Annotated in this window: 32 protein-coding genes and 9 pseudogenes (1 of these 41 running past the window's edge); 16 read left to right on the top strand and 25 right to left on the bottom strand. The window is 68.0% G+C overall.

What is annotated here, in order from left to right; all coding sequences use genetic code 11:
- Window positions 1-319: 319 nt before the first annotated feature.
- From ACIBCU_RS33705 to ACIBCU_RS33695, 3 genes and pseudogenes are all read right to left on the bottom strand, one after another.
- Complete coding sequence (locus ACIBCU_RS33705; protein ID WP_399236096.1) at window positions 320-2,614, bottom strand: glycoside hydrolase family 97 catalytic domain-containing protein; 2,295 nt, start codon at window positions 2,612-2,614, stop codon at window positions 320-322.
- A gap of 259 nt (window positions 2,615-2,873) precedes the next feature.
- A pseudogene (locus ACIBCU_RS33700) lies at window positions 2,874-5,159 on the bottom strand (family 43 glycosylhydrolase); the annotation flags it as partial.
- A gap of 294 nt (window positions 5,160-5,453) precedes the next feature.
- Window positions 5,454-6,883, bottom strand: a pseudogene (locus ACIBCU_RS33695) (glycoside hydrolase family 43 protein).
- A 577-nt stretch (window positions 6,884-7,460) separates the two neighbouring features.
- On the opposite strand from ACIBCU_RS33695, the pseudogene ACIBCU_RS33690 reads away from it, so the two are divergent.
- The 4 genes and pseudogenes from ACIBCU_RS33690 to ACIBCU_RS33675 form a co-directional block, all read left to right on the top strand.
- A pseudogene (locus ACIBCU_RS33690) lies at window positions 7,461-7,586 on the top strand (AbfB domain-containing protein); the annotation flags it as partial.
- A gap of 669 nt (window positions 7,587-8,255) precedes the next feature.
- The gene (locus ACIBCU_RS33685) at window positions 8,256-10,562 is read left to right on the top strand and encodes a beta-L-arabinofuranosidase domain-containing protein (protein ID WP_399236094.1); all 2,307 of its coding nucleotides are present in this window, start codon (window positions 8,256-8,258) and stop codon (window positions 10,560-10,562) included.
- 164 nt (window positions 10,563-10,726) lie between these two features.
- Window positions 10,727-12,142 (top strand): non-reducing end alpha-L-arabinofuranosidase family hydrolase, encoded by a 1,416-nt coding sequence (locus ACIBCU_RS33680; RefSeq protein ID WP_399236091.1) that lies wholly within the window; start codon window positions 10,727-10,729, stop codon window positions 12,140-12,142.
- Between the two features lie 88 nt (window positions 12,143-12,230).
- Entirely contained in the window at window positions 12,231-13,877 is a 1,647-nt protein-coding gene (locus tag ACIBCU_RS33675) for a glycoside hydrolase family 27 protein (protein ID WP_399236089.1), read from the top strand.
- Window positions 13,878-14,030: 153 nt separating this feature from the next.
- Here ACIBCU_RS33675 and larE read toward each other — a convergent pair whose 3' ends face one another.
- The 8 genes from larE to ACIBCU_RS33635 all read right to left on the bottom strand — a co-directional run bounded on the left by larE (window position 14,031) and on the right by ACIBCU_RS33635 (window position 21,575).
- Window positions 14,031-14,867: an ATP-dependent sacrificial sulfur transferase LarE gene (larE, locus tag ACIBCU_RS33670; protein ID WP_362941373.1), complete on the bottom strand. Its 837-nt coding sequence runs from the start codon at window positions 14,865-14,867 to the stop codon at window positions 14,031-14,033.
- Window positions 14,857-16,053, bottom strand: a complete 1,197-nt coding sequence (larC, locus tag ACIBCU_RS33665) for a nickel pincer cofactor biosynthesis protein LarC (RefSeq protein WP_399236086.1) — start codon at window positions 16,051-16,053, stop codon at window positions 14,857-14,859. The genes larE and larC overlap by 11 nt, the downstream gene beginning before the upstream one ends.
- The gene (larB, locus tag ACIBCU_RS33660) at window positions 16,050-16,772 is read right to left on the bottom strand and encodes a nickel pincer cofactor biosynthesis protein LarB (RefSeq protein ID WP_362941367.1); all 723 of its coding nucleotides are present in this window, start codon (window positions 16,770-16,772) and stop codon (window positions 16,050-16,052) included. The genes larC and larB overlap by 4 nt, the downstream gene beginning before the upstream one ends.
- Window positions 16,769-18,046 carry a nickel-dependent lactate racemase gene (gene larA / locus ACIBCU_RS33655; RefSeq protein ID WP_399236084.1) on the bottom strand — a complete coding sequence of 426 codons (1,278 nt, stop codon included), beginning with the start codon at window positions 18,044-18,046 and terminating at the stop codon, window positions 16,769-16,771. The genes larB and larA overlap by 4 nt, the downstream gene beginning before the upstream one ends.
- Window positions 18,043-18,939 (bottom strand): amidohydrolase family protein, encoded by an 897-nt coding sequence (locus tag ACIBCU_RS33650; RefSeq protein ID WP_362941361.1) that lies wholly within the window; start codon window positions 18,937-18,939, stop codon window positions 18,043-18,045. Before ACIBCU_RS33650 ends, larA begins: the two co-directional genes overlap by 4 nt.
- A complete protein-coding gene (locus ACIBCU_RS33645; RefSeq protein WP_399236081.1) occupies window positions 18,936-19,928 on the bottom strand; it encodes an aldo/keto reductase in 993 nt (330 codons plus the stop codon). The genes ACIBCU_RS33650 and ACIBCU_RS33645 overlap by 4 nt, the downstream gene beginning before the upstream one ends.
- On the bottom strand, window positions 19,928-20,779 hold the full coding sequence (locus ACIBCU_RS33640) for a fumarylacetoacetate hydrolase family protein (RefSeq protein WP_362941355.1): 852 nt from the start codon (window positions 20,777-20,779) through the stop codon (window positions 19,928-19,930). Before ACIBCU_RS33640 ends, ACIBCU_RS33645 begins: the two co-directional genes overlap by 1 nt.
- Window positions 20,780-20,861: 82 nt before the next feature.
- The gene (locus ACIBCU_RS33635) at window positions 20,862-21,575 is read right to left on the bottom strand and encodes a FadR/GntR family transcriptional regulator (RefSeq protein ID WP_362941352.1); all 714 of its coding nucleotides are present in this window, start codon (window positions 21,573-21,575) and stop codon (window positions 20,862-20,864) included.
- A gap of 312 nt (window positions 21,576-21,887) precedes the next feature.
- Here ACIBCU_RS33635 and ACIBCU_RS33630 point away from each other — a divergent pair, with 312 nt between their 5' ends.
- From ACIBCU_RS33630 to ACIBCU_RS33600, 7 genes are all read left to right on the top strand, one after another.
- Window positions 21,888-23,195 carry an enolase C-terminal domain-like protein gene (locus ACIBCU_RS33630; protein WP_362941349.1) on the top strand — a complete coding sequence of 436 codons (1,308 nt, stop codon included), beginning with the start codon at window positions 21,888-21,890 and terminating at the stop codon, window positions 23,193-23,195.
- Window positions 23,192-23,950: an SDR family oxidoreductase gene (locus ACIBCU_RS33625; RefSeq protein WP_362941346.1), complete on the top strand. Its 759-nt coding sequence runs from the start codon at window positions 23,192-23,194 to the stop codon at window positions 23,948-23,950. The genes ACIBCU_RS33630 and ACIBCU_RS33625 overlap by 4 nt, the downstream gene beginning before the upstream one ends.
- 97 nt (window positions 23,951-24,047) lie before the next feature.
- A complete protein-coding gene (locus ACIBCU_RS33620; protein ID WP_362941343.1) occupies window positions 24,048-25,118 on the top strand; it encodes a sugar ABC transporter substrate-binding protein in 1,071 nt (356 codons plus the stop codon).
- 21 nt (window positions 25,119-25,139) lie between these two features.
- Window positions 25,140-26,648, top strand: a complete 1,509-nt coding sequence (locus tag ACIBCU_RS33615) for a sugar ABC transporter ATP-binding protein (protein WP_362941341.1) — start codon at window positions 25,140-25,142, stop codon at window positions 26,646-26,648.
- Window positions 26,641-27,699: an ABC transporter permease gene (locus tag ACIBCU_RS33610; protein WP_362941338.1), complete on the top strand. Its 1,059-nt coding sequence runs from the start codon at window positions 26,641-26,643 to the stop codon at window positions 27,697-27,699. Before ACIBCU_RS33615 ends, ACIBCU_RS33610 begins: the two co-directional genes overlap by 8 nt.
- Window positions 27,700-27,810: 111 nt before the next feature.
- Window positions 27,811-28,848 (top strand): glycoside hydrolase N-terminal domain-containing protein, encoded by a 1,038-nt coding sequence (locus ACIBCU_RS33605; RefSeq protein ID WP_399236075.1) that lies wholly within the window; start codon window positions 27,811-27,813, stop codon window positions 28,846-28,848.
- On the top strand, window positions 28,779-30,695 hold the full coding sequence (locus tag ACIBCU_RS33600) for an RICIN domain-containing protein (RefSeq protein ID WP_399236073.1): 1,917 nt from the start codon (window positions 28,779-28,781) through the stop codon (window positions 30,693-30,695). Before ACIBCU_RS33605 ends, ACIBCU_RS33600 begins: the two co-directional genes overlap by 70 nt.
- Window positions 30,696-31,528: 833 nt before the next feature.
- Here ACIBCU_RS33600 and ACIBCU_RS33595 read toward each other — a convergent pair.
- The 5 genes and pseudogenes from ACIBCU_RS33595 to ACIBCU_RS33575 form a co-directional block, all read right to left on the bottom strand.
- Window positions 31,529-31,747, bottom strand: a pseudogene (locus ACIBCU_RS33595) (hypothetical protein); the annotation flags it as partial.
- 1 nt (window position 31,748) lies between these two features.
- Window positions 31,749-32,657: a MerR family transcriptional regulator gene (locus tag ACIBCU_RS33590; protein WP_399236071.1), complete on the bottom strand. Its 909-nt coding sequence runs from the start codon at window positions 32,655-32,657 to the stop codon at window positions 31,749-31,751.
- Between the two features lie 74 nt (window positions 32,658-32,731).
- Window positions 32,732-34,170 (bottom strand): annotated as a pseudogene (locus tag ACIBCU_RS33585) (NF041680 family putative transposase).
- A gap of 480 nt (window positions 34,171-34,650) precedes the next feature.
- Window positions 34,651-35,121 carry a ricin-type beta-trefoil lectin domain protein gene (locus ACIBCU_RS33580; protein WP_362943670.1) on the bottom strand — a complete coding sequence of 157 codons (471 nt, stop codon included), beginning with the start codon at window positions 35,119-35,121 and terminating at the stop codon, window positions 34,651-34,653.
- A 920-nt stretch (window positions 35,122-36,041) separates the two neighbouring features.
- A pseudogene (locus ACIBCU_RS33575) lies at window positions 36,042-36,305 on the bottom strand (transposase); the annotation flags it as partial.
- A 24-nt stretch (window positions 36,306-36,329) separates the two neighbouring features.
- Here ACIBCU_RS33575 and ACIBCU_RS33570 point away from each other — a divergent pair.
- Window positions 36,330-36,864, top strand: a pseudogene (locus tag ACIBCU_RS33570) (transposase); the annotation flags it as partial.
- A gap of 375 nt (window positions 36,865-37,239) precedes the next feature.
- Here the strand turns inward: ACIBCU_RS33570 and ACIBCU_RS33565 are convergent.
- Window positions 37,240-37,349, bottom strand: a pseudogene (locus ACIBCU_RS33565) (LacI family transcriptional regulator); the annotation flags it as partial.
- Between the two features lie 483 nt (window positions 37,350-37,832).
- Window positions 37,833-38,675, bottom strand: coding sequence for a MerR family transcriptional regulator (locus tag ACIBCU_RS33560; protein ID WP_399236069.1), 843 nt, complete (start codon window positions 38,673-38,675; stop codon window positions 37,833-37,835).
- A gap of 451 nt (window positions 38,676-39,126) precedes the next feature.
- On the opposite strand from ACIBCU_RS33560, the gene ACIBCU_RS33555 reads away from it, so the two are divergent.
- On the top strand, window positions 39,127-39,624 hold the full coding sequence (locus tag ACIBCU_RS33555; protein ID WP_399236067.1) for a transposase: 498 nt from the start codon (window positions 39,127-39,129) through the stop codon (window positions 39,622-39,624).
- A 9-nt stretch (window positions 39,625-39,633) separates the two neighbouring features.
- On the opposite strand, the gene ACIBCU_RS33550 is transcribed toward ACIBCU_RS33555, so the two are convergent.
- Window positions 39,634-40,062: a pyridoxamine 5'-phosphate oxidase family protein gene (locus tag ACIBCU_RS33550; RefSeq protein ID WP_104780104.1), complete on the bottom strand. Its 429-nt coding sequence runs from the start codon at window positions 40,060-40,062 to the stop codon at window positions 39,634-39,636.
- A gap of 120 nt (window positions 40,063-40,182) precedes the next feature.
- Window positions 40,183-40,665, bottom strand: coding sequence for a transposase (locus ACIBCU_RS33545; RefSeq protein WP_399236064.1), 483 nt, complete (start codon window positions 40,663-40,665; stop codon window positions 40,183-40,185).
- Window positions 40,666-40,716: 51 nt separating this feature from the next.
- On the opposite strand from ACIBCU_RS33545, the pseudogene ACIBCU_RS33540 reads away from it, so the two are divergent.
- Window positions 40,717-41,099: pseudogene (locus tag ACIBCU_RS33540) on the top strand (cupin domain-containing protein); the annotation flags it as partial.
- Window positions 41,100-41,385: 286 nt separating this feature from the next.
- On the opposite strand, the gene ACIBCU_RS33535 reads toward ACIBCU_RS33540, so the two are convergent.
- Both ACIBCU_RS33535 and ACIBCU_RS33530 read right to left on the bottom strand, forming a co-directional pair.
- Entirely contained in the window at window positions 41,386-42,396 is a 1,011-nt protein-coding gene (locus ACIBCU_RS33535; protein ID WP_399236062.1) for an ankyrin repeat domain-containing protein, read from the bottom strand.
- A 44-nt stretch (window positions 42,397-42,440) separates the two neighbouring features.
- Complete coding sequence (locus ACIBCU_RS33530) at window positions 42,441-43,475, bottom strand: alpha/beta hydrolase (protein WP_362943213.1); 1,035 nt, start codon at window positions 43,473-43,475, stop codon at window positions 42,441-42,443.
- Between the two features lie 693 nt (window positions 43,476-44,168).
- Here ACIBCU_RS33530 and ACIBCU_RS33525 point away from each other — a divergent pair.
- Window positions 44,169-44,774, top strand: coding sequence for a TetR/AcrR family transcriptional regulator (locus ACIBCU_RS33525; RefSeq protein ID WP_362943210.1), 606 nt, complete (start codon window positions 44,169-44,171; stop codon window positions 44,772-44,774).
- A gap of 270 nt (window positions 44,775-45,044) precedes the next feature.
- A complete protein-coding gene (locus ACIBCU_RS33520; protein WP_399236059.1) occupies window positions 45,045-46,199 on the top strand; it encodes an IS701 family transposase in 1,155 nt (384 codons plus the stop codon).
- Window positions 46,200-46,237: 38 nt separating this feature from the next.
- Here ACIBCU_RS33520 and ACIBCU_RS33515 read toward each other — a convergent pair whose 3' ends face one another.
- The 3 genes from ACIBCU_RS33515 to dnaE form a co-directional block, all read right to left on the bottom strand.
- On the bottom strand, window positions 46,238-46,978 hold the full coding sequence (locus tag ACIBCU_RS33515) for a transposase family protein (RefSeq protein WP_399236155.1): 741 nt from the start codon (window positions 46,976-46,978) through the stop codon (window positions 46,238-46,240).
- A 140-nt stretch (window positions 46,979-47,118) separates the two neighbouring features.
- A complete protein-coding gene (locus ACIBCU_RS33510) occupies window positions 47,119-47,469 on the bottom strand; it encodes a DUF6300 family protein (RefSeq protein ID WP_362943355.1) in 351 nt (116 codons plus the stop codon).
- Window positions 47,466-50,137, bottom strand: the 3' portion of a protein-coding gene (gene dnaE / locus ACIBCU_RS33505) for a DNA polymerase III subunit alpha (protein ID WP_399236057.1). The gene runs 919 nt beyond the window's last position; the window shows 2,672 of its 3,591 coding nt (coding positions 920-3,591); the start codon falls outside the window, past its right edge; it ends in the stop codon at window positions 47,466-47,468. The genes ACIBCU_RS33510 and dnaE overlap by 4 nt, the downstream gene beginning before the upstream one ends.

The raw sequence follows: 50,137 nt of genomic DNA, 5'->3' as shown, positions 1-50,137 counted from the left end.
TAGACCCGCTGAGGGGTGCTCACTCCAGAAGACCCCCCTGTATTTAGCTTCCCCCCCCCCCCCCCCCCCCCGACTCTCGCCGGGGCTGTTCGGCACCGCCGCACGGAGCTGACGGCGCCGCACCACCACACGCGTCCAAGGACTCGGCCGCCTGCCGCGCGCCGGCCCGCAAGCGGCGCGCGGTAGGCGGTCGTGGCGCCCGGGCTGCCCGAGGACCTCGGGCAAACGGCATGTCACCGCAGCCGTCACGGCCATCGCCGTCCCCGGGGCCGTGGTCCTCGACCACGGCCCCGGCGCAGGGTTGTTCGCCAGTGCTGCACTACTGAATGGCTGGCTTGTTCAGCGGCGAGGAGACGGTGAACATCTGGTGGTCGGCGCCGTCGAATGGGCGTTGCTCCAACTGGTCGCTCTGGGCGTTGCCCGCGGTGAGGTAGAGACCGCTGTGCTGGTTGAGGAGCCGGACACGGCCGTTGCCCGCGTCTTCCGCCAGCCATTCGTCGTTGGTGTTCGCGTTGGCTTCGTAGGTGTACTGGATGGCCTTCGCGCCCGCGTCGCGGGACGCGTACCGGATGACGACGTCCCTGCCACTGGCCTGGTTGACGATCCGCGTGTATCCGTCGTCCAGGGGCACGAAAGCGAAGCGCTGGTTGGCGCCGCCGGTGCCGGGCCAGCGGATGATCGCGGCGTCGTTCGCGAGGCTTCCTCTCTTCACGTCGAGTACGTGGCTGCTGCCGGTGATGGTCACCGTGCGGTTCCCGGTCGGGATGGCCGCGACTCTGGTCAGCTTGACCGCATGGCCGCCGTGGGCGACCGCCGGGACGCTCAGTGTGTCGCCGGCCCGGATGACCTTGCTGGTGCGGGTCAGGCCGTCGGGGCCGTCGGTGGTGATCTCCGCGTGCCAGGTGCCGGAGTCGAGGAACGTGGTCGGGTAGCTGATGGTGGTGGCCTCGCCGCGCCTGAGCGCGCCGACGAACCACCGGTCGCCGCTGCGGCGCGCGATGACCCCTCCGGTGAGCGGGTCGCCCGAGACGTACTTCGTCTCGTCCCACACGGTCGGCAGCATCCGCAGCCACCGCTGTGCCTCGGGACGGGCCTCATAGTCCGAGATGCGGCTGCCGGGCAGCATTATGCCGCTGTCCAGGAGTACGCCGAGGGCGAGTTCGGCGGCGTCGCTGTTCGGGTTGCCCTGCTGGAAGCTCATCGGCGAGTAGTCGGCCGGGCCGAGTAGACCGCGCGTGAACGGGAGCGCGGCCACGTGCCCGATGTTCCGGCCACCCGGGTATTCCTCGCCCCGGACGGCCTCGCTGGTCAGCACGTGCGGCCAGGTGCGGTGGACACCGACGGGCAGGCGCGAGCCGTGCAGATCGACCATCAGCCTGTAGCGGGCGGTGTCGGCCAGGGTCGCGTCGTACCACTGCTGACGGGCCTGGGTATCGGAACCCATGAAGTCCATCTTGACGCCGACGACACCCCACCGGGTGATCTTGGTGAACTCGGCCTCCCGCTCGGCGGCGGTGTCCAGATCCTGCCAGTGGTACCAGAGCATGATCCGCACGCCTCGGTCCCGGGCGTAGGCCACGAGTTCGGGAATGATCGCCTGGTTGGCCTTCCACCCGTCGTCCACCAGGAGATAGGGCCAGCCCTGCGAGGAGGCGTAGTCGGCCCACTTCTTGAGCTTGGTCAGGTCGCCCTGGGTTTCGGTCATGCCGTCAAGCCACGGCCACGCGGCGACACCCGGTTTGATCCACGAGGTGTCGGACATCTTCGACGCGGGCGCGACGTCGTCGACCAGGGTGGACTCCACGACCGTCGCCGTGCTGCCGATGGCGGCGGTGCGCCACGCCGTGGCGAACGCGCCGGATCGCACGATCTGCGCGTCGGCCAGCGCGACATTGAACCGGCCGGTGCCCTGGACGTGGGTGAACCGGGCACCCGAGTAGCCGCCGTCCACACCGGACTCGGCGAGCAGCACCCGCGCGCCGTTGGTCTGCTGGGCGAACACGCCCATGTCGTAGGAGCCCGTCGCGACGTCGGCGACCTCGGAGGTCGCGTAACCCTTTTCGTGATCGGCACTGAACTCCTGCCGGGACAGCTGGGTGTCGGCCGGCAGCTCGAACGACGTCGCCTCGCGCAGCACCGTCGCACCCGACGGCAATTCGTAGCGCAGCGCCATGCCATCCGCGGACGTGCGGACGTGCACGGTCAGCCGCGATGAGCCCTTCGCGAACACCAGTCTCGTCTCGGTCGCCGTCCGGGTCCGGACGCGGGACTTCCCCGCTTCGACCTCGTAGGTGTACGAGACGGGCGCATCTGTGCGGCTGACGAACTCCAGTCCGGTGGTGAAGTCTGCCTGGCTGGTCACCAGCCCGATCGGAGCGGGTATCAGGGCATGGCGGCAGTCCCAGGTCGCGCCGAGCGAGAGGGCGCCGTTCGCGTCCAGCGCCACGGCGGCGCGCACGCCGTCACAGCCGGTCTGTCCAACACCGGGCTGGACCGAGGTCCAGCTCCCCGGCGCGGCGGCGGATGCGGGCGTCGCAGTGACCGAGCCCATGACGGCGAGGACTGCGGCGGCCGTACCGGCGGCTCGAATCCCGGTTCGTTGGAGGAGTTTCATGCGGCCTTCCGGGTGGTTGCGGGTAGTCCGGTGCGGATCGCTCGCGCCGGGAATGGCAAGGGGACTGCCTTTACATCCCCTCACTGCCAAGAAACAGCGCACCCATACAGCCCTGGGAGTTACCCCGCTGCAGGGCTTACGGCCCGGCTTTTAATGGGATGTCTGGCATCAGTTGGGTGAGTCGACTGACATGCCCTCGGGCAGGCCGGTGGCCCGCGGGGCTTCGCTGTGCGGGCCACCGGGTGAGCGAGGGAATCGATCAGGCCAAGGGGTTGACCGCAGTGAAGGAACTGTCGGCGCGGAAGGTGGCGTCGTCCTGATGGAGGTCGATGCGCAGTTCGTAGTCGTAGTGACGGAGGTAGCGGCCGGGGTAGTTGTACGATTCCAGGCTGACCGAGCCGGCGACAGAACCCTGCCGGGCGCAGTAGGTGGCGTCCTTGTTGAAGATCGTCGTGCCGTTGCTCGCGTCGAAGCGGACCCGGTAGTCCAGGTGGCGCAGGTAGCGGCCGGACGCGTCACGGAACGAGTAGCAGTCGGAGTCGGCCAGGCCGGGGACGATGGTGAAGGTGGCGCTCTGCTTGACCGCCGTGGTGCTGGAGGACGTCACCGGGTCGATGTAGCCGCGGCTGTCCGGCCGTACGACTGCGTAGCGGCCGGGGAAGTTGACGGACCGGAGCGAGCGGGTGGTGTCCGTCGGCAGGGTGGTGCCGCCTGTGACCGGGTCGATGCTGGTCAGGGTGGGGACGACCTTTTTGATCAGGCCGCCGGCGTCGAACTCCATCGTGTCGATGGTGGTTTCGCGGTGGGTGCCGTCACCGCCGGGGACGGCGAAACGGTGGTAGGCGATGTACCAGTCGTCGGTGCCGGGCACCTGGATCACGGAGTGGTGGCCGGGGCCCTTGATGCCGAGCGAGAGGTCCTTCTCCAGGATCACGCCTCGTTTGGTCCAGGGACCGGTGGGGGAAGGGCCGGTGGCGTAGGCGACGCGGTAGTTCTCGTCCCGTGTGTCGTTCTCCGACCACATGAGGTAATAGGTGCCCTTGCGCTTGATGACGAAGGTGCCCTCGCGGTAGCCGCTCGGGGTGATGTCGGTGACCTTCGAGGCGTCGAAGGAGACCATGTCGTCGTTCAGCGGGACCACGTACGCCCGGCCGTTGCCCCAGTACAGGTACGACTGGCCGTTGTCGTCGGTGAAGACCGCCGGGTCGATCATCTGGCCGGGGTGGGCTCCGCGGGCGATCAGCGGCTTGCCCAGGGGGTCCGTGAACGGGCCGGTGGGCGAGTCGGAGACCGCGACGCCGATGTTCGTGTCGGCGGAGTAGTAGAAGTAGTACTTGCCGTTCTTCGCGGTCATCGTCGGGGCCCAGGCCCGGCTGTTGGTCCAGCTGACGTCAGGGCCGAGGTCGAGGATGACGCCGTGGTCCCTCCAGTGGACCAGGTCCTTGGAGGAGTACGCCTTGAACTGAGTACCGCTCCAGTCTGCGAAGCCGTCGGTGGTCGGGTAGATGTAGTACGTGTCGCCGAAGCGGACGATGTTCGGGTCGGCGGTGAGCCCCGGCAGGACCGGGCTCCTCATGACCAACGCCTCGACCGTCCAGGTGCGCTTCGTCCCGTCGGAGCCGGTCACGTCGTACGTCACGGGGTCGGTGAAGTCGCGTGGGGTGCCGGAGGCCGGGCTGATGGACGCGCCCCGGGCGAGGGTGAACTGCGGGGCGAGCGCGGTGACATCCGTGCCCTCGTTCACCGGTAGCGTGATCTTGCTTTTGGCGTCGTCGATGAGGGCGTCGGTCTTCAGCGAGGGGTGGGCGGCCGCCGCGATGCCCGCGGTGTTCCCACTGAGTTCGAGGACCTCGCCGGGCGCCAGCGCGCGGTTGTAGACCCGGAAGTCGCGCATCTTGCCCTTGAAGAGCTTGTCACTGGTGAAGACCGACTTGCCGATGTAGTTGGCCGTGGTGGTGCCGGACCCGATGGAACCGGGGGTGATGGTGACCGACGTGTTGCGGGCCACCTCCACCCCGTCCTGGTAGAGGACGCCCGTGTTGCCCGTCTGGGTGTAGGTGACGTGCTTCCAGACCGAGCGCTGCAGTGCGCCCGAAGCGGCGGTGTTCTGCTCGGTGGACGGGCTCCCGGAGGTGATGGAGGTCCGGAACGAGTTGCCGGTGGTGAAGAGGTACCCGTTGCCGGCGTCGTTGCTGGTGTTGCCGAAGCCGTAGAGGAAGTAGGGCGTGGCCTGGGCGGCGTCGATCTGCACGTCCATCGAGACGGTGATCGAGTTCATGCCGCTCATGATGTTGTCCGGCACCTTGATGTAGGTGCCGGACCCGCTGAACGTGAGCCCTTCACCGGAACCCGACCAGCCCGCGGTGCCGTTCACGGTTCCGTTCCTGCCGTTGCCCGAGGTGGCGTCGAGTTTGTACCAGAGAGCCAGGCCGTCGGTGATCTCCGCCGCCTCGGCGGAGGCCGCCGGGCCGACGACGCCCACCAGAAGTGAGACGGCGGCGGCCACGGCGGCCAGAGCGCCCTGACGGAATCTCCGGCGGCGCTGAGGTTCACGTTGTGCATGGGTTCACATCCCCTGAAGAAGACATGGCTGTTGCAGGGCGGGCGAGGTCTCGGCCAAGGTGCCGGCACCCGGCCCATAACGCCGTGGCGAATGTGTTCGGCGAGCATGCTCACGCTGCAAGACGGGCGGCACCGACGCGGCGGGGGCCGGCGGCCCCGCCGTGCTGCGCATCGGTGCCGGCCCGTCGGACCGGTACGCCCTGGACAAGGCCAGGGCGGTGCGCGAGCGCAGCCCGCCTGGCCGGAGCCGGTGCGGCACGTCCTTGTCGGCGTCAGGTCAGTTCGTGACGCGGAAGGTGGCGTCACCGCGTTCTGCCGCGGTGGTGATGGGGTCGAGGCGGAGCTGGTAGGCGTAGTGGCGGATGTAGCGGTCGGGGTGGTTGTAGGCCTGGAAGGAGGACCATGTGGCGTCGGCGAGCCCGGCGACCTTGCGGAAGGTGGCGTCCGCGGCGAACTGGGCGGTCCCGTCGTTGCGGACCAGCTGGAAGTCGTATCCGGTGTGCCGCAGGAAGTACCCGCGGTAGTTCACGGACTCGAAAGAGACGGTGCCCGAGCCCGCCAGCCCGGGCCGCAGCCGGAACTGGGCGTCGTCGCCTGTGATGTTCTGGTCGATGCGCACGTCGAAGGTGGCGTGCCGCACGTAACGGTCCTGGAAGTTGTACGACTGGAGCCGCTTGGCCGGGATGTCGCTCCAGCGGGCGAGGACGCGGGACTCCTCGGCGGCCGTCAGGTTCAGGATCGAGCCGTGGCGCTTCTTGGTGGCGCCCATGCTGTAGCTGCCCGGCGCCGGGACCTGGTAGGTGCCGGAGGCTGAGAGGTTGGTCGTCGTGACCGGCATGTATCCGCGTCCTGAGGCGTACTGGTCGAGGTAGAGCGCCCACTCGTTGCGGTCGCGGAACTTCATCCACATCGGGCCCTCGACCTGGGAGCCGGTGAGGCCGATGCCGGAGAGGTTGCCAAGGTTCGTCCAGGTGCCGAGGATCGAGTTGCTGCCCTCGAGGGTGATCTGGCCGTCACCGGAGGCCCGCACGTAGCGGTGGCTGCCGACGCCGGTCGGCATCTCGACGATCTGGGTGTCGATGATTTCCTGCATGCCGGGGCGCTCGATGTAGGTCTGCGGGGTGGTGATGGAGCGGAAGTCGCTGGTGTGGGCGTAGTGGATGCGGTGCTTCTTCACGCCGTGGACGGGCTTGTTCGTCGCCCAGTACAGGACGTAGTCGTTGGTCTCGGGGTTCCAGATCGCTTCCGGTGCCCAGGCGTTACGCCCGTCGGGGACCGCGCCGGCGACGTTGAGCAGCCACGGCTGCGACCAGTTGATCAGGTCCGTCGACTCCCACACCACCAGGTTGCGGCTGCCGTTGTTCACGGCGGCCTCCCAGTTCTGCCCGCAGCTGATGCACAGGTCGGTGGCGATGATCCAGTACTTGCTGCCGTCGGGAGATCTCACGAGTGCGGGGTCGCGCACCCCCTTCGTACCGACCGTGGAGCGGAGGGCTGTTCCGCCGCCGTTGAGCTCGGTCCAGTTCAGGCCGTCCTTGCTGTACGAGAAGTAGATCTGCTGGTTGTTCGAGCCTTCCCCGATGAAGTGTGTCATCAGGTAGCCCGGGTCGGCGGCGGCCGCCCGGTCCGGTGTGATCAAGCTTGGGATGTGAAGAGCATGCAGGCGGCGAGCAGTATCGCCGAGAGCCGGGCGCGAAGCGCGGACATCTACATCTCCTGTCGTTCTGCTGGAGCCACCCAAGGGGGAGGGCACATCGGGGTGGCGGGGGAAGCTCGGTCTCGATGTTGGCTGGACGGGACCGGCTGCCGCGCGACGAGGCAGGGGGCTGGCTGAATCCGGGTGACGGCCTGTCTGCCGTGCGCGGTGCGCTTCGACGTGGGTGACGGCGGGCCTGGGCACGCGGTGCCGGTGCGTTGTGGTGACGGCTCGTGAGGTGAGGTCCCGGTGTATCCGAGTGGGGCGGTCGCAGGCGCGGGGCCGGCCGGGCGGTTTCGGTTCGAGCGCGCGTGGGCGCGGTCCGGCGAAACGGTCTGCGGTTCCTTCGGCGCCTGCGCCGCGTTGCACCTCCTGTCCTCGTACGGCTCCTGTTCCTCGGCCGGGGGGAGCCTTCCGTGGCCGACTCCCCGTCCGCCGAAGCGAGTTGTTCGATAAATCGAACGATGTTCGTAAGGTCGGTCAGACGTTAAGTGGGGGAAGTGGGAAGCGTCAATACGTCCGGCAGCAGTGGTCCGCAGAACCTGAGAAGGCGGGTCGCGGTCGGCGGATGCGCCCCGCTTCGACAGCAGCAACGGCACCGCCGTCTTCAATCAGGACGCCACCTACTGCGCCCGCCCCGGCAGCACATCCGGCTCCGTCCGCCTCGACGTTCCGCGCCGACGGCTCCTTCACGGTGGTCAGTCCTGGGCCTGACCTGGCCGACCCAACCCCCTGCCGTGCCGTCACGGAACCCACCCACGGCAGCCCGGCCTTCTGTCGCCCCGAACGGGCTACTACAGCTGCGTCCGACGGCCTCGGAGACGAGGAACTTCATGCCACCGCAACTCTCCAGGCGCGCTGGGCGCGGTCGCACCCGGCGGCTGGGCTCTCGCACTCCTCACACTCCTTCTTGGTACATCCAATGTTCTGACCGGCGGCAGGGCACCAGCCGGACCCGCATTCGGAGGTAGCCAAGTATTTCGTGTCGCAAGACTAGACAGAGGCAACGTTCATAGCCGTTAATCCATCCCATGTATCAGTGGAGAGGGCCGATGGGACCGAGCCCCCGGTGGACTCCAGGCCTCCTTGCCCGGCCGGGCTGCCGCTCGGCCCACAGTCGCCGGTTCCGGGCGGAGTTCCGACGATCGAACAGGACGGGCCACAGTGCCGCATGTGTCTCATGCGCGCATCACTTCTCGCCGACGTGGAGGCCAGGACTGTGGCCGCCACCAACGCGTTTGCTGCGCTGCCGTCGCCCTGCTGGACATATGGCGCCACATCGGCAGCAGACAAGTCCCGGAGGTGCTGCACCCGCCCCCCCGGACATGTGAGCCGACGCGCCAACGACCAAGCTACCGCTCCCTCCTCACCGAAAGGTGCAAGATGGCCTCCTCCGTCAGCAGACGGCGCCTCCTGCAAGTAGCCGGGGCCACCGCAGCGGCCTCTGCCACCGGATCCTTCGTCGCCGCATCTCCCGCCCGTGCGGCCGTCCCTCCCGCAAGGGCCGACATCGGGGTTTCCGCGCGCCCCTTCGCACTCGACCAGGTCCGGCTCACCGCGAGCCGGTGGCTGGACAACCAGAACCGTACGCGGAACTACCTGCGGTTCGTCGATGTCGAACGGCTGCTGTACAACTTCCGCGCCACCCACCGGCTGTCCACCAACGGCGCGGCTGCCACCGGCGGATGGGACGCGCCGTCGTTCCCCTTCCGCACCCACGTGCAAGGGCACTTCCTCACGGCATGGGCGCAGCTGTACGCCGTGACCGGGGACACCGTCTGCCGGGACAAGGCCACCTACATGGTTGCGGAGCTGGCCAAGTGCCAGGCCAACAACAGCGCCGCCGGTTTCAGCGCCGGGTACCTCTCCGGTTACCCCGAGTCCGACTTCACCGCTCTCGAGCAGCGGACCCTGAGCAACGGAAACGTGCCGTACTACACCATCCACAAGACCCTCGTCGGCCTGCTGGACGTATGGCGGCACATCGGCAGCACGCAAGCGCGGGACGTGCTGCTCGCCCTGGCGGGATGGGTCGACTGGCGCACCGGCCGGCTGAGCAGCCAGCAGATGCAGGCCATGCTGCAGACCGAGTTCGGCGGCATGAACACCGTGCTGACCGATCTCTACCAGCAGACAGGCGACGCGCGGTGGCTCACCGTCGCCCGGCGGTTCGACCACGCCGCGGTGTTCGACCCCCTGGCGTCCGGCCAGGACCAGCTGGGCGGACTGCACGCCAACACCCAGGTGCCCAAGTGGATCGGAGCCGCCCGGGAGTTCAAGGCCACCGGCACCACCCGCTACCGGGACATCGCCACCAACGCCTGGAACTTCTGCGTCACCTCGCACACCTATGCCATCGGCGGCAACAGCCAGGCGGAACATTTCCGCGCCCCGAACGCCATCGCCGACTACCTGAAGCAGGACACGTGCGAAAGCTGCAACACCTTCAACATGCTCACTCTCACCCGGGAGTTGTTCGCACTGTACCCGAGCCGGGTCGCGCTGTTCGACTACTACGAGCGGGCATGGCTGAACCACATGATCGGCCAGCAGAACCCGGCCGACGACCACGGCCACGTCACCTACTTCACCCCGCTCAACCCGGGCAGCCGACGCGGTGTCGGCCCGGCATGGGGCGGCGGCACCTGGAGCACCGACTACGGCACCTTCTGGTGCTGCCAGGGCACGGGCCTGGAGATGCACACCAGGCTGATGGACTCCGTCTACTTCCGCAGTGACAACACGCTGATCGTGAACCTGTTCGTGCCCTCGGTGCTCAACTGGTCGGAGCGCGGAATCACCATCACCCAGACCACGTCATACCCTGTCAGCGACACCACCACCCTGCAGGTCACCGGCAGCGTCAGCGGAACCTGGGCGATGCGCGTCCGCATCCCGGGCTGGACCACCGGGGCCACCATCAGCGTCAACGGCGTCGCGCAGAACATCGCCACCACGCCCGGCAGCTACGCCACCCTGAGCCGCTCGTGGGCCTCCGGCGACACGGTCACCGTCCGCCTGCCGATGCGGGCCGTCATGCGAGCGGCCAACGACAACGCGAACGTCGCCGCGATCACCTACGGCCCGGTGGTCCTGTCCGGCAACTACGGCAACTCCTCGCTCAGCTCCCTCCCGTCGCTGAACACGTCATCGATCACACGGACCAGCAGCAGTTCGCTCGCCTTCACCGCCACCGCCAACGGCTCCACCGTCAACCTGGGCCCGTTCCACGACGCCCACGGCCACAACTACACCGTCTACTGGAGCACCACCGGCAGCGTCCGTCTCGTCAACGTGGGCAGCGGTCTCCTGCTGGGCATCCAGAACATGTCCACGGCCGACGGTGGCCGCGCTCTGCAGTGGTCGGACAACGGCACCGCCGACCACGACTGGTACATGATCACCGACGGAACCGCGGTCCGCTTCCGCAACGCCCACAGCGGCAAGGTGCTCGGCGTCATGAACATGTCCACGGCAGACGACGCGACCGTTCTGCAGTGGTCGGACAGCGGGACCGCCGACCACCGATGGACGCTGCTCGACCAGGGAGACGGGACCTACAAGATCCGCAACGAGAACAGCGGCAAGTTGCTCGCCATCGCGAACAACTCCACCGCTGTCGGAGCGTTCGCGGTCCAGGACCCGGACGACGGCACCGCCGACAACCGGTGGCGCATCGTGAGGAACTGAGATCCGCTCCGGAAGCGGATCGTGGTTGCTCTCCGCCCTTCCGCTCGTCCGACACTTCGACCCTCGTTCGATATCACGAACGCGGGGCGGGGTCAGAGCGCATAACAGTCCTGACAGCCCCTGACGGAGCCAACCGGAAATGCTCACTCAAGAAACGAGACCCCATGAAGAAACGTAGTTTCAGCCTCAGGCATCTGACCGTGGTGCTCGCGGCCCTGGTCGCTTCGGCGGCGACGCTCGTCGCCAACCCGGCTCAGGCGGCCACCAGCGGCGAATTGCGCGGCGTTGGTTCCGGCCGGTGTCTCGATGTGCCCGGCGCCAGCCAGACCGACGGCACGAACCTGCAGATCTGGGACTGCACGGACGGGACCAACCAGCAGTGGACGCTGACGGACAACAACCAGCTGACCGTGTACGGCAACAAGTGCCTCGATGTTCCGGGCCACGCCACCACGGCCGGTACCCGGCCGGTGATCTGGTCCTGTAACGGCGGTACGAACCAGCAGTGGCGGCTGAACGCCGACGGCACGGTCGTCGCCGTGGAGTCCGGGCTGTGCCTGGACGTCAGCGGCGGCGCCACAGCCAACAGCACGGCGGTGCAGCTGTGGAATTGCAACGGCGGCAGCAACCAGAAGTGGACCGGTCTGACCGGGACGCCGCCGCAGGGCGGCACGTGTGCTCTTCCGTCGACGTACCGGTGGTCCTCGACCGGTCCGCTGGCGCAGCCGGCGAACGGGTGGACCTCGCTGAAGGACTTCACCACCGTGACGTACAACGGCAAGCACCTCGTCTACGCGACCACCTCGAACGGATCGTCGTGGGGTGCCATGACGTTCCGTCCCTTCACGAACTGGTCGGACATGGCGTCGGCCGGCCAGACCGCGATCAGCGGGTCCGCGGTGGCGCCCAAACTGTTCTACTTCGCGCCCAAGAACATCTGGGTACTGGTCTCGAACGGGTGGGGTACCGCCTGGACCTTCACCTACCGCACATCCAGCGACCCGACCAACCCCAACGGCTGGTCCGCGCCGCAGGAGCTGTTCACCGGCAGCGTTTCCCCAGGCGGCCCGATCGACCCGACCATGATCGCCGACGACCACAACATGTACCTGTTCTTCGCCGATGACAACGGCGGCATCTACAGGTCGACCATGGCGCTCGGGAACTTCCCGGGCAGCTTCGGCTCGTCGTACACCAAGATCATGAGCGACACGAAGGAGAGACTGTTCGAGGCGCCGGAGGTCTACAAGGTCCAGGGTCAGAACCAGTACCTCATGATCGTTGAGGCGATGGGCGCGAACGGCCGCTACTTCCGCTCGTTCACGGCCTCCAGCCTGAACGGTTCGTGGACCCCGCAGGCCGGCAGCGAGAGCAGCCCCTTCGCGGGCAAGGCCAACAGCGGCGCCACTTGGACCAGGGACATCAGCCACGGTGACCTGGTCCGCAACAACCCCGACCAGACCATGACCGTCGACCCCTGCAACCTGCAGTTCCTCTACCAGGGCAGGGACCCCAGCTCGGACGGCATGGACTACCTGAAACTGCCGTACCGGCCGGGCGTGCTCACCCTGCAGCGCTGACCCGCGCGCACATGATCACAAGCTCATGACCCCGCCGAGCAGGCCCGCAAAGCAGCTTGCGCTTTGCGGGCCGGGAAGGACCCCCTCCATGGTTCCTCTACACAGACGACTGCTGCGTCTCCTTGCGGCCACCGCACTGACGCTCACCGCCTGCGTCACCGCCTCAGGCGGCACGACCGCCGAGGCTGCGCCGGGCAGCCCGGCGCTCACCCCGCCGATGGGCTGGAACAGCTGGAACAGCTTCGGCTGCGGGATCACCGAGGCTCAGGTCCGCGAGGCCGCCGACGCGATGACGTCCTCGGGCATGAAGGACGCGGGCTACCAGTACGTCGTCGTCGACGACTGCTGGTTCGACCCGCAGCGCGACCCGTCGGGCAACCTGCGGGCCAACCCGACCAAGTTCCCCAGCGGCATGAAGGCGCTCGGCGACTACATCCACAGCAAGGGCCTGAAGTTCGGCATATACCAGGCGCCGGGCGAGCGCACGTGCGCGCAGGGCGTGGGCACCTACCCCGGCTCCACCGGCAGCAAGGGCCACGAGGCCCAGGACGCCGCCATGTTCGCCTCATGGGGCGTCGACTACCTCAAGTACGACTGGTGCTCCTCCACCGGCACCCTTAACGAGCAGATCGCACAGTTCACCATCATGCGCGACGCCCTGCGCGCCACCGGCCGGCCGATCGTCTACAGCATCAACCCCAACAGCTTCCACACCCCCACCGGCGACACCTACAATTGGGGCCAGGTCGCCGACCTGTGGCGGACGACCGAGGACCTGCTCGACGTCTGGCAGAACAACAACACCAACAGCTACCCGATGGGCGTCGGCAACGTCCTGGACGTCACCGCACCGCTGGCCGCTCAGTCGGGCCCGGGACACTGGAACGACCCCGACATGCTCGTCGTCGGCCGCCCTGGCCTGTCACTGACCGAGTCCCGCTCCCACTTCGCTCTGTGGGCCCTCATGGGCGCCCCGCTCATGGCCGGCAACGACATCCGCACCATGTCAGCCGACGTGAGCGCTATCCTGCGCAACCCGCGTCTGGTGGCGGTCGACCAGGACCCGCGGGGCGCGGGCGGACGCAGGGTGCGCGACGACGGCGACACCGAGGTGTTCGCCAAGCCCCTGTCCGACGGCTCGGTTGCCGTGGGCCTGTTCAACCGCGGAGGCAGCACCACGACCATCACCGCGGCGGCCGCACAAGTCGGCCTCACCGGCGGACCGTTCACCCTCACCGACCTGTGGACCGGCGGCACGTCCAGCACCTCCGGCCAGATCTCCGCGAGCGTCCCCGCGCACGGTGTCGCCGTCTTCAAGATCACCGGCGGCAGCCCCCTGGCCGCCGCCACCGCCCGCCTGCGCGGCAACGGATCCGGCCGCTGCCTCGACGTTGACAGCGCCTCCACCGCGGCCGGGATCAAGACGCTGATCTGGGACTGCCACACCGCCGCCAACCAGCTCTGGACCACCTGGGCCGGCGGCGAGATCCGCGTCTACGGCGACAAGTGCCTGGACGCTTCCAGCCAGGGCACCACCAACGGCACGCCGGTCATCATCTGGCCCTGCAACGGCCAGAACAACCAGAAGTGGGCCGTCGGCTCCGACGGTTCGATCCGCAACGTCCACGCCGGACTGTGCCTCGACGTCAACGGGGCCGCCACCGCCAACGGGACCCCGGCCATCCTGTGGACCTGCAACGGCCAGAACAACCAGAAGTGGACCACACTCCCGTAACCCGCCACCCCTGCCACCGCGCAGGGAGACGCCCGATCGATTGAGGGCAGTCCCACGACAGCAGGCCAAGCTGCGGGGACTGCCCTCCGCTACCGGGACCGGGACTTCGAGCCCGTCGCCGCAGTGGCACCCTCGTGACTTCCAAGCACGCACTCAACTCCCATATGTTGACTCCCCGTTTAGCCTTCCCGACTTGAACGGTCCGACCTCTACGGTCGATCCCGTGAACCCCGCACGGGCCAGAAGGCCGGCAAGGTCTGCCCTTCCCCGTACCCGGGCGACGAGTGGCGTGTCGACCTCGATGCGTACGGCGTCGCCGAGGTCACGTACTCGGAGGTCCGTCGCACTCAGCCCCGCCGAGTCCAGCGCGGCGCGCAGTGCCTGTTCGGCGCGGTCGATCCGGGCCAGGCGGTGCGGGGTGACTTCCAGGCCGTAGCGGACCCGGCTGGCGAGGCAGGGGGTCGCGGGCTTCTCCCAGGTGGGCAGCTGCCAGCGCCGGCTCAGGCGACGCACGTCCGCCTTGGACAGGCCGCTGTCGCGCAGCGGGGTACGGATTCCGCGTTCCGTGCCGGCTCGGATGCCGGGCCGGTTGGGGTCCTTGACATCGTCCGCGTTGGTGCCCGTGGCCACTTCGGTGAAACCGTTGGTCCGGGCGAACCGCACGATGGTGTCCAGGACTTCGGACTTGCAGAAGTAGCAGCGGTCGGGGCCATTGGCTCGATAGCCAGGTTGTGACGTCTCCTGGGTTCGCACGGTGTGGTGTGTGGCCCCGAGTCGCCCGGCGTGCTGACGGGCCAATTCGAGTTCACCGCTCGCGAGGCTCTCCGAAACCGCGGTGACGGCAAGGACGCGATCCGGGCCGTGTGCACGGACCGCGGCGGCGAGGACCAGTGCCGAGTCGGCACCGCCCGAGTACGCGACGGCCACGGGGCCGATGTCTCGCATCTGCTCCAGCAGGCCCGCGGCGAGGGATTCGACGTCAGTGGTCATGGTGGTGGTCCTCCGCGAAGGGACATCGGTGGGCCGGCGCGGTCGCCGTCAGGTGCAGGGCTCTGGCGGCGACCGCCTTCAGCGGCACGCCGAGCAGGCGCGCCGCAGCGGCCACGTCCTCGTACTCGGGTTTGGCACCGTGCGGGCCGTGTTTGATCCGCACGGGGTGCCCGTCGATGTCCACGGTCTCGAAGTGGCGCGGTACCGCGGTGCGGGTGGCGCCGGTGCGGCGGACTCCGAGGGTTCCGGTCTCGGCGAGGACGAGCTCCCGCAGATCACGTTCCGTGTCGTGCGTGGCGAGTACGTGCAGGACGTGGGCGGGGCGCCCCTTCTTCATCACGGCGGGCGTGACCCAGGCGTCCAGGGCTCCGGCGGACAGGGCCTGGTCGATCGTGTGCCCGAGGAGTTCGCCGGTGACGTCGTCCAGATTGGTCTCCAGGACGATCACGGGCTCCTCGCTCACGCCGCCCGGGAGGACAGGCTTGCCCAGCGTCACGGAAGCGACGTTGGCCCGGTCCTGCAGGCACCGGGTGCCCGCCCCGTAGCCGGTGGGGCCCAGCGTCATGAGCGGCGGTGGACCGTAGCGAGTGCCCATCGCCTTCAGGAGCGCGGCCGCCGTCGGCGTCACCGTCTCCCCCGGTATGTCGGTGCCGGTCACGATCGCGCCAGCGAGAAGTGCCAGCGTCGCCGGGGCGGGACAGGGCAGTATGCCGTGTGCCGCGCGGACTCGGCCGTGACCGAGGGGCACTGGCGCGCAGACGACTTCGGTGACTCCGAGCACGTGCAGCGCGGCGGCCGTCCCGACGATGTCGACGACCGTGTCGTGTCCGCCCAGTTCGTGGAGATGCACCTCGGCCGGGCTCGCCCGGTGCAGTCGTCCCTCGGCCTCGGTCATGGCGGTGACCGCCGCCACCGCGAGGGCCGCGACCGGCGGCGGTGTGGCGCGGGAGACGAGTTCCAGTACCTCCGCGCCACGTCGTTCGTGTGCGGTGTCCGTGACGCGCACGTCCACGTGGAGGGCGGCGAGGCCGTGGTCGGTGACGCGTCCGGCGGTGAGTTCCCACCCGGTCAGTCCGGTCGAGGCGACGGTGGCCCGCACCTGGTCCAGCGGGGCGCCGGCGTCGATGAGCGCGGCAAGCAGCATGTCGCCGGCCAGCCCGGTGAACGGATTGATCCAGCAGATCATGCGTCCGCTCCTCGAACGCGGTCCGCGCTCCTGGCGATCCGGTGCGCCGCCATCGCGGCGGCGAATCCGGAGTCGATGTTGACCACGGTGAGTCCGGCGGCGCAGGAGGTGAGCATGGCGAGGAGGGCGGTGACTCCGTCGAGGGCGGCGCCGTAGCCGGTGGCGACGGGGACTGCGACGACCGGCGCACTCACGATGCCGCCGACCACGCTGGCCAGAGCCCCTTCCATGCCGGCCACGACGATGACCGTGTCGGCCGTACGCAGCCGGGGGCGTTCGGCGATGATCCGGTCGAGCCCAGCGACTCCGACGTCGTGGATGGCGGCCGTGTCCAGGCCGATGGCCGCACAGACTGCGGCGGCCTCGACGGCAACGGGCCGGTCGGCCGTGCCGGCCGCGACGACCAGGACGCGGAATGTCCCTGCCGGCGCCGGCCGCCACACGAGCAGTCGGGCCTCGGCGTCGTACGTGCCCCCGTCGACACCGTCGAGAACCTCGTCAGCGGTGTCCGGGGCGATGCGGGTCGCAAGGACCGGCCCCACATTGTGTGTGAGCAGACCGCCCACGACGGCGGCGATCTGCGCAGCGGTCTTGCCCGGCCCGTACACGACCTCGGGCAGGCCCTGCCGCTCCTCCCGGGCGAGGTCCACCCGGGCAAAGCCCAGATCGAGGATGCCGCGGGGCTGTCCCTCGGTCCACTGACGGGCAGAGACGTTCATGCGCGTCCTTCCAGGTACGGGATGGTCATCGGCCCCTCCGGCAGGACACACAGGCGAGCCCCCGGCCCGGCCTTCTCCAGGGCCTCGGCGACCGTGGCTTCGATGTCCCGGGTCTGCTCCAGGTGGGCGGCGGCCAGGTCGCTGTCGCTGAGGTAGGAGGTGTGCATGACGACCCGGCAGTCGCTCTGGATCCGGGCCTGGATCTGCACCTGCCACTGGTCGGGTTCGGTCGGCGGACGTGCGGCGATGCGCTCCAGGAGCGCCCTCGGCGAGGAGGCCGACGAGAGGACCTCGCGGTACGAACCGTGGTCCGGGAAGCCGTCCTTGCACTCGGCCGCGCAGACGATGGTCCCGCCTGAACGGACCACCTGGTGTGCGGCGGACATCCCCTTGACGGCCTGGTAGAGATTCTGGTCGAGGGGAAAGCCGGAGTTGGTGGTGACGACCACGTCGAAAGGGGCAGGCACCGGGCGCATGGCCATCTTCCTGGCGGCGGCCGTCGCGGCGGCATGCATGGCCGGTAGATCGCCGCCGAAGGCCGCCACGATGTCCTTGTCCCGGTTGAGCACCACGTCGAGGGAGAAGTCGACGCCGGTGGCCTCGGCGATGGCCCGGACGTCGTCGTGCACGGGATTGCCGTGGACGATGCCCCAGGTGGCGCGGGGGTCGCCGATGCGTGTCGCGTCGTGCAGGACGAGCACCGTCTCCAGTGCGGCGAGTCCGGGCGCGACCAGCTTCGGCCCACCGGAGAACCCGGCGAAGAAGTGCGGCTCGACGAACCCCGTCGTGATGCGGACGTCCGCCTCGACCCACGCGCGGTTCAGCCACACCGGCACGTCCTTGCCGTACGTGCCCATCCATACCAGCTGGTTGCGATCGCGGGCATCGTGGTTGACGATCCGTACGGTGTCCACCACTTCCTCGCCGAACATCCCGCGCAGCTCCGCCTCGCTGTTGCCGCGGTGGGTTCCCGTGGCGACCAGGATCACCACGTCCTCCGTGCGGACGATTCCGTCGAGTTCGTCGAGGACGGCCGGGATCATCAGATGCCGCGGCTGGGGACGGGTGCCGTCGCAGGCGGAGATGGCCACGGTCTGGCCGGGCCGTACGCGCTCGCGCAGGGGCGGGCCGGCGACGGGGTCGCGGAGCGCCGTGCGCAGCGTGCCCTGCGCGTCGGCCGCCGCCGGGTGGTGCACGGGCTCCACCACGATGGTGCGGCGGGGGTCGATGTCCAGATCGAGTCCGGACTGCCCGTAGGCGAGTCGGACTTTCATGCCTGCTCCTCGTTCATGTGATGGGCTTCCAGCTTGTAGGCGCGTACGGCGGTTCCACCGAAGACGTCGGTTCGCTCGGCTGCGGTCAGCGATGCCGTCAACTCGTCGGCTGCCGAGACGACTTGCTCGTATGTCGCGTGGGTCAGGCAGACCGGCCAGTCGGAGCCGAACATCAGTCGCGTCGGCCCAAAGGCGTCGAGTACGGCCTCGGCGTACGGCCGCAGGCCTTCCACTGTCCAGGTGTCCGCGTCGGCCTCGCTGACCATGCCGGACAGCTTGCAGTGGACGTTCGGTTCGGCGGCCAGTTCGCGCAGGTGCACCGACCAGGGCTCAGTGTGTCCGGACGCGATCGGTGGTTTTGAGAGATGGTCGAGTACGAACGTCAGGTCGGGCAGGGCCCGGACGGTGTCGATGGCCGCGGGAAGCTGGTGCGGCAGGGTGAGCAGGTCGTAGGCGAGCCCGGCATCGGCGATCGTCCGCAGACCGCGCCTGACCTCGCGGCGGCAGAGCCAGTTCGGGTCCGGTTCGGACTGCACCAGGTGCCGTAGGGAGACGAGGCGAGGGCCGCCCGGACGGGAACGCATCGCAGCGAGGGTGTCGGGCAGGCCGGGTGAGACGAGGTCGGCCCAGCCGACCACCCCCGCGACCGTGGCGGAGTCCGCCGCCAGGTCGAGGAAGTCGAGCGTCTCGTCCGGGTCGGGGAGGACCTGGACGAGGATCGTGCGGTCGATTCCCGCTTCCTTCAGATGCGGGAGGAGATCATCGAGCGTGAAATCACGTTGGAGGGAGTGCGTTGCCAGGGTGTCCAGCCAGTCGTGGTTCCGGGCCACAGGCGACCCCGGTGTCCCGGGCCGGACGCGCCAGAGGTGGTGGTGGGCATCGATTCTCGTCACCACTCCCCCTCCAGGGCCGCGTCGAGTTCGTCCCACAGTCCTTCGGGGATCACGGTCGCCGCATGCGCCGCGTTCTGCGTCACCTGGTTCGCGTCCCGAGCTCCGACGACGACACTGGTCACCCCCGGATGCCGCAAGGGGAACTGGAGAGCCGCCGCCGCCAGAGGCACCCCGTAAGCGGAGCAACGGGCGTCGAGGGCCCGCACCCGGTGCAGGACCCCCTCCGGGGCGGGGCCGTAGTTGTAGTTCGCCCCCGCCGCGGGGGCGGCGAGTATCCCGCTGTTGAAGACGCCTCCGGCGATGACTCCGACCTGCCGCTCCACGCAGGCGGGCAGCAGATCGTCCTCGGCGCCCCGTTCGAGGAGCGAGTAGCGGCCGGCGACGAGCACGCAGTCGATGTCGGTCTCGGTGACGAACCTCGTCAGCATCCTCGTCTGGTTCATGCCGGCGCCGATGGCCTGCACCGCGCCCTCGTCGCGCAGCCGGGCCAGGGCGGGGTAGGCGCCCTTGACCGACTCCTCCCAGTGGTCGTCGGGGTCGTGGATGAGGAGGATCCCGAAGGAGTCGAGACCGGACCGCTCCAGGCTCTCCGCGAGGGAGCGGTAGACGCCTTCGGGGGTGTAGTCGTGTACACGGACGACGTCCGGCGGGGCTCCGTAGAAGCCGTCCGTCCCGTCCTCGCAGCGGCCGGGGACGAGCAGGCGGCCGACCTTCGTGGAAATACTGAACTCGTCACCAGATGCGGACTGTTGGCCGAGGAAGGACCCGAGTCGGCGCTCCGCGAGTCCTGCTCCGTAGTGGGGCGCGGTGTCGAAGTAGCTGATCCCGGCCTCCCAGGCGGTCGCCAGGGCCTCAGCGGCCTGGGCGTCGTCGACCGGCGCGTACAGTCCGGCCAGTGGCGCGGTTCCAAGACCAAGCCGGCTCACCCGCGCCTGCGAGCGGCCGAGCGGCACCCGTTCGGCGAACCAGGGCTGCGGAGCGCCGGTCATCAGGCCGCCCCGAGCACGTGGCGCTGACGGCCGAGGTGGTCGATCTCGACCTCCACCACGTCGCCGGCCTTGAGGAAGGGGATGTGGTCCGCGCCCATGGCGACGCCGGCCGGCGTACCGGTGTTGATCACGTCGCCGGGCTCCAGGACCATGAACTGGCTCAGGTACCAGACGATGTGCCGCACGCCGAAGATCATGTTCTTGGTGTGGCCGTTCTGGCGCTGCTCACCGTTGACCCAGAGACGCAGTCCCAGTTCCTGCGGGTCACCGACCTCGTCGGCGGTGACGAGCCACGGACCCAGCGGGTTGAACGTCTCGCAGGACTTGCCCTTGGTCCACTGCCCGCCGCGTTCGGTCTGGAAGGCCCGCTCGCTGACGTCGTCGGATATCGCGTAGCCCGCGATCACCGCGTCGGCGTCCTCGGGAGAGTGCAGATAGCGTGCGGTGCGCCCGATGACGACGGCGAGTTCGACCTCGTAGTCCGTCTTCTCGCTGGTGCGCGGCACAAGCACGGTGTCGTCGGGGCCGATCACGGTGTTGGCGGCCTTCATGAAGAGGACGGGTTCGGGAGGCGGCTCGGCGCCCGTCTCCTCGGCGTGGTCCACGTAGTTGAGGCCGACGCACACGACCTTGCCCGGCCGGACGACGGGGGCGCCGATCCGCCGGTCGGCGACGTCGGTGCGTGGCAGCAGGCCCTCGGCCAGGGCCGTGCGGGCACGCTCCACGCCGCCGTCCGCGAGGAACGCTCCATCGATGTCGGCGGTGAGCGAGGTCAGGTCGTATGCGGTGCCGTCGGAGTCGAGGACGACGGGACGCTCAAGGCCCACGGGGCCGGTACGCAGGAATCTCATGGATGTTCCTTACTGACGAGTTGACGGGCGCGTGGCGGACAGGCGATGTCGGCCCGTAGGCGTGTGCGTGAATGCGGATCGATTAGGCGCGCGGGATGTACGGCGGTGCGTCATGGGCCGGGTCCATGTGCTCGCGCAGCCACTGTTCGGTGGTGCTGACATGCAGGAGGGCGGCGGCCTGCGCGAGGGTCGCGTCGCCCGCGGCCAGTGCGTGGTAGATCGCCTCGTGTTCGGCGACTGTGGGGTCGGCGGCGTTGTCGTCCACCATGCCGCGCCACACCCGGGCACGCAGCGTCCGGCTGGAGATCCCGTCCAGCAGGGCGGCGAGGGTGGAATTACCGGTGGCTGAGACGACTGCCCGGTGGAACGCGGCATCGTGCTCGAGGAGCCGCTCCACGTCGTCGCGGGCCGCCCGCATCGCGTCCAGCTGCCGCTCGACCTCTCCGAGCTCCGAGGCCGTGATACGGGACGCGGCGAGCCCCGTGGCTACCGGCTCGAACAGCCGGCGCACCTCGGTGAGTTCCAGCATGGTGTCCCCGCGCAGCAGTTCCACCGCGGAGCCGACACCGCCCAACAGCACCTCCGGTTCGAGGCTGGTCACATAGGTACCGTCGCCCCTTCGGATCTCCAGAACACGCGCAACGACAAGCGCCTTCACCGCCTCCCGCATCAGATTGCGGGAGAGCCCCAGGTCAACGGCGAGTTGCTGCTCGGGGGGGAGCTTGTCACCCGGCCGGAGCGCCCCGGTCTGGATGAGGTCCCTGATGCGGTCGATGGCCTTGTCGGTCAGTGACATGAACGAAATCTCCCTGCTTGTCGCATCGGCGGCGGCATCGTAGCAATACATCCCATCACCAAGGAAGAGGTGGGATGAATCCTCTTCGACGCAACAGGACCAGCATCCCGACATGCCCGCAGCTCAACTGCAATTGATGGCAGCAAATCGACGCAAGGGTATGGACATCAGCTCCCCCGAGACTCTATATATCCATCCCATGTCCTATCGCTGCCGTCGCAGAGAGGACATCTCCTTGACATATAACGATGGGTGGTTGCGCCATGACTTCGAGACGACACCCCGCTGTCCGAGCCGAAGGTGCCGGCTGCGATGACTGAGCTGATCTCCGCGGTCGAGGCCTTTGACGTCCGGTTCCCCACGTCGCGGGACCTGGACGGCTCCGACGCCATGAACCCCGAACCCGACTACTCGGCCACCTATGTGACGATCCGCACGAGCGGTGAGGACAACGGCTACGGACTCGCCTTCACCGTAGGACGCGGCAACGACGTCGAGGTAGCCGCCGTGCGGGCCCTGGCGCCGCTGGTCGTGGGCCTGCCGGTGGAGGAGGTCCTGGCCGACCTCGGCGCCTTCTCCAAACGACTCACCGGGGACAGCCAACTGCGATGGCTCGGACCGGAGAAGGGCGCCATCCACATGGCCGCCGCCGCGATCGTCAACGCGGTATGGGACCTCTACGGGCGCCGCACCGGAAAACCGGTGTGGCAGCTGCTCTCCCAACTCTCCCCCGACCAGCTGGTCGACATGGTCGACTTCCGCTACCTCCAGGACGCCCTGACCCGCGAGGAAGCGCTGGACATCCTGCGTCGGGCGGAGCCCGGCCGCGCAGAGCGGGCGGCGCACCTGGCGCAGCACGGCTACCCGGCGTACACCACCACCCCCGGGTGGCTCGGCTACGACGACGAGAAACTGGTGCGGCTCTCCAAGGAGGCCGTCTCCGAGGGCTTCGGCCAGATCAAACTCAAGGTCGGCGCCGACCTGGAGACCGACGAACGTCGCATGCGGCTCGCCCGTGAAGCGGTGGGGCCCGACATCCGGATCGCCGTCGACGCCAATCAGGCCTGGGGCGTGCACCAGGCCATCGACTGGATGGCGTCGCTCGCACCCTACGACCCGTACTGGATCGAGGAACCCACCTCACCCGACGACATCCTCGGGCACGCTGCCATCCGCAAGGCGGTGACGCCGGTCAAGGTGGCCACCGGCGAACACGCGCACAACCAGGTGATGTTCAAGCAGCTTCTCCAGGCGGGCGCGATCGACGTCCTGCAGCTGGATGCCAGCCGCACCGCCGGAGTCACCGAGAACATAGCCATCCTGCTGCTTGCCGCGAAGTTCGGTGTCCCGGTCTGCCCTCATGCCGGCGGGGTCGGCCTCTGCGAAATGGTCCAGCACATGGCCATGTTCGACTATGTGGCCGTCAGCGGCACCACCGAGAACCGTGTGATCGAGTACGTCGACCACCTGCACGAGCACTTCACCGATCCCGTACGGATCCGGGACGGCCACTACCTCGCACCCACCGCTCCCGGCATCAGTGCCGAGATGCACCCAGAATCCGTGGCAGCTCACCGGTACCCCGAGGGCCCCGTGTGGTCCGAGGAGGCCGGCTCATGAGCACTCCCGAGTTCGCCGGCCTGGGGGCCGTCGTCACTGGTGGGGCCTCCGGTATCGGTCTGGCCACCGCGCGGCTGCTCGCGGACCGTGGCGCCCGCGTCGCCTGCCTCGACCTGAAGCCGGACGACGTACCCGCGCCGCTCCTCGGAATCCATGGGGACGTCGCGGACGACGCGAGTGTGCGCACGGCCGTGGAGGAGGCTGCCCGGCTGCTCGGCGGCATCGACATCCTGGTCAACAACGCCGGCATCGGCGCCCAGGGGAGCATTGAGGACAACACCGACGACGAATGGCGGCGCGTCTTCGACGTCAACGTCCTCGGAATGGTCCGAGTGACCCGGGCCGCCTTGCCGCATCTGCGCCGTTCGGGGGCCGCCGCGATCGTCAACACCTGCTCCATCGCGGCCACCGCCGGGCTGCCCGACCGGGCGCTGTACTCGGCGACGAAGGGCGCCGTGCTCTCCTTGACCCGGGCGGCCGCCGCCGACCTCGTGCCCGCCGGCATCCGGGTCAACTGCGTCAACCCGGGCACCGCCGATACGCCGTGGGTCGGCCGTCTCCTGGACCGCGCCGACGACCCGGACGCCGAACGCGCCGCGCTCAACGCCCGCCAGCCGATGGGCCGACTCGTCTCCGCCCAGGAGGTGGCCTTGTCCATCGCCTACCTCGCGAGCCCGCTCTCCGGCTCCACCACCGGCACCGACCTCGCCGTCGACGGCGGCATGCACGGCCTGCGGCTTCGCCCCCGCACCTGACCCCGCCCTCTCCGTCTCCGTCTCCGTCTCCGTCTCCGGCACGCGACCCCACCCCGGCCCTCCCTCAGTACTCCAGCCCACCAAGGAGAAATGAGCAATGAAGCTCCGTCTCACCAGGTTCGCCCTATTCGGCGCCCTCGCCGCCCTGACCGTTCCCGCGCTCACCGCCTGCGGCGGTCCCGCCTCCGGAGGGGGCGCGGACGGCGGCAAGCCGGTGGTTGGTGTCGACTACCCCCGCTCCGACACCGACTTCTGGAACTCGTACATCAAGTACACGCCGAAATCCGCGAAACAGCTCGGCCTGGACCTGAAGACCACCAACTCGCAGAACGACGTCGCCAAGCTGACCTCCAACGCGCAGACGTTCATCAGTCAGGGCGTCAAGGGCGTCGCGATGGCCCCCCAGGACACCGCCGCCATCGCGCCCACCCTCGCGCAGATGGAGGCCAAGAAGATTCCGGTGGTCACCGTCGACACCCGCCCCGACAGCGGCAAGGTCTTCATGGTGGTGCGCGCCGACAACCGTGCCTACGGCGAGCAGTCCTGCCATTTCCTGGGCACCAAGCTCGACGGCAAGGGCAAGGTCGTCATGCTCCAGGGCGACCTCTCCTCGATCAACGGCCGAGACCGTACCGAGGCCTTCAACGCGTGCATGAAGAAGCACTACCCCAAGATCAAGGTCTTCGGTGAGGCGACCAACTGGGACGGTGCGGTCGCGGCTCAGAAGCTCCAGACGGACCTGATCGCCCACCCGGACATCAAGGGCATCTACATGCAGTCCAGCTTCGCGCTCTCCGGCACCCTGCAGGTACTGAAGCAGAAGGGCCTGCTGGTCGGCCCGGAGGACAAGAAGCACGTCTTCGTGGTCTCCAACGACGGTATCCCCGAGGAGCTCAAGAGCATCGCCGCGGGGAAGATCGACGCGACCGTCTCCCAGCCGGCCGACCTGTACGCCAAGTACGCCCTCCACTACCTCAAGGCCGCGATCGACGGCAAGACGTTCAAGCCGGGCAAGACCGACCACGACAGCGAGATCATCCAGGTCCGCGAGGGACTCCTCGAGGACCAGCTGTCCGCTCCCCTGGTCACCGCCGACGGCGGCACCTACGGCGAAGTCAAGAGCCTCAAGAGCGACGACCCGTCCCTCTGGGGCAACAACCTCGGCTGACGGAAAGGGCGGGACACAGAGATGGTTACGGCTCCCCCGGTCGCCGAGGCGGCGGGGATAACGAAGCGGTTCGGCTCCACTGTGGCCCTGCGCGATGCGCGGATCACCATTACACAGGGCCAGACCCACGCCCTGGTCGGACGGAACGGGGCGGGGAAGTCCACCCTGGTGTCGATCCTGACCGGACTGCAGGCTCCTGACGAGGGCACGGTGACCTTCGACGGGGAGCCGGCCCCCCTGCTCGCCGACCGGGATGCCTGGCGGCAGCGGGTGGCCTGCGTGTACCAGAAATCCACCATCATCCCCGAGCTGACGGTCGCCGAGAACCTCTTCCTGAACCGGCACGACCGCGGCCCCGGCGGACTCATCAACTGGCGGACCCTCCGCAGCAGAGCCCGTGACCTCCTCGATGCCTGGTCGGTGGAGGTGGACGGACGCACACCCGCAGGTGAACTCGACGTCGAACAGCGCCAGTTCGTGGAAATCGCCAGGGCACTGTCGTTCGGCGCCCGGTTCATCATTCTCGACGAACCGACCGCACAGCTCGACGGAGCCGCGATCAACCGGCTCTTCGCGCGCATCCAGGACCTGCAGGAGCAGGGCGTCACCTTCCTCTTCATCAGCCACCACCTCCAGGAGATCTACGAGATCTGCGACACCGTGACGGTGTTCCGCGACGCCCAGCACATCCTCACCGCGCCGGTCGCCGAGACGCCCCGCAGTGCTCTGGTCGCCGCGATGACCGGAGAGGCAGCGGCGGAGACCACCGCCGCGCAGCGCCGTCCGATACCCACGGACACACCCGAGGTGCTCACAGTGCAGGGCACCGCGCTCACGGACGCCTACGAGGACGTGTCCTTCCGAGTCCGCCGCGGGGAGATCGTCGGCCTTGCGGGCGCGGCGAGCAGCGGCCGCATCGAGGTCGCGGAAACCGTCGTCGGGCTGCTGGCGGCGACCTCCGGAACCGTCGAGATCGCGGGGATGCGGCCGAAGCCGGGCAGTGTACCGGCGGCATTGAAGGCGGGGGCCGGCTTCGTCCCCGAGGACCGCCATCACCAGGGGCTGGTCCCCGGGATGTCGATCGCCGACAACGCGACCCTGACCATCCCCGAACGGCTGGGGCCCCCGGGGCTCATCGACGGCCGTCGCCGTGACTCCCTCGCCCGTTCCATGATCGGGAATCTGGCGATCAAGACGCCCGGCCCCGAACTGTCCGTCTCCGGGCTATCCGGGGGCAACCAGCAGAAGGTCGTCATGGCTCGCGCCCTGGCCAACGACCCGAAGCTGCTCGTACTGATCAACCCGACCGCCGGCGTCGACGTGCGGTCCAAGGAGTTCCTCCTCGGCAAGGTCGAGGAGATCGCCGAGTCCGGTACCGGGGTGCTCATCGCCTCCGACGAACTCGACGACCTGCGCATGTGCGACCGGGTCCTGGTGATGTTCCAGGGCCGTGTAGTGGCCGAGAAGGCCCGCGGCTGGCACGACCACGAGCTCGTGGCCGCAATGGAAGGAGTGGACCTCCATGTCTGAAAGCTCGACCGCGGCCACCGCGAGGAGCCCGCAGGCCGGCCTGCCGGACCCCGCCGGTGAGCAGCCGACCACGGAGAAGGCAGGTGGGCGCCGCTTCGCCTTCGCCCGGCTGCGCGACCTGGCCCTGATACCGGCGATCATCGTGATCGGGATCGTCGGCCAGCTCATCAATCCGGTGTTCCTGCAGGCCGACAACCTCATCAACGTGCTGCAGACCATGTCCGAGATCGCGCTCCTGGTCCTCGCGCAGACGCTGGTGCTGATCGTCAAGAAGATGGACCTCTCGCTGGAGTCCACCGTCGGCATCGCCCCCGGCGTCGCCGCCTGGCTCACGGTCCCGAGCGCCGCCCACGGACTCGGGCTGCTGCCGGGAGGCTGGTCCGTACCGGTCGCCCTTGGCGTCGGTCTGCTGATCGGTGTGGTGAACGCCCTGTTCATCATCCGGTTCGGGCTCAACGGCTTCATCGTCACCCTCGGCATGCTGATCGTGCTCCGCGGCATCCTGACCGGCATCTCCGGCGGCCAGACCTTCTTCCAGCTGCCGCCCTCGATGCTGTACCTGGGCACCACCCAATGGCTGGGCATGCCCGCCTCGGTGTGGGTGTGCCTGATCCTCTTCGCCATCGGGATCGTGGTCCTCGGCTACACCAGCTTCGGCCGCTCCCTGTACGCGATCGGCGGCAACGTCGATGCGGCGAAAGCGGCCGGTATCCGTACCGACCGCGTGCTGTGGACCGTGATCGTCAGTGCGAGCCTGCTCGCCGCGCTCAGCGGCCTGCTGCTCTCCGGGCGCCTGGCGTCGGTGGCCTCAGCCCAGGGCAACGGCTACATCTTCACGGTGTTCGCCGCGGCCGTCATCGGCGGGATCAGCCTCAACGGCGGCAAGGGCTCCATGTTCGGCGCCTTCACAGGCATCCTGCTGCTCTTCCTGATCCAGAACGTGCTCACCCTGGGCGGCGTCCCCGCCCAGTGGATCGGCGCGCTCAACGGAGGAATCATCCTGATCGCCCTGGCGCTCTCACGTATCACCGGAGGCAAGGTCCAGGACTGACGTGCGGCCGCCAGCCGCAGCACAGCTCCCTCCGCCGCCCGGTTCTCGATCCGCGCCGGCCGGGCGGCGGGGCTCCCCCTGCACGTCTCACCAGACATCGGAGTTTGCGTGATGAACATTCCCCTGGACCGCAGACGATTCCTCTCCGCCGCCGCCCTCACCGCCTCGGCCGCTATGGTGCCCAGCGCTCTGTTCCCGGGCCGGGCCGCGGCCGCGGTACCACCGCAGGTCACCCTGCCGGAGCGCGGCATCTACGACACGTCGGCCGCGTCGGCCTGGACGGACGGCTTCCTCACCGGAAACGGCGAGTGCGGTGCCGTCTACTACGGTGCACCGACGCTGGAGAAGATCGTCTTCAACCATCACCGGTTCGTGCTGCCCAACGGCACCCGCGACACACAGCCGCCGCTGACCGCCGGCCGGCTCTCCGAAACCCAGGACAGGGCATTGGCCGGCGACTACGCCGAAGCCGCGTCGACCTTCGCCGCGGGCTGGGACCTGAAGTGGACGCAGACATACCACCCCGGCTACGAACTGCGGCTGAGCACTCCGGGCATGACCACCGTCAACGACTACGCCCGGATCACCGACTTACGGACCGGCGAGGTCACCCACACCTGGACCGACCAGTACGGCACCTGGAAGCGCCGCGTCTTCACCTCCCGCGCCGACCAGGTCATCGTCCACGAACTCCTGCCCGCCACCGGCCGGACCGTCGACACCACCCTGAGCGTCGTCGCCACGCTGGACGGCGTTCCCTCCGACGTCTCCTTCGCGACCACGGCCACCGTCAGCAAGGGCGACGGCTATCTGAACCTGCGGGGCACCTACCCCTCCGGCAAGGGCGCATACGGCTACGAAGGTGTCACCCGGGTGGTCGTCACCGGCAGCGGCTCCTCGGCGCGCGCCTGCGGATCCACCCTGGTCGTGGCGAAGGCGTCCAAGGAACTGCTGCTGACCGAACTGGGCCGCTACGAGACCTCCACCGACTGGAACTCCAACCCCTGCACGCCACGCTGGCCGGTCTCAGCGCCGACTACGCCACCCTGCTCGGCCGGCACTCCCCCGAGCACCAGGCCATGTACGACCGCTCCACCCTCGACCTCGATGTCTCCGCTGCCGACCGGAAGCTGTCCACCGCCGAACTGATATCCCGCCAGAACGGCAACACCTCCGCGATCGACGTCGCCCTCCTGGAGCGCATGTACGACTCCGGTCGCTACCTCTTCGTCAGCTCCAGTGGCGTCCTCCCGCCACGCCTGACCGGCATCTGGGCCGGCAGCTGGAACGTGTCCTGGGCCGACGACATGACGACGGACGCCAACGTCAACCTCCAGGTCGCGGGCGGCAACATCCTCGACCTCACCGAGGCCATGCAGGGCTACTTCGACCTGATCCTCGGCCAGTTGGCCGACTGGCGCACCAACGCCAAGAACCTCTACGGCGCCCACGGATTCCTCGCCCCCTCCCGTACCGACGGCGAGTACGGCCACATGCTCCACTTCAACGACGACAGCTTCCCCGGCCAGTGCTGGACCGGCGGCGCCGACTGGCTGCTCTACCCACTCCTCGAGTACTACGAGGTCACCGCGGACCACGACTTCCTGAAGAACAAGCTCGGTCCGGCCCTGATGGAACTCGCCCTCTTCTACGAGGACTTCCTCACCCGCACCGACGCGAAGGGCAAGGCCGTCTTCGTGCCCTCCTTCTCGATGGAGAACTCCCCCGCCAGCACCGGCCAGTGTCTGTCGATCAACGCGACCGGCGACATCATGGCCGGCCGGCACGCCCTGCAGGCCGCCATCGAGGCCGCGAACACCCTCGGCCAGGAACAGGGCGTCGGACAGGGCGTCGCACGCTGGAAGGCCCTGCTGGCCAAGCTGCCCGAATACACCGTCAACGGCGACGGAGCCCTGGCCGAGTGGTCCTGGCCCGGCCTGTCCGACCGCTACGACCACCGCCACGTCCAGCACCTGTACGGAGCGTGGCCGCTGCACGAGATCAACCCCGAGGACGAGCCCGCCCTCGTCCGCTCCGCCGCCAGAGCCCTGGACCGGCGCGGCGACGCGAACTACTCCGCCCACGGAAGCCTGCACCGGGCCCTTGCCCGCGCCCGGCTCAAGGACGGACCCGGCGTCTACAGCAACCTGCTGAAGATCTACGGCAGGAACATGGTGTGGCGGTCCCTGATGACGGCGCACAATCCGCGCCTGGACATCTACAACTGCGATGCCGCCAACGCCATCCCTGCCATCCTGGGCGAGGCGCTCGTCTACTCCCGCCCCGGCGTCCTGGAAATCCTCCCGGCACTCCCTGACCAGCTGGCGAAGGGAACGATCACCGGCGTACGAGCCCGGGGCCGGATCCGTGTGCACAGCCTGAGCTGGGACCTGGACGCCCGCACGGCCAAGCTTTCCGTCACCTCCGACGTCGACCAGACCGTCACGCTCATCAGCCGCCGCGGTATGACGTCGATGACCACCACGGCCACTTCGACCTCGTCGCCCCTCGGCCTGCACGCGCGGAAGGTCTCGCTCGTCGCGGGCCGGCGTACGGACATCACCGTCTCCCTCCTGAGCGGCTACTTCCGGCTGGTCAACCGGCGCAGCGGCAAGGTGCTCGGCGTCGCGGGTGCGAGCACCGCCGACGGCGCCAAGATCATCCAATGGGCCTCCACCGGAGGCACCGACCAGCAGTGGCGTTTCCTGCCCCACGCCGACGGCTCCTTCCGTCTCTCCGCCCGCCACAGCGGTGGCCACCTCGACGGCCCCAACGGCTCCGCCCAGGGTGAACAGCTCATCCAGTGGCAGGATTCCAAGGGCGACAACCAGTGGTGGAAGCTCGTCGACGCAGGCGGTGGCCACTATCGTCTCGTCAACGTGCGCAACGGCTTGTGCGCCGACGTGGAGCACGGATCGGGTGATGACGGCGGCCATGTCATCCAGTGGCCGATCGGCACCGGAACGAACCAGCAGTGGCGGCTGGACGGCGTGTGACCGAACGGTCACGACCCGCTGCCTCCTCCCCCTGACTCCGCCGCCGCCCGGTCCCTGTTCATCGCGGTTCATCGCGCCAGGCCGAGCGGCGGCGGTTTTCCGCCCCCTGCCCGTCACGCATGACCAGCCTCGACCAGGCCAAAAGCGACTACGGAACAGAGCCGTCCGTTTTACGGTCCCTTGCGGTTCGCTATTCCTGCTGGCCATGGCGTGCTCGTGGGTGAACACGACTGATGTGCCGTCAGGTGTCGGACGGTTCGCTTCGGGTGCGGCATCGGTAGTGACAGCGGCTTACGGTGGGCTGGTGACGGCGGCACCGGCGAGACCAGTTCAGTGCGTGGTACGTACGTCAGCGTGGGGCGGCCGGCTGCCAGGAGTCACCGGAATTCCGCCGCTGCGATCGGGGCGAGACCGCCGGAACCGTTGGGCAGCCCTGCGCGGGATCTGTGCGGCGGGAGCCGGCTGGACCTGGTGCGGCCGCGGAATGCCCCTCGAAGACCGCCCGGACATGTGACTCAACGGCCTCCACGGCCGGCAGCCTCGCATCACTCACCGCGCGATCATGCCAGACCCAATCAGCCGGCCCGACTTCTCACCCAGCGTCATGGTCCGTGGGCCTCAGCCGCGAGTACGCGACACCTCAACATGCGGGCCTACCAGTCCCGAGGCCGCCGATCCTAATCTGTTCAGGGAAACCGGAGGTCCTTCAGCGCGAACCCACGGGTCCACCAGGGTGCGTCAGGCCGATGCATCCGTGGGTTCGGGTGAAATACGAGGATGCTGAGCGATCCGAAGGGTCTCGGCGGTGACGTCCGCCTAAATGTCCTCGGTCATCACAACCGCCTACCGAACTGCCAGTTGCGCACCCAAGGCAGGCGTGCCGGTCCGAGGTCGGGATGGCGCGTGCCGTGTCCGGGTTCATCCTCCGGATCAACGCCGACGTCCCTGGTGGCACCGTTCTCGGACAACCGCGGCCCGTAGGCGATCAGCTCGTCCCGGTCCAGCGGCACCGCGAGGTCGGCGGCCGGCCCCGTGCCGAGGCCGAGCACCAGGTCAGGTCTGAGCCGCGGCCCGCAGGGCCCGCGCCAGCCATTCCAGCTCCTCGGTCGCGTCGGGCGACGAATCCTGCCCGCGCACACGGGCAACGAGCCTGCGGTAGTGCTCTGCTCCTGCCTCGATCCCGGCCTCCAGGCTGCGCAGCACGGCTGCCCGATCGGCGTCGCCGAACAGTTCGGACAGCACCTCGGCCGCTGCTGGCCCCTCGGGAGCGACCCCGCCTTTTCTGACCTCCGCGACGGTCTGCACGATCTGCCTGGCCCACCAGATGGACGCCCCGGGGGGACGGCCCTGCCCCGGTACGGGCGTGTTGAGCTCCATCCATGTGCGCAACCGGGCGCGGAACCCGGGGTCCCGCACCAACTCGGCCAGTTCGATCCAGGCGTCGACCTGCTCAGGTGTGGGATCGTCGGGCAATTCGATGCTGAAGGTGCGTATGCGGTCGCGCAGGCGCGGGTCGTCGAGACCGCCGAACACCTCCTCCTTGAACTCGTCGATGATCTGCTTGCGCTCGGCGGCGGAAAGCCGCGCCAACCGGTTCATCAGTGCTGTCTCCTCAACGGTCGAACCCCGTTTCGCCACGGTGGACAGGACGGCCCGGCTCACCTTGAGTGAACGGATCTGCGCGTCGAGCGCGGCCACATGCGCGTCGGCGACCTCGGCGACCGTGGTGCGACCGCTCAGGACGCGGCACACGTCGTCGAGCCCGAGGCCCAGCTCCCGCAAGGTGCGGACCAGCTCGACGCGGGCCACGGACTCGGCGTCGTACAACCGGTAGCCGCCCGCAGAGCGGGCCACAGGCGGCACCGCCCCCTCGTCCGACCAGAAGCGCAGGGTACGCACCGGAAGTCCGGTGCAATGCGCGAGCCGGCCAATGGTGAGCACGTCGGGGCGTTCGTCGTCCATGAACAAGATCCTGAACCCTCCGGCGGCTGGAGACTCAAGCGCCTCGTGCGACATCCTGTGAGCTTGTTCTTTATCTACCAGGATCTGCCGGGTCTGCCGATGGCCTTGAGGGTCTCGGGGCGTTTGACGGTCTTGCCGACGTCGTAGCGGGGTGCGGGACGGCGGTTCTTGCTTCTGGGCGGTCGTCCGGGACCGGCGCCACGAGGTTGGGGAACACGGGCGGGGCAGAGCAGGTGGGCTCGGATGTTCCTGAACCCTCGGCGGACCCGGGCCGGGGTGAGGCGTTCGGGCTTGGCCGGCTTCTCCCAGGGTCGGCGGAGGTCGGCGGCCAACGGCCGGGCGAGCCTGAGCTGAGTGTGCGCGACGACCAGGAGCCAGGTCCAGCGGTCCGCCGCCTCGGGAGTACGCACCTTCGGGGTGGTCCAGCCGAGCGTCTGTTTCGCGAAACGGAACGTGTGCTCCAGGTCGAATCGCCTCAGAAACCCTTGCCACCAGCGGTCCACATCCGCCGGGGCGGCTCCGGTCTTCGAGGACCACAGCCATACCGCCGGTGCCTCCCGGTCTTTCGAGAGGTGCTCGACCTCGAGACGGACCAAGGTGCCCTCGACGATGGGAAGTTCACCGTCATGCTCCAGCCAGGCTGAGCGGTGCGTGAGCCGGGGGTGGACCCGGTCCCACGCCTGGGTCTCGGCCTTGCCGTAGTTGCTGGTGTCGGTGGCCGTGGTGATCGCCGGTTCGGGCCAGGTCTCGGGCTTGGCGAAGTGGAACTCCGGCCCGTGCTTGGGCGGGTGGCCGCCTTTTGGGTTGTAGACGTGGGGCGGCTTCGGCAGCCTCATCACCCGGTCGCCGCGGATCCGGCCGACCAGCTCGATGGGGAGATCGCGCAGTACCCAGGCCAGGCGGGTGACGTCGTAGCCGGCGTCCATGACGATCGTGATGTCCGGGTCCCCAGGTGTCCACTGGCCGGCCGCGATGAGCCGCTCCACCACGGCGCGGAGCTGGGTGGCGGTGACCGCGGTCGCATCGTCCTCGGGTCCGAGCCGGACCACGTCCAAAATTCCGGTCCACGAGGTGGCGCCGGGCTCCAGGACTGCGACGAAGGAGTACGGCCAGCCCGGGATGAACTGGTAGGCGGACTTCGCCCGTCCGTAGACATGGCAGAACAGCCGGTCCGCGGAGCACGGCGCGTCCGAGCGCAGCCACGGTGACACATCGACCGCGAGCACCAGGCGCCCGCCGTCGAAAAGAAACGCGGCAGGGGCATATCGGCCAGCAGGGCCCGCAACCTGTCGACGTCGATCCCACCGTGGTTGAGGGCTCCGTACAAAGCGCCATGACCACGCCGGTGCTCGGGCACCAGCGTCAACTCCACCGGCGAGGTGACCGGCCCGTCGACACACAGCAGCGCGTCCGTCAGCTCGAACAACTTATCCCGCCGGGCAGTCAGACACTCATAGAACTCGCCCCGGAAGCGTGACGCTTCCCTCCGGACAGCATCAGGCAGCAGACTCACCCTCACGGCCTTCGTCGTGGTCACGTGCACCTTGGTCGGAGCACATGCTCAGACGAAGGCCGCCCCCACGTCCCCCGAACCCTGTTTCCGATCCCTGGGTGTCGGTGAGCCGGCTTCGAGAGCGCGGTGACGTCGGGTAGAAATCAGGTGTGAACGCCAACGAGCCAGGCGACGAGCAGGCTGGGGTGCCGTTAACGAGCGGACGGGCCCACAGAACCCGGCGGCGCGGCCCCACGCCAGGCCCGGGCGCGCGCGCCGGGATGCGGCAGCGCGGAGCAGACGAGAAGCAAAGGATGCACGGGGCGGCAGGTGGATCATCGGGACGGGTCTATGTCCTGCACGCGCGGCCAGGCGTGCCCGGGAGTGGCGTTGCCGCACCGAGGATGGGTCGACTGCTCGAACACCGAGTGCCCCGCGTGCACGGGACGGTTGATCTGGACCTGCTAGGTGGGCCGTCCTCCCGAACGGCCCACCGCCCGGTCAGGCCGTCAGCCTCGTCATGGTCCACAATGCGGTTCCCGCCCGGCAGACCCGCAGTCCGACAGCCTCCGCTTGGCCGCCGTCGTTGTCCAGGCAGAGACCCGTCGACTTGTTCATGATGTACTTGTTCGTCGTGGACGACGTCGTCCAGTCGCTGGCATTGACCGAGCAGGACGTGAGGAACACCGACGACGACCCGGCGGCCAGGCACTGACCGGTCCTCTTGTGCCTGAACTTTCCGGGAGTGTAGTTGTCCCACTGCTGGTAGGTGTTCCCGTCTTGGCAGACGTGGGTATACACGCTGCCTGCGAGGTTGGCGTCCAGGCAGCGTTGGACCCCCGCCGCGAACCTGATCCAGTACAGATTCTCGGCCTGCGGCGCCGCAGTGGCGACTGCCGGCGCTGCGGTGAGTAACAGTGCCACGGCCGCGACGGATCCTGCGAGCCGGAGCAGAATTCTCTTGAATGTCATGATGATTCCCCTCGTGGTCGGTGTTCGGCCGGCAGTCAGGTCAGGCCAGCACGAAGGTCAATCGGGAGGCGTCGTTCCCGCAGGACCGGTTAGGAACATATCCCCAAGGGGCGGGCACCGGAGGAGTATCGCCTAACCTTGTTCTTTATCTTCCGTCCGCGCCGTAGGGCGCGGACGGAAGATAAAGAACAAGGTGAGTAGTTGTTTCTCAACCTGCTCGGCCCGGGGTCTGCTGCTGTCAGGTCCGACTGGCTGCCGTATCCTTCAGCCGTGACGAGCTGGTGGCGGTCTCTGGGTAATACGTTCTGGGCCCTGGATCGGGCTCTTGGTGGACAGAGGCGCCCAACCCGGAGCCAAAAATGGGTGGCCCGGCACCCGGTCGGCACCGGCCTTTGCCTGGCCGTGCCTTCGCGCTCTTCTTCCTGATGGTGTCGTCTGAGGACGAACCTGACGGGCCCGTGCTAGCAGCGCCGGGCGGGCTGGTTATGGGGCTCCTCTTCGCTCTGACAGCGGCTGGAGAGCGGCTCCGGCAGCGTCGGCTCAAGCGTCTGGGGATCTGGGACGGCTCTTGAGAGGCCGAAGATCGAATCTCGATGATGCTGCCGTTGAAGGCGAGCACCTGTTTATGACGCCGGGCCGCTTGGATCAGTGCGTGAGGGACGTATCTTGATCGCGTGAAGAGACGGCGCTGGTGGTCTGTGCTCGGCTTGTGGGTTGTGTGGTGGGTGGCTATTACCGCTGCCTTTTTGGGCTTGGGGTTGCTGCTTGACCAGCCGACGAGTCTCGCGGGCTGTGCGGCGAGTGCTGTGCTGCTGATTGTCGTAGGCGAAGTCGGTGACCGTCTGCGGCGCCGCTTCTTCCCTCGTCGGCAGATGGGCTGACGGATCGGCTAGTCCGCACCCCTGCTACTTCGTCCGGACGGTTCGGGCGAGACGCCTGGTCATGAGCGTGATCGCGGCCCAAGTGATCAGCGTCTCCGAGTGCTGGACGAGCCGTTCGTAGTCCCGGGGATGCCGGCGGGCGTTCATCATCCAAGCCAGGCTTCGTTCAACGACCCAGCGCCGGGGCAGCACGATGAAGCCGGAGGTGTCCTTGGGGCGGCTGACGGTCTTGATCGTGAAATTCAGGTGCCTTTTTGCCCAGGTCACGAGCTTGCCCGCATAGGCCCGGTCGGCCCAGACGATGGGCCTTGACCCCGAATCCTGAACTCCCTCGTGATCCTCGACACCCAGTCCGTCCGCGCGGCTGCCGGTGTCCCGAAGACCACGACGGGACTGGACGCCAACAAGAAGGTGTCGGGCCGCAAGCGGGGACTGGCAGTTGACGTTCTCGGGCTGATCATCGGTGTCGTCGTGCCGGCCGCATCCGCCCACGACAGCGCCGCCGGCACCGCCCTGCTCGACCAGGCCGCCGAGCGGTGCGGCAACCACCTGGAGAGGGCCCTGGTGGACCAAGGCTTCAAAGACCAGGTCATCATCCACGGGGCCCTGCTGGACATCGACGTCGAGGTCGTCCGCCGCAACCCCGAAGACCAGGGCAAGGGCTTCGTTCCGCAGCCGTAGCGGTGGATTGTGGAGCAGGTCAACGGCACGTTGATGCTGCACCGCCGGCTGGCCCGCGAGTACGAACCACCGGCCCGACACTTCCACCTCGCGCGTGTACTGGGCCTCCATCGCGAACATGACCCGCCGCCTCACCACACCCGCCCCCACCTGGCGCGACACACTCCAGCTGGCCGCATGAACATCATCGAACTTCTGGCAGACCTCCAGACCCAGCACGACGAGACCACGGCCCAGGCCGGTGAACTACGCGGCCAGATCGAGCACTTGACCGCAACCCTGGCCGAGACCGAAGCGCGACTCGCAGAGTTGGCCACCACCCGCAAGGTCATCGCCGAACTCACGACGGCTGGAGGCGAACCCGATCCACCCGAGACCAACACCGCCTACCAGGCCATCGTGAATGCCTTCAACCACCACCCCGACCAGGAGTTCCGAGCCCGTGAGCTACACAAACTCCTCGGCATGCCCACCGACGAGGCATCGGTCAACGTCACGCGCCCTCGTCTTGGACGTCTCACCCGCCAAGGCTTCCTCACCCAGCCCGGAAGAGGCAGTCCAGTTGCATGCCCGTGTAGTGGTTCCCGGCCGGCGGAAGACCAGACCGAGTGTGCTGGTCCGCCCGTTGGCCAGGGCGCGGGCGCTGGCGCTGGGCCGGTAGCCCAGTGTGACGACGCAGCCTGGTTGGCAAGATCCGCCGTTGGCTGGAGCTGGTCAGAGGCCCGTGACGCCTTGTAGTTGGCAAGAGTGATGCAGGTTGGTTGTCAACCGTCGATGACGGAGAGTCATCCGCCTGCCTGTGAGCTCTCAGAGGCCGTTGTCGTACCGATCATGGAACGTGCAGGTCGAACAAGGTTCCTGGTCGGTGATCTTGCGGCGGTGCGGACATGAAGGCGGGGCCTCTTGGTAGCTCGGTGGTGCGAACCTGACCGAGCGGTCCAAGGTGATGGGGATTCGTGAAAACGGCCAGGGATGCTCCTCACATCACTCGCTCTGGTGTTCAATGAAGTGGGGAGCTTCAAGGAGCGTGGCGCGGGTCGTCGGCTTGAGTTTCCCGCTCGTGGAGTGTGCGGGCCGTGTCGAGACGTCGAGAGGCTGGCTTCGTGTCGGTGGCCGATCCGGGATCCTCACCGACGGCCACACCAGCGATCAGCTGTCTGTGGAGAGGAGCCCGGCAAGGAGCCGTCCTGTGAGTTCCACGCACCGTGTCCGGGCCGCGGAGAAGCCGTAGGGCATCTTGGTTATCGCTTCGAAGGCGCTCATCTGGACCTCCTCCTCGCCGCTCGCCTCGGCGTCGTAGATATCGAAGAGCTTCTCCTCGGCCACGTCCAGTCCGGCCGCTTCAATGGCCCGGTGCAGGGCCTTGTGGTGGGCGCAGTGCTGCGCGGCGAGTTCCTCGACCTGAGGGTCGTGGGGGTCGACGGTGTCATCGAGGGCGGCGTCGGCCGCGTCGAGGCGGTCTGCCTCGGCTCGTAGGCCGGGATGGGTCGCCAGGATGATGAACACGCTGGCCTGAATTGCGGCTCCCAGCGGCCCGAAGATCCGTTCCGTGACCAGCAGGGCGTCCAGGTCGGAGGGGCATAGTGAGCCAGAAGGCAGGTGGCTGAGCCGGTCCGTGACCAACGGGGAGAGCAAGCCCAGGGGGCTGCCCACGACCCGCAGGCGCTGGACTGCCGCGCGCTGACGCTTGATGTCGGCCTCCTGGGCGGCCAGGGTTTCCTCCAGCCGGCCCAGGACGTCCTCGATGTCCCGGGCTTCGTTGAAGGCGGCCCGCATGTCGTCCAGGCTGATGCCGGCCTCGGACATCTTGCGGATCCACAGCAGGCGGATCATGTCGTCGTAGCCGTAGCGGCGGCGTCCGTCTCCGCCTCGCTCGGGCTCCGGCAGCAGACCGATCTGGTGGTAGTGACGAATGGCGCGCGGGGTGGTTCCGGCGAAGGCGGCGGCATCGCCGATCTTGACCTCGCGGGGAGGTGTGGCGGAGGGGTACATCCCAGACAGGGCCTTTCGTGCTGTGGTGCCCTCGACGACACCACATGCCGCTACGGCATGTGCAACTTCCCACCACCCGGGCCCTGACGGGCTATCGGGCGCTCCCTCGCCATTGGTGGACCGTCCCAGGACAGGCCCGCAATGGGTGGGGAGATCCGTCGAGCAGGTCTGATGGCGCCCCGAGCAGGGGCTGGGGATTTTCAAGGAGCCCCATCAAAGGAGGCCCCGTTGTCGTTGTTGTACGCGCTCGCGCCCGCAGACTTCAACTCGTCCGTCGTGTCGTGCGATTGCCTCGCGCACGTGTACGGCAACGAGGCAGATCATCCGGACCGGGTGCGCCGGTATCCCTCGGGCATGAGCGACGAGGAGTGGACGGTGGTACGGCCGCTGTTGCCACGCCGGCCTGGCTGGAGGGCCGGGCGGGCAGCCCGAAGGGTACTGCCACCGGCAGATGTTGGATGCGATCCGCTATCTCGTGGCGGGCGGGATCTCCTGGCGGTCAATGCCCGTGGACTTCCCCGGCTGGGACCGCGTCTACGCCTTCTTCCGCCGTTGGCGGCAGCACGGACTGATCACCGAGTTCCACGACCGGCTTCGTGACCGGGTCCGGGTCCGCGAGGGCCGCGAGGCGGAACCGACGGCCGGGATCATCGACGCGCAGTCGGTGAAGGCCGCCGCGACGGTACCCGCCGGCTCACGCGGCTACGACGGAGGCAAGCAGATCAACGGGCGGAAGCGGCACATCGTGACCGACTGCCTCGGCCTACCGTCTGAAGAACTGCCTCAGGGCCACCGGCCGGGACACCAACGTGGCCTGACGACTGGCCACGTTCAGGCGTACCGGCCCGGCCGCGCACCGGAGAGTACGCGGAAACCGGGGCACGCTGGGCACGCTGGGCACGCTGGCAACTATCGCTGCGCAGTCCGACGTACCGGTGGCGCGAGCTGAGGCTGGAGGTCAGTGCCCGTAGCGGTGCACGGTCTCCGGGTGGATGACGACGCGGAGTGGGTCAGCGGCCAGCATCATGGCGAGGTCGTGGGCCCGGGCCTGGTCGTCGAGGTCCCAGTAGCGAGCGGCGAGGCGGGAACACAGGTCGTGCGCTCCGTCGGCCGCCATCGTGGTGCGGCCGACGACGGACACCCAGCGCTCACGCTCACCTACCGGGGCTGCGACAACGATCGAGGCGCGGGGGTCGCGGTGCAGGCGCCGCACCTTCAGCGAGCCCGGCTCCGTGAAGAACTGGATCGTCCCCTCTGCGGTGGCCTCGAACCACACTGGCCGGGGCTGTGGCGGCTGCGTTCCCCCGGCCACGGACAGGAACCCGTGCAGGGGGCGTCCGAGGAACTCGAGGTCCTCGGCGGTCAGCCGGCTGGTGGCGGTGCTCATTGCGGTCCTTTCAGAAGATGCTGGCGTGACGGTGGATGGAGGTTTCGCTTTGTTGGGTACCACGTTGGCGGAGGTGATGCCCTGCAGTGAAGTTCCCCCCGAGTGCTGGACAGCGGGTGTTCACGCTGCGGGGGTGAGGTCGTGCCTGAGCAAGGTTCTCGTTTCGAGCGGGGTGACGTACCCGTACTCGGGATGCCTGCGGAGTCGGTTGCGGTTGTACTCGACCTCGATGTAGCGGAAGACGTCGGCGCGGGCGGCTTCGCGGGTCGCCCAGGCGGTGGTTCCGATCTCCGCTTTGAGAACGGCGAACCAGCTTTCCGCAGCAGCGTTATCGTAACAAGAGCCGACACGTCCCATCGACTGTCTCATGCGCAACTTGCCTATCTCGGTGCGGAATTCCTCGCTCGTATATTCGCTGCCGCGGTCGGTGTGCATGACACAGCCGTGCTCCAGGCCGCCGCGTCCGGCCGCCATCCGCAGCGCGGCGACCGGCAGTGCGGCACGGTGATGGTCGGCCATCGCCCAGCCGACCACCTCCCGCGTCGCGAGATCGATACAGGTCGCCAGATACAGCTTCCCCTCCAGCGTGATGAGTTCGGTCATGTCGATCCCGGGGCGGGGTGCGGTGAAGTCCCGGCCGATCAGGTCTGCGGCGAACACCGCCCGCCCGAACAGCTCCGCGCCGGCGAGACGGTCATCGTGCGGGGCCCCGCACGGTTCACCTTCGTCGACGAGGTCGGCACAGGGCCGAACCGATCGCGTGCGGCGAGCACTGCGCGACGCCCGAGCAGGGCGGGACCCGGCACCGGCTCGGCTGGAACGACTGCGACGGCGACGCCGGCGACGGCGCGACGACGCTGATCGTCGGCGCCTACCCGGTACGCGGCGAGATCAGCCGCAGGCTGCTGGACGGGCTGCCCGTCGTGCTGCACGTCGTATCCGGCTGGACCGACGCCGTACTCGACCACCTCGCCGCCGAGGTCGCCACCGACACCCCGGGCCAGCAGGTGGTCCTCGACCGGCTGCTGGACTGGATCAGCCCAACCTCTCATCCGCCCAACGCCGGGGGCGGAAACCTCCCCGCCCCCGGCCACCCTCAGGAGCCCCAAAGTGACCCGTACACTCACGAGCCCCACGCCAACGACCCGGTTGCGCACGCGTCCCCGCAGGTGCGGGAACCACCCTGCCTTCCTCCGGGAAGGCGAAGGCCACTCTCTGCTTCGGCCCTGCTTCCACCGGCGGGTGGCCGAGTCGATGGAGCCGGTGCTTCCTGGGCTGCGAGGAAGGGATGAGGCTACATCTGTGAGGTGATCGAGGGGTGGATCACTCCCGCTCGGCTTCGGCGAGGAGCTCGGCGAGGTCATCGTAACCGTAGAGAAGGGCCAGGCCTCGGGGCGTGAGGCCCGCATGCGTCTTCAGGTCCAGGCGGGCTCCAGCGTCGATCAGTGCTCGCGCCGCGTCCACATGCCCGTGCCAGACCGCGTCGTGTAGCGCGGTCAGGCCGTTGTAGGGGCCCTGCGCATCGATCTCAGCTGCCGGCGCGCCAGCACGCCCGGGCTTCTCCGTCAGGGCCCGTATGATGTCGGCATGCCCGAAGTAGCTGGCGTCGTGCACTGGTGTGCCCCTCATCAGCCCGATCACCCGGCGAGGATCCGCACCCGCGTCGAGCAGCACGCGCACAATCTTGGTGTGCTTCTCGCGGCTGGCCATACCAAGCGGAGTGTAGTCGTCGTCGAAGCTACCCACGATCGGCGTCCGCTCGTTGACCCGAGCTCCAGCAGCGATCAGCCGTTCGACTTCGCTGATGTCGCCGACCTTGACTGCGGCTACCAGGGGCAGAGCGCGGATCTGCTCGGCATCGGTCTCGTTCCGCCTCTCGATCAGGCGCGCGATCGCATCGAGATGGTCATCGTGCGCGAGGTCGAGGGCCGTTTGCTGCCAGTGGTTCGTGATCGGCGTCCTGGCTCCGCGTTCCAGGAGGAGTTGCACCACCCCTTCGTGCTTGTTTAGCACCGCATCCATGAGCGGCGTGTTCCCGAGAACGGGTGACTGCTGATCAATGAAGGATCCGTGGTCGAGGAGCAGCCCAACAACGTCGGTGTTGCCCGATTGCACCGCCTTGTGGAGCGCCGTCGCTCCCATCCGCGGCTCGATCGCGTGCACCGGCGCTCCGGCCGTCAGCAGACATTCCACCATCTGTAGTTGACCGAGACCGGAAGCGATCATCAGCGGCGGGAGACCTTCGGGCCCGGCGCGGTTCACGTCCGCGCCCGAGCGGAGGAGGTCGATGGCGGCCGGGAGGTCGGCGGCCCGGATCGCGGCTTCAAGGTTCATGTCGGTTCTCTTTCTCGATGGAGTGGGCGCGGTACGGCCGGACATCATCCGTTGCGCCCGTCGGAGCCAGGCCCTTCCGGCAACTCGAGCCCGCCGAGGAACTTGATCAGCTCGGTGTTGACGCGGCTGGCCGCCTCGTGCTGAGGCCAGTGGCCTACGTTCTCCAGCCGGATCACATCGACCAGGCCGGGGGCGAGGGGCAGTAGCTCCTCACGCGTAGGGGATGTGGGATGGAACAACTGGCACAGGCCATCAGCGGCGCCCCAGATGTAGAGTGACGGCTGCTGGATCACCGCGCCCTTGAAAGCCGACATGAGATCGAACGTCACCTGCGCGCCACGGTAGTGATTGAGCCCGCCGTCAAATCCTGTCTTTTCGAACGAGCGGATGGTGTGGTGGACGTAGCCCGGGTCAGCCCATTCTGGAACCGACACCGGAGCAGGCCGGAGCATGTGCCGTGCAGGATCAATAGGGTCCCACCCCGTCTCCGGCGACGGACTACCGGAAAGCCAGTACAGGATGCTGGGGATGGTCTTCTCAGCGGGCTCGAAATCTGCGTCGCCGCCGGGCTCCATCATGCCGAATGCGTAGTATCGCTCTCCCAGACCTTGCTGGCGAAGCCCGTCCCAAGTGCTGAGCTCACCGCGGGGCAGGAAAGGTATGCTCAGGCTGACAACCGCGCGGAAGCGGTCCGGCCGCATCACCATCGCACGCTGAGCATGGTCCGCGCCCCAGTCATGTCCGACGAGAACGGCGGAACTGATGTCGAGGGCATCGAGCACCCCCACCAGATCGCCCACAATGTGGAGGGCGCTGTAGAGTCCTACACCGGATGGGGCGTAGCTCGCCCCGAAGCCGCGCATATCGAACGCGACCGCCCGATAACCTGCTTCCGCGACGGCGCGCATCTGGCTGCGCCAGGTTTCGGCGGTGTCGGGAAAGCCGTGGACGAACAGGACAGCAGGCCCCTCCCCCTGCTCGATCACGTGGAACGAGGCTCCGTTCGCCTCCACCTGTGCGCGGCGCAGCGGGAGTGGGTCGCTCGGCGCCGAGGTGGCGGAGACGAGATTGTCGTGCATCACACTTACTCCAATTCAGGATCTTGCGTTGGCATGCTTGAGCTGGGCGAGATGCGGACCGTTCGATGACGATCTCGATGGACATCGGCTCGCCTCAGTGGCGGCCGGGCATAGCCCGACCCGAACGCGGGACTGAGCTGAACGTTCGGCGCGTGGTCGGGATCGCGAGGCCGACCTCGGCATGCGGAGGAGTCAGCGGCCTCCTCTGGTGCCGCCGACGGCGCCGAACGTGGCCCTGGTACCACCGTCGAGAAGTCAGACGTAGGCATCGTTGCGGCGAGCGAGCGCAGCGGCCATGGTCTTCATCTGGTGTTTCAGGTCGAGGACCACCGCCGGACGGACAGCATCCGGGTCATACTTGGTGCCGCTGCCTCGTGGCCGATCTCCACGGGGCCTGGGGAAATACTGACGCGCGGTAACTAGCGCGACCGGGGTGTAATATCACCCCGCAATCCTTTCGTCCGTCAAGAGAATGGCGGCGGCGCTGACCCGACGCCAGTCTCGACGCCACGCTGCAGATACTGTGCCGCGTGGCGCGGAAAACGCGCCGCTCGGCGACGATCGACGATGCCGGAACCGCCGACGAGTCTGTCTCATAGCCAAACCTCCTCGCCTCCAGGCAGTCCCGAGCAGCAAGACTTACGCTAACCTACCTTTAGTAGGTTAGCAAGCGAGAGCGAGGCGATGTGCGACATGCGAGATGAGACCAGAAGGGCAACTCCGCGCCGACTCTCCAACGAGGAACGGCGGCGCCAACTGCTCAAAATGGCGCTTCTGATTGTCCGCGAGGAGGGTGCGGATCGACTGACCCTGGGGCATCTGGCTACGCGCGCCGGTGTCTCCAAACCAGTCGCCTACGATCATTTCGGTACGCGGTCGGAGCTGTTGATCGAGCTCTACAGGTCGATCGACATAGAACAGAAGAACACGCTGCGGAACGCGTTGCCCCCCGGCGAACGGGGCCTCGATGAAACCGCCGAGATCCTGGCGGCTGCCTACGTCCGCTGTTCTGCTGACACGAGCGGTGAATGGCACGCCGTCGGCGCTGCGCTGGGGGGCAGTACGGAGAAGGACGCCGTGTACCAGGAACTCCTCGACGACTCCGTCCAGTTGTTCGCAACAGTTCTGGAGCCGCACAGCACCTTGTCCTCGACAGAGCTCCAACGACGCTGTGCGGGCTTGATCGGCGCGGGTGAGGCCCTCTCGGGCCTGATGGTCCGCGCCGGCTGCAGCGAAGCGGAGGCTGCGGAGACCTTCGCCTCCCTGATAAGGGGCGGATTGCGCGGACCGGCTCAATGAGCACGCCGTTGTGGCCCCACATACCGGAGAAGGCGGCGATCCCGAGTCCGTAGCGGATGCCGTCCGCGACCGGCTCCATGTCCGTCCGCTGCTGCTGTGTCCGCGCCTCCAGGAGTGTGCCGCGTGCTAGCGCCTCGACGTACACCGACAGATCGCCCACGGTCGAGACGGCACCGCCGGCCGCCCACACCCATGACGGGTTAGTACTGCAACCGCATCTGCCGTGACAGGTGCTGGTTTGGCTCGTTGTTCCGACTGTGCGATGAATCGTTGACGGTTGAGCAGGTCGAGTCGTGGTCCGAGGGGATAGGCGGGTTCCATGCCCGATTCGCCCACCGTTTCGGCAGGTCGGAGCCCCGCGAGCGGGCGTCGGACTATCTGAACGGGTTGCTCGCGCCGCTTGAGAAGAAGAACGGGTGGACGCTGTCGGAGCAGGTCGGGCAGTTGCGCCCCGACGGCGTCCAGCGCCTGCTCAACCACTCCGACTGGGACGAGAACGCGGTCCGCGACGATGTGAGGGACTTCGTCGTGGAGACTATCGGCACCAAGGACGCGGTGCTGATCGGCGACGACACCGGCTTCCTGAAGAAGGGCACCAAGTCCGCCGGCGTCCGGCGTCAGTACACCGGCACAGCTGGCCGCACGGAGAACAGTCGGATCGGAACATTCCTGGCCTATGCCTCCTCCAGGGGGCGGGCGTTGATCGACCGCGAGCTCTACATCCCCGTCTCCTGGACGGATGACCGTGACCGCTGCCGCGCGGCCGGGATCGACGACGAGGTCCCCTTCGCGACCAAGAACGAGCACTTCAAGTGGATGCTGCAACGGGCCATCGACGCGGGTGTCCCGTTCGCGTGGGTCACCGCTGACGAGGCATACGGGCAGGTCAAGCACCTGCGAGTGTGGCTGGAGAAACGTCGGGTCGCGCACGTGCTGGCCACGAAGGTCAACGACACCGTGATCACCGCGCGCGGGGCGGACGCGCGGGTGGACCAGCTGGTCGCCGCGCTGCCCCGCCAGCGGTGGAAACGGATCTCCGGCGGGGCCGGCGCGCACGGTGAGCGGATCTACGACTGGGCGCGTGTCGCGATCCGCCCGTACTGGGAGAACGGCTTCGGGCACTGGGTGCTGGCCCGACGCAGCATCAGCGACCCGAGCGAGATCGCCTACTACGTCTGCTACGGCCCGGTCGCCTCCCGACTGAAAGACCTGGTCAAAGTGGCTGCCGCGAGGTGGGCGGTGGAGGAGTGCTTCCAGACCGCGAAGGGAGAGTGCGGTCTGGACCACTACCAGGTGCGGCTCTACCGGGCCTGGTACCGCCACATCACCCTGGCCATGGCCGCCCTCGCCTACCTTTCCGCCGTCCGCGCCACAGAAGCCGCAAAAGGGGCACTCTCGACGACGAGCAGGACCTCATATCCCTAGCGTCCCGGAGATTCGCCGGTTGATGGGCCACGTCGTCGTCACGCGCCACTGTCACAGCAACGAGCACCATCTGCACTGGTCACGCTTCCGACGACGCAGCCAGGCCCGAGCCCGCCGCTCCCACTACAAACGACGAGGCCACATTCTCCAGATGCGGTTGCAGTACTCATGCGGGCGAAGGTGTGCTCGACGCGGGCGCGGACGCGTCGGTGTTCGGCGTTGTCCTCCTCCTGGCCGCGCAGAAGTGGGCGTCCGGCTCTTCTGCGGCGGGGGACGATCAACCCGGTGCCCAGGTAGGCGCCGTCTGCGATGACCGTGGTCCCGGCCGCCATAGCGGGCAGGTCTGATTCTCGCCAGGCGTGGGCATCGGCCTTGTTCCCGGGGACGGGGCGGGCTGAGGCGATCACCAGGCGGCTGTCCGCATCGATGATGACCTGCACGTTCGCCGAGAACCGATAGTTACGGGAGGACGCAGCGACCCTGCGGTCGCGAACCGGGACGAGGGTTCCGTCCACGATCCACAACCGTTCGACGTCCGCGACCGGCCGCGGCGCCGGCTCCGGCGCGAGAAGCGGCCGCAGGCGATGGATGACCCTGCAGACGGTGGCCGGGGAAATTCCGAACAGCGGGGCAAGCTGCCGCATCGTGAGGTTGGTGCGGTAGTAGACGGCCACCAGAAGGACCCGGTCCGCCAGCGGCAGGCACCACGGGCGCCCTCCACCGGGACCGTTCCCGCCCCGCTCCCGAGCTGCCTTCACCAACTTCTCGAACCGGCCCATCCGCAAGCCGGTGAACGTCTCCACCCACAACGACTCAGCCCGCAACACCCCACCCGTACAAGAGGAATGCCCTATCCCAGGCGTTCTGCAACAACCTTTAGCAGGCGATGAGCACCGGAGCGGCTGCTATCTGCGGAGCGCTACAGCTCGCCGCGCCTGAAGCGCTCCTCTTCGTCCGTCAGATTTCTCTGGTGGACCTTGCGGAGAGCGGCTACGGCTATCCAGGCTGCAGCCAGCTCCGTGAACAGAGCGAGGTTCTCCGGGCTGAGCCAGCCGTCGACGGCGAACAGGGCAAGGAGGTCGGCTGCGGCTGGGTCCGTGGCGTCGCAGCTGGCGCACAGTAAGGCTTGCTTGAATCCGTCGACGTCCGTGCCCTGCTGGTTCTTCCACGAGCTCGGGAATCGGGCCAGCATGAGCCCTGGTGCCTCGCAGCGTGGGCACAGCGGCACGTTGTCGATCTGAACGACAGGTGCCGCCGTGTCCTCGGTCATACGACGCCGACCCAGACGTCGGGGCCCAGGGTGCCCTTCACGTCCGAGGCAACGGATGTCGGGTCGACTTCGTATCCGAGCGCGTACACCGTGGTCTTCTCCAGGCCGCGTACCTGGAGACGTACTGGGCTGGCGCCCCGGTGTGCCCCGAGGATCCGCTTCAGCTCTTTCACGTTGCGCTCATTGACCTGGTGGGAACGCAGCTGGAGCTGTACCGGCGGGCGGCCGCCTGCCTCTGCGGACGATACGTCCAGCACCTGGAGCTCCTGGCCGAAGATGCTGATCGTGCCGTCCCGGTCGTTCAGCCGGCCCGTCACGGACACGATGCTGTCGGGGATGAGCGCGGCCTGGACCAGAGCGTAGGCGGCGGGGAAGAACAGTACTTCCATCTCACCGTCGCGGTCGGCGAGGTTGATGATGGCCCAGGCGTTTCCTTGCTTGGTCACCTTCAGCGTGACGCCCGTGATCAGCCCGGCGAGCTGCACCGTCCCTTCGCTGCGGCCGGAGGCGAGAAGCTCGCTGATCGTTGTGTCCCGGTTGCGGGTGAGAATGTGCTCGGTGCCGTCCAGGGGGTGCGCGGAGACGTACATGCCGAGCATCTCCCGCTCGGTGGCGAGCAGCTGCTTGCGGGGCCACTCGGAGTCGTCGATGGGGAAGTCCAGGCCGAATGCGGCCGTGTCCGGGTCTTCGGCTCCGAGGTCGCCGAACAGGTCGTCCTGCCCGATGGCGGCCTGCTTCTTCACCGGGATGACGGAGTCGATGGCGTCTTCGTGGACCGCTGACAGGCCTTTGCGGGAGTGCTTGAGGGAGTCGAAGGCACCGGCCTTGATCAGTGATTCGACGGCTCTCTTGTTGAGCGCGCCGATTTCGGCTTTGTCGAGGAAGTCGGAGAAGGAGGCGTATTTGCCCTTCGCCTTGCGGGTGCTGACGAGTGATTCGATGACGTTGTCGCCGACGTTGCGGATGGAGCGCAGGCCGAAGCGGACGTCGTCGCCGATGGCGGTGAAATTCGCTACGGACTCGTTGATGTCCGGTTGGAGGACCTGCACGCCGAGCTTGCGGGCATCGGCCAGGTAGATGCCGGCCTTGTCCTTGTCGTCACCCACGGAGGTGAGGAGGGCGGCCATGTACTCGGCCGGGAAGTTGGCTTTGAGGTAGGCCGTCCAGTAGGAGACGAGGCCGTAGCCGGCGGTGTGGGACTTGTTGAACGCGTATCCGGAGAAGGGGAGCATGACGTCCCACAGGGCCTTGATGGCTTCTTCGGAGTAGTCGTTGTCCTTCATCCCGCCGTGGAACTTCTCCCACTCGGCGGCCAGGACCTCGGGCTTCTTCTTGCCCATGGCGCGGCGCAGCAGGTCGGCGCCTCCCAGGGTGTACCCGGCGAGTTGCCGGGCGATCGCCATGATCTGCTCCTGGTAGACCAGGAGGTGGAAGGTGTTGCCGAGGATGGGTTCCAGGGCGCCTTCCAGCTCGGGGTGGATCGGGGCGATCTCCTGGCGCCCGGTTTTGCGGTGCGCGTAGTTCATGTGCGCGTTGGCTGCCATGGGCCCGGGCCGGTAAAGGGCGAGTGCTGCGGCGATGTCTTCGAACCGGGAGGGCTCCATGGCTTTGAGGAGGGTGCGCATGCCGCCGCCGTCGAGCTGGAACACGCCGAAGGTGTCACCGCGGGCCAGGAGCTGGAAGGTGGTGGCGTCGTCCAGGGGGATTGCCTGGTCGCCGTTCTGCGGGACGGTGTCGGTGGTGATGCGGACGCCGCGGTTCTCGCGAATGTTCTGGATGGCGTGATCGATGACCCCGAGGTTCCTCAGCCCCAGGAAGTCCATCTTGACCAGGCCCATGTCCTCGCAGGACGGGTAGTCGAAGCCGGTGATCTTGACGCCGTCCTTGGCCCGCATGTGCAGCGGGATGCGGTCGGTCAGCCTGGTTTTGGACAGGATCACCGCGGCTGCGTGGACACCGGTGTTACGGATCAGGCCCTCGACGCCCATCGCACCGTCGATGACCTTGCGGACATCCAGCTCGTTCTCGTACAGAGCCCGGATCTCGCCGGCTTCTCCATAGCGGGGGTGGTCCTTGTCGAAGATCCCCGGCAGGGGGATCGACTTGCCCATTACGTCGGCCGGCAGGGCCTTGGTGATCCGCTCGCCGTGGGAGAACGGATACCCCAGGAGACGGGAGGTGTCCTTGATCGCGTTCTTGGCCTTGAGCTTTCCGAACGTGTTCACCATGGCGGTGAACTCGTCGCCGTACTTCTCCACGACGTAGCGCACCATGCGGTCACGGTGGCGGTCGTCGAAATCGAGGTCGACGTCCGGCGGGTTGATGCGCTCAGGGTTGAGGAACCGCTCGAAGAGCAACCCGTGCTCCAGCGGGCACAGCTCAGTGATGCGGGTCGCGTACGCCACGATCGACCCGGTCGCCGAGCCACGGCCCGGTCCGACGGGAATCTTTTGGTCCCGGGCGTACTGGCAGATGTCGGCGACCACGAGGAAGTACGAGGAGAAGCCCATCGGACCGATGACCTTCATCTCGGTCTCGAACCGCTCCATGACCGGGTCCGGGATCGGCGAGCCGTAGCGCATCGCCAGGCCCTTGAGGCACTCCCGGCGCAGCCACGACTCCTGCGTCTCCCCCTCCGGAACATCCGGGTACTGGGGCATCTCGTCCT

Source organism: Streptomyces sp. NPDC051064, assembly GCF_044455985.1.
Lineage (GTDB): Bacteria > Actinomycetota > Actinomycetes > Streptomycetales > Streptomycetaceae > Streptomyces.
Note: the sequence above shows the minus strand (reverse complement) of the source record. Positions and strands in the feature narration are given on the sequence as shown.

Excerpts from the sequence above, each read along its gene's own strand:
- ACIBCU_RS33640 (WP_362941355.1), bottom strand. The coding sequence starts at position 20,779 with ATGAGATTCCTGCGTACCGGCCCCGTGGGCCTTGAGCGTCCCGTCGTC.
- ACIBCU_RS33645 (WP_399236081.1), bottom strand. The coding sequence starts at position 19,928 with ATGACCGGCGCTCCGCAGCCCTGGTTCGCCGAACGGGTGCCGCTCGGC.
- ACIBCU_RS33685 (WP_399236094.1), top strand. The coding sequence starts at position 8,256 with ATGGCCTCCTCCGTCAGCAGACGGCGCCTCCTGCAAGTAGCCGGGGCC.
- ACIBCU_RS33680 (WP_399236091.1), top strand. The coding sequence starts at position 10,727 with ATGAAGAAACGTAGTTTCAGCCTCAGGCATCTGACCGTGGTGCTCGCG.
- ACIBCU_RS33550 (WP_104780104.1), bottom strand. The coding sequence starts at position 40,062 with ATGAGCACCGCCACCAGCCGGCTGACCGCCGAGGACCTCGAGTTCCTC.
- ACIBCU_RS33580 (WP_362943670.1), bottom strand. The coding sequence starts at position 35,121 with ATGACATTCAAGAGAATTCTGCTCCGGCTCGCAGGATCCGTCGCGGCC.
- ACIBCU_RS33600 (WP_399236073.1), top strand. The coding sequence starts at position 28,779 with ATGTACGACCGCTCCACCCTCGACCTCGATGTCTCCGCTGCCGACCGG.
- ACIBCU_RS33615 (WP_362941341.1), top strand. The coding sequence starts at position 25,140 with ATGGTTACGGCTCCCCCGGTCGCCGAGGCGGCGGGGATAACGAAGCGG.
- ACIBCU_RS33675 (WP_399236089.1), top strand. The coding sequence starts at position 12,231 with ATGGTTCCTCTACACAGACGACTGCTGCGTCTCCTTGCGGCCACCGCA.
- ACIBCU_RS33605 (WP_399236075.1), top strand. The coding sequence starts at position 27,811 with ATGAACATTCCCCTGGACCGCAGACGATTCCTCTCCGCCGCCGCCCTC.
- ACIBCU_RS33705 (WP_399236096.1), bottom strand. The coding sequence starts at position 2,614 with ATGAAACTCCTCCAACGAACCGGGATTCGAGCCGCCGGTACGGCCGCC.
- ACIBCU_RS33535 (WP_399236062.1), bottom strand. The coding sequence starts at position 42,396 with ATGAACCTTGAAGCCGCGATCCGGGCCGCCGACCTCCCGGCCGCCATC.
- larB (WP_362941367.1), bottom strand. The coding sequence starts at position 16,772 with ATGAACGTCTCTGCCCGTCAGTGGACCGAGGGACAGCCCCGCGGCATC.
- ACIBCU_RS33530 (WP_362943213.1), bottom strand. The coding sequence starts at position 43,475 with ATGCACGACAATCTCGTCTCCGCCACCTCGGCGCCGAGCGACCCACTC.
- ACIBCU_RS33620 (WP_362941343.1), top strand. The coding sequence starts at position 24,048 with ATGAAGCTCCGTCTCACCAGGTTCGCCCTATTCGGCGCCCTCGCCGCC.
- ACIBCU_RS33545 (WP_399236064.1), bottom strand. The coding sequence starts at position 40,665 with ATGACCGAACTCATCACGCTGGAGGGGAAGCTGTATCTGGCGACCTGT.
- ACIBCU_RS33610 (WP_362941338.1), top strand. The coding sequence starts at position 26,641 with ATGTCTGAAAGCTCGACCGCGGCCACCGCGAGGAGCCCGCAGGCCGGC.
- larC (WP_399236086.1), bottom strand. The coding sequence starts at position 16,053 with ATGATCTGCTGGATCAATCCGTTCACCGGGCTGGCCGGCGACATGCTG.
- ACIBCU_RS33590 (WP_399236071.1), bottom strand. The coding sequence starts at position 32,657 with ATGGACGACGAACGCCCCGACGTGCTCACCATTGGCCGGCTCGCGCAT.
- ACIBCU_RS33510 (WP_362943355.1), bottom strand. The coding sequence starts at position 47,469 with ATGACCGAGGACACGGCGGCACCTGTCGTTCAGATCGACAACGTGCCG.
- larA (WP_399236084.1), bottom strand. The coding sequence starts at position 18,046 with ATGAAAGTCCGACTCGCCTACGGGCAGTCCGGACTCGATCTGGACATC.
- ACIBCU_RS33560 (WP_399236069.1), bottom strand. The coding sequence starts at position 38,675 with ATGTACCCCTCCGCCACACCTCCCCGCGAGGTCAAGATCGGCGATGCC.
- ACIBCU_RS33630 (WP_362941349.1), top strand. The coding sequence starts at position 21,888 with ATGACTGAGCTGATCTCCGCGGTCGAGGCCTTTGACGTCCGGTTCCCC.
- ACIBCU_RS33555 (WP_399236067.1), top strand. The coding sequence starts at position 39,127 with ATGTTGGATGCGATCCGCTATCTCGTGGCGGGCGGGATCTCCTGGCGG.
- larE (WP_362941373.1), bottom strand. The coding sequence starts at position 14,867 with ATGACCACTGACGTCGAATCCCTCGCCGCGGGCCTGCTGGAGCAGATG.
- ACIBCU_RS33515 (WP_399236155.1), bottom strand. The coding sequence starts at position 46,978 with ATGGGCCGGTTCGAGAAGTTGGTGAAGGCAGCTCGGGAGCGGGGCGGG.
- ACIBCU_RS33625 (WP_362941346.1), top strand. The coding sequence starts at position 23,192 with ATGAGCACTCCCGAGTTCGCCGGCCTGGGGGCCGTCGTCACTGGTGGG.
- ACIBCU_RS33635 (WP_362941352.1), bottom strand. The coding sequence starts at position 21,575 with ATGTCACTGACCGACAAGGCCATCGACCGCATCAGGGACCTCATCCAG.
- ACIBCU_RS33525 (WP_362943210.1), top strand. The coding sequence starts at position 44,169 with ATGCGAGATGAGACCAGAAGGGCAACTCCGCGCCGACTCTCCAACGAG.